This is a genomic window from Burkholderia sp. Ac-20365 (assembly GCF_017104715.1).
Lineage (GTDB): Bacteria > Pseudomonadota > Gammaproteobacteria > Burkholderiales > Burkholderiaceae > Paraburkholderia.
In genome coordinates this window covers 230687-288357 of the sequence record NZ_JAAGPI010000006.1, presented here as the reverse complement: position 1 = coordinate 288357, position 57671 = coordinate 230687, and the positions used below count along the sequence as shown (strand labels likewise).

Here is a 57671-nt window from a genome sequence, read left to right as displayed (position 1 = left end):
GGGCGATTTCTTCTCATTGCCGGGCGGCGCGCAGGCGCTGCTGGCCGCCGATTCGACCGCGCGCCTGTATTACGTCAACGACGGCCCGCTGCTCGCCTATCTGGGTGTCGACGTGTCGCGTGCACGCTTCAAGCCGACGCTTTACCCCGCGGCGCGCGCGAAAGCCGAACTGGAGAAAGTCGCGCAGGCACCGGGCGCGGCGCAGCGCAACCGCATCAGCGTGCTGCTCGGCAACCGGCTCTTTCCGCAAACGCGCACCGTCACGCATTCGATGTGGGCGATGTTCGGCATCATCGCGCCGAACACCACGCAGAAGCCGCATCGCCATCAGTCGATCGCGCTCGATTTCATTCCCGACTGCAAGCCGGGCGTCTATACGCTGGTGGGCACGGAAGTGGACGCGCAAGGCAATATCGTCGATCCCGTGCGCGTCGACTGGACGCCGGGCATGGCCTTCGTGACGCCGCCGGGATACTGGCACGCGCATTTCAACGAATCCGACGACGTGGCTTATGTGATTCCGTTGCAGGATGCGGGCTTGCAAACGTACCTGCGTTCGCTGGATATCCGCTTTGCCCGTTGATGAACCACACTGCAAGTCTTTTGCCAGAAGGCCCACGGAAAATAGCGCGAAATGCGCGCTAGCGCACTGAACGAATCAACGCGACACGCTATCTTCTTACGGATTACCACGCAGCCGCGCCGGCTTTCCCGGCGCGGCCTTTTCGTTTTGCCGCGCGTCGCTCAACCGCCAACACGGTCGCCCTCCATGCGCCAGCAAGCCGCCCGATATGCACTGGTTTTCGCCTGCGGGTGCCTGCCCGCCATCGACGCGTGCGCGGCGGAATCGATTGGTGTCGTCAAGACGGTCAAGGGCTCGGTGCATATCGAGCGCGCCGCGCAGCATGTGGATGCGGTCGTCGGCAGCGAAGTATTCAGCAGCGACCGTATCGTCACCGGCCCCGCGTCTTCCGTCGGCATCACGCTGCGCGACAACACGCTGCTCTCCGAAGGCTCCAGCACCGTGCTGGAACTCAACCAGTTCGCCTTCAACACGACCACGCACGACGGCACGCTCGATGCCACCATCCGGCGCGGCTCGCTCGCCGTCGTCGACGGCAAGCTGGCGAAAGCGCACCCCGAAGCCGTGCGCTTCAGTACGCCGACCACGACGCTCGGCGTGCGCGGCACCGAATTCATCATCGAAGTCGGCGACGGGGAGAACACGCGTTGAAGGCCGCGATGCGGCGCCCGGCACTCAGATGGAGCGCGCTGTGCGCGGCGCTGGCACTGATGTCGGCATGCCGCTCGACACCCGACAAGATCACGCTGCTGCCCGATCCCGACGGCACCGTCGGCGCGGTCATCGTGCACAGCGGCAACAAGACTCAGGTCATCGATAAACCCTACGCGACGGCCGAAGTGAGCAAAGGCGGCGATATCGAGCAAACGGCGGGCAACCAGGCCAACGTCGAAACCCGCTACGGCGAAGTGCTCGCCGCGCGCCCGCCGCGCCCGATGACCTTCACGATCAACTTCCTGTTCGACTCGGCGACGGAACTCGCGCCGCAGTCGAACGCCACTGTCCAGCAAATGAAAGCGGCGCTCGCGACGTGGCCCGCGCCGCACCTCACCGTGGTCGGGCACACCGACCTCGCCGGCTCGCAGGAATACGACGACAAGCTGTCGATGCAGCGCGCACAGACGGTCGCGCGTTTTCTGATCAAGGCCGGCATCCCGGCGAAGGAAATCGAAACGGCGGCGCGCGGCAAGCGCGAACCGGTCGTGCACACGGCGGACGGCGTCCCTAACCAGATGAACCGGCGCGTCGTCATTACAATCCAGTGATACGCGTGATTTGTCACCGTGCCTGTAAACGGCACTGATCCGCCGTCGCCGACATGAAACGCTTTCGCGACTACTCATGGATGGTGTTTTTTCTGAAGCTGATGAGAGCGGGACAGGGCCGACCCGTCGCGCTCGCGGTGCTGCTCGGCCTGAGCCTCGCGAACCTGTATAGCGAATGGCCCGGCAGCATGCCGCGCCCGCCGCTTTTCGACAAGCTCGACGACTTCCTGCCCGACTCGTTCGGCACCGCGCGGCAATTGCTGTTCGATCACTATCAGCGGCGTTTTCCGCGCGTTCCCGCGTCGCAGCCCGTGACCATCGTCGCAATCGACGACAAGACGCTTGCTGCCGTCGGCCAGTGGCCGTGGCCGCGCAACCGGCTGGCCAGCCTCGTCGATGCGATTGCGGCGCGCAAGCCGCTCGCGATCGGCCTCGACCTCTACATGCCCGAAGCCGACCAGACCTCGCCCGACAAGGTGGCCGACAATCTGCCCGCCTCGGCCGCCACGCTCGCGGCGGGCCTGCGCGCGCTGCCGAGCCACGAAACCATTCTGGCGAATGCATTGGGCGCGTCGCCATCGATACTCGGCGCGGCCGCCGTCGATCACGCCGCGTTCGACACCAGCACCGATCTGCGCAGCGCGCCGATTCTCGTGCATGGCGTCGATCCGTTGAACAGGGTGAAGCGCTACCACTACGTGCTCGCGAGCCTGCCCGAACTGCAGGCGGCCGCGCATGGCCAGGCAATGCTCAATGTCGCGCTCGAGCAAGGTACGGTCCGGCGCATCCCGCTGATACTCGGTCTCGGCGACAAGCTCGTGCCGTGCATGCCGGTCGAAATGCTGCGCGTCGTGACCGGGTCTGCGGCCGTCGACGTGTATGCCAATTCCGCAGGTGTGCAGTCGGTCGGTGTCGCCGACGTGCAGGTGCCCACGCAACCCGACGGCGATATCTGGCTGCATTTCGCGTCGATACGCGCGACCCAGAATCGCTATGTGTCCGCTCGCGACGTGCTGCAAGGACAGGTCGATCCTGAACGCTTTCGCAACAAGCTGGTGCTGGTCGGACTGACGGGGACGGGTCTCACCGACATGCGCACGACCACGCTGGGCGAGACGGTGCCGGGTATCGAAATCCAGGCGCAGATCATCGAGACCATTTTCGACGGGCGTTTTCTGCTTCGGCCCGTCTGGCTCAAATGGGCTGAAACGACTTTCGTGCTCGCGTTCGGCCTTCTGATCATCTGGTATCTGCCGCACACCGATTCGCGGCTTGCGGCATTCGTGCGCGCTGTGCCGAAGGCATCGGCGGTGCTTGGCGTGGTGCTGAATCTGCTGCTATTCGCAGGATCTTTGCTGCTGTTCTGGTACTTCGGCCTGCTGGTCGACGCCGCGTCGATCTTCATCATTCTGTCTGCGGTGATGGGGTGCTTCTTCTCCACCGCCTTGCTGGACCTCAGCGTACAAACACGACGCGAGGCGAAGCGCCGGCGAGCCAGCGCTTCGCGTTCCGCCGATCAGCTTCCGCGATAGACCGGATCGGGACGATCGACCGGCATACGGCGGCCCGACTGCGTGGTCATGGTTTCATCACCGCCGACACCCATGCGCATCTCTTCCGCGGCACTGGCCTGCGCGGCTTCCGCTGCGAGTGTCTGCGCGGTCTGACCCGCCTGAGAAGCGGGCGCGCCGACGTCGGGACGATAGTAAGGCGCCGGTCCGTAACCGCTTGCGAAAGCAGGGGCAGCCAGTGCAGCGGAGCTTGCGACGAGAACAGTGACGATGAGCTTCGATTTCATAAGGACTCCAATTAAACAAATGAACACCTTCGCACACACGGGTTGCGTGTTGCGTCAGGTTCAGGATTGCAGGGACGATGTGCAGCGCCGGTATACGACACGTTGCCGGGTACGCTGCCAAAGAGGCTCAAACGAACAACACTTTCTCGGGGAAATGGATCAATGCTGCTGACGCCGTGGCGTTAGCGCCGAACCGGCCGTCGTTGTGCCCGCGCCTTTAGATGCACAGGCTATGCCATGAATGCACGGTCTGATCGGCGCGCACTGTCAGGTTGTTGAAAAAAAAGGAATATCGCGGCATTGCGTGGAAAGTCCGACGGACCCGGCAATGCCGCGTTGTTGGGAAGACGCCAACGGATTTCCGTTCGACGTCAGCGTTTGACCAACAGAATAAAGCGTGATCCCGCGGCGCTATTGCGGCTCATACCACGAGTAAGTCGGCAGCATGCTCATCGAATTGCCGATCTGCAGCGTGATGTCCCGATGCGAGATCAGCTCGATGCTGCGCAAATCGCCTTCGTATCGGCGCACGTCACCATTGTCATTGACGTAGGCAACCACTGTGCCCGTTACGCCAGCCACATTCGTATTCGACAGCGTCTGCCCCCATATATCGAAGAACTGCCCCAACGTGAAGGTTTTCAGGTTCGGCGTTTCGATGTGGATGATCCCTGTCGAATCGTGGGTGTGCATCTCGTAGTTGCATTGAGAGAGAATGCCCACGTTGGCGGGTAACGCAAGCCACTGACCGTTGTTCACGATGGCCAGATGCGCATGCACGTGATACAGCTCGCTCATGCCCGACGCGCAGATCAGGCCGTCGACATCTGCGCCCGTGCCACCCGTCGCGGTGTTGCCGTTCTGCCAGTGCGCGGTGCCAACCGTGCCGCCGTAGGCAAGCACCGTCTGGTTGGGATCGAACGACGGCGGATCGGTCCAGTTGAACGTGGGAATCTGCCCCACCGGCGTGCCGATCTCGATCGACACTTCGCCGTGCGCGGGCAGCACGAGGCTGGCGGGATCGCCCGTGTATTTGCTCAACTGGCCGCCGTTGTTCACATAGATCGTGATTGGCGTACCTGTCAGCCCTGCTACATTGGCCGACGTGAGCGGCTGCCCCCAGATCGCGAAGAACTGGCCAAGCGTATATGACGCACTCGAACTTGCGTCCATGCGGATCTTGCCGGTTTCATCATCCGTGTGTACGGGATAGGCGCAACCCGTTTGCGCGGACATCGTCGGCGCAACGGTACCGATGTTCGCGGGCAACGCGAGCGCCTTGCCGTTCAGATAGATCGACAGATGCGAGTACGTATAGATGTTGCTGCGCGCGCCGCAATTCAGCCCGCCGACTGCCTGGCCCGTGCCGCCCGTTTGCGTCGAGCCCGCGGGCCAGTAATCGTCGCCAACCTTGGTGCCGTCGACAAGCGCGGTTGCGTTCGCGAGTGCCGGCTGGCTCGTGTTCGAACTCGGCGCGCCAGGCGACGCGCCCGAACCGCCACCGCCTCCTCCACAACCCGCCAGCACCAGCATGGCACCTATCGTGACGATCCTTGCAACGACGCTATACGACATATCGATCTCCGCCTGTGTAATGTGAGTAACGTGCCGTTTAACAGCATCTTTTTGATCGTGAATCCGCGCGTGCGGATGTGGTGTGATGGACCGTTGCGGTTTGCAGGCCCTTACATCAGGCTCGACAGAAGAGCGCCTTGATACGCCGGAATATCGACGTCGCGCGCGTGTCGCGCTCGCGCTGATGATCTTGACCGGCCTGGCGATGCGGCATCCGCTGCAAGTCTTGCCAGTCGGTTTCCAGCGACCGCGCATGGCCTGCCGGCGAGAATGGCCAGACGATGGCCGACGCGCGCACGAGGCGCGTCGGCGCGTTGTCTTTCACGCTGTCGATATACGCGTTGATTGCCGACGCTTCCCGCTCGGCCACTTCCTGTGAGGAGGCCGCAACGAAGTCGTCGAGCCCTTCGAAGTGAACGCACCAAAGCTGCTCGCTCACGACGCGCTCCTGATGAACCGAAGTTCGATCGTCATCTCGCAGCCGGCCGCGTTGCGCGCGGCTGGAAGTTCTTTCGAACGTGATTGCATGAGTCATGTATTGCGCACCTGCTCTGACAATGCGTAGAGCCGTTCCTGCGGAAATGTGAATGGCGGGGAAATACGGAACCTCTAAAACCTCGTTGAAGCGCAATGCTCACCTACGCTCAATACGCGTTCTGATGAGCAATGCCTTTGAAGATGGTCGCGAGGATGATCCGCAAATCCAGAGCGAAGGACCAGTTGCGCAGGTAGTACAGGTCGTGTTCCACACGCCCTTCCATCTTTTCGAGGCGATCGGTTTCGCCGCGAAATCCGTTGATCTGCGCCCAGCCTGTAATGCCCGGCTTGATACGGTAACGGTGGATATAGCCCGACACCACGTGCTGATACTGATCGTCGTGTTCCAGCGCATGCGGACGCGGCCCGACCACCGACATATCGCCGCACAGCACGTTGAAGAACTGCGGCAACTCGTCGAGACTCGTGCGCCGCAAGAAACCGCCTACCCGCGTAATGCGGGGATCGTCGCGTCTGGCCTGTTCGAGAACGCCCGCTTTCTGCTGATGCAGGCGCATCGTGCGGAACTTGTAGATCGTGAAGACACGGCCGTCCGCACCCTTGCGCTGCTGCCTGAAAAACACGGGACCGCGCGAACTCAGCTTCACCGCAATTGCACACGCGAGAAGGATCGGCGAGATGGCAAGCAACGCACACAGTGCGAAAAGACGATCGAACAGATCCTTCTTGACCATCGCGTTTGGCGGCAACGGCGACGCGGCGAGATTGATCGTCGGCTGATCGAGCAGGTTCGTCACGCTGCCTTCGAACAGCGCGAGCGCGCGCACATCGGGCATGAAGCGGATGTTGATCAGGTCATTGCGAAACTCATCGACGAGCCGCAGAATCGCGCGCTCTTCCGTCAGCGGCAACGCGAGCCATACTTCACCGATGTTCTGCTCGCGCACGTAGCGCGCAAACGCCTTGTGCCCGGAGAAAGTCGGCACTCGCGACGCCGCTTGCGAAGTGGGGTGAAGGTCGTAGATTGCCCACGGGCGGAAACCCGATGCGGTCGCGCCCTCCATCTTGTGAATGATGTCATTGCAGTGGTCTCCACACGCAGCAATCGCGACAGGCTGCAAATCCATTCCTGCATGGCGTACGCGCCCAATCAGACTGTGAATCACCAGACGGCTCACGATGAGCGCACTGCCCGAAATAGCCGTCCAGTAGACGAACCATAGACGCGATACGAAATCGATCCGGTGCAGCGAGAACATCAAGGCCATCGCACAGCCTTGCACGATCAGCCAACCCAGCGCGACCTGCCCCGTCAACGCTTTTTTCGAACGCCCGCGCCACGATTCATACACGCCGAGCGCGGGAAAGATTGCCAGTGAGAACGCGGCCGCAAACGCGACGAACGCCAGATAGAAGCCGCGCTGCGAAACGTCGTCGAAGCGGATTTGCGACGCCACGATCGCCCCTGCCACGATCAGGGCGACGTCGAATAGCCGCGCCAGAAAACCTGCCAATGCACGCATCACATCACCCCTTTAACATCCTATGGCCACGATAGACGCTCAATTACAGCGGCCGTACTTGTCATCGAAGCGGACGATGTCGTCTTCGCCGAGATACGCACCCGATTGAACCTCGATGATCTGCAGCGGCACATGGCCAGGGTTCTCGAGACGATGCTGCACGCCGATCGGAATGTACGTGGACTGGTTTTCGGTCAGCAGAAACTGCTCGTCGCCGCGCGTGACGAGCGCCGTTCCGCACACGACGATCCAGTGCTCCGCGCGATGGTGATGCATCTGCAAGGACAGCCGGCCGCCTGGACTCACGACGATTCGCTTGACCTGGAAACGATCGCCATGATCGATCGAATCGTAAAAGCCCCACGGGCGCCGCACTTTTCGATGGTTGTCGGCTTCGGGCGAGTTCGTTGCCCGGATGCGCGATACCAGTCCCTTGACGTCCTGCACATGCGAACGATCCGCCACAAGCACGGCATCGTCCGTCTCGACGACGACGAGATCGCTCGTGCCCACGCATGCAACGAGCCTGCCGCCCTGCGAGCGCGCATACGTACTCGTCGCGCCTTCCATCAGCACGCGTCCGTTCGCCACATTGCCGAACTCGTCCTTGTCCATCGCCTGCCATACGGCATCCCATGAACCGAGGTCGGACCAGCCGGCTTCGAGCGGCACGACGATACCCGTGAACGGCGAATCCGCCTTGCCGAGCTGCTCCATCACCGCGTAGTCGATCGAGTCGGAAGGCGACTGTGCGAACGCATCGGCGCCGGGCGCGATGTAGCCATCATCGCGCTTCGCGTTTGCAAAGGCTTGCGTGCACGCCGCGTGCATGTCGGGCTGGAACACTTTCAGCGCAGCGAGCCACACCGACGAACGCACCACGAACATGCCGCTATTCCACCAGTAGTTGCCTGACGCCACGTATTGCGCGGCAAGCTCCGCGGCGGGCTTCTCGACGAAGCGATCAATGCGGTGTGCGCCATCGGCCAGTTGCGCGCCGAGGCGAATGTAGCCGAAGCCCGTGTCCGCGTGTGTCGGCGGCACACCCAATGTGGCGATTTCACCCGCCTGCGCATGAAGCGCCGCGAGTTCGATGGCCTGGTGCAACGCAGGCACATCGGCAATCGCATGGTCGGCGGGCATGGCGACGAGAATCGGATCGTCGCCGTCGGCGCTTGCCGCCAACGCAGCCAGCGTCAATGCGGGCGCCGTATCGCGCCGCGCCGGCTCGACCACGACGCACGCCTTCACGCCGCACTCGCGCGCCTGTTCGGAGGTCGCATAGAAATGCTCGACGCCGCATACGATCACGGGATCCGCTGTTATTTTCAACGTGCTCGTGAAGCCATTCATGCGCTGCATCGTGGCCTGGAGCAACGACTGATCGCCAACTACGTCGATCAGCTGCTTCGGATATTGCTCACGCGACACCGGCCAGAGCCGCGTGCCCGATCCGCCAGCGAGAATGACCTGCACGAGATGCGTGCTGTCGACTGCCGCATCGACAACGGCCGCAGCGACGTTCTGCCGTTCGGCATTCGTGGTTCGTTTGTCCACTTCAATCTCCCTGGTATTGAAGCCCGATCCTCGCCGCCCCTGACTGTCCGGGCGAAGTGCATAGGATCCGACAACCGCCGTTTTATCTACACACCTTGCGCGCGAAATGTTGGGGTGACGACGCGGGGATAGTGATGGCCGCAGATCGCACCGGCCGCGAATGAAGACGCTCTTCATCAGAACGCCTTACCCGCGTCGTGCTCGCGCAACCTTGCAAGATGAAGGAAAGATCGAAGTTCCGGCAACGATGCGCTCGACGACTGTCTGGCGACCTGTTGCCATCGTGTTCCGCTCGACCTGTGATTCGATGATAGACACGTTACGCTGCGTCACAGCATCTCTGGCGCGAACGGTTGATGTTATGGCCCGACACGCTGAGCCTTTCTCCCGAAGTATCTAACCGATCGACGCCATCTTTTCTGAAAATCGATCTGAGTCTGGAAATGAAGGGGTATTCGTGTTAGGTTGTGGATTGAAGGCGTGTTTTATATCGCCGGTTCTTTAGTCTGATTTCTGTTTCCGCACCTTGTTTCCCGTGCTTTTCCATCAGGCACGCCATCTGCAACGTGCCCATTCATGTGCGGGAACAACACACATCAAAGCAGGTCGCAATTCTGTTCAGGCCGGTGAACGGGTATGCCCAATCACTTGCCACGCGCAACGTCGGATCCGCGCGGATCCATCATCGACATGCGCCACTTCCGCCAGCGGATGTGATCTCCATTCTTCACGAGAGAGTCGACATGGCTTACATATCGGTATTGGCGCTATTCCTGACGGTGACCAACCTCGTACCCGTTAGTGCAGTGGGATTTTTGCCGATTATTTTTTGCGCGTGGCGCTTTTTCGGCAGAAGCTACCCGTCTTTCATGACGCCTTTGACGGCACTCGCGCTATTCGCAATCGTATCGACCTTGCTCTACGATCCGCGATCGCTGACCGAATTCGAGTTCTATCGGCGTGACGGCAATTTCTTCATTGCGTATGCGCCCATTTTTGCGGGCTGCCTGTACGCGCATCGTTGGGATATGAACAAGCTGCTTCGTGCGTTCTTCGTATTCGCGGTGCTCATCAATATTCCGCCCTACATGCTGTATCTCGCGCAGAACGGTTTGCTCAGCATCTTCAAACATCCGGACGACAGCTTCGGCAGCTTCTTCATTGCCCGCAACGCGGCAGGCGGCTTTCTCGCAATGCTGTTCTGCCTCGGCGTAGCAAGTTATCTGCAGCGGCGCAGCAAGATCATGCTCGCGCTGATCGCGCTCAATGGGCTGATGCTCTTTTCGACATATAGCCGCGGCTCGCTGCTCGGTGCGTTCGCCGTGCTGCCGTATCTGTACTTCGGACGCAAACGCCTGATTCTGGCGTCGCTTATCTCCTGTCTCGTGCTCGCATCGCTTGCAATGGCGATGTATCACACGCGATCGTCAGTCGACTACATGGGCTACACGTTTACCATTCAGAATCAGGACGCAAAGCTCGCCAATCTCGACATCCGGTACGAATGGCTCTGGCCAAGAGCCCTCGCCTATTTCCGCCAGAGCCCGATCGTGGGCATGGGATTCGGCTCGTTCGATGACCAGATACGCAATGTCGTGTCGTATTTCGGCGTGCTGGGTGTTCCATCCGACATCATCGTCGAACATAGCGACTCGCACGCACACAACTCGTATCTGAACTTCCTCGCCGAACTGGGCGTAGTCGGGCTGGCGCTGCTACTGAGTTTCTACTGGAAGCTCATCAAATGGAGTCAGGACGGCGCGGCGCGCAGCGCGCTGGTCGAACGCGGCCGTAACTTCGCGGCGTTTCGCTTCGTCGAGATCTCATCTGTGTGTCTTCTCGTGATGGCAGCGACTGAGCACCGGCTGGTTTCGCCGTCGAATGTACTGATTCTCTCGCTGGTGATTTCGCTGTTGCTCGCCTCGCGTCCCGTGCCTGCTGTCAGGCCCGAGTACACCCGGCGCGTGCCGGACGCACCGCCGCCGTACCGGCGTCCCGGACAGGCTTATCCCGCTGCAACCGGGCGGAGTGTCCACGGATCGTGAATCCCATGCTGTTCATGTGGACGGTCTTTTCCAACGTGGGTGATGCCGCCGTCACATTGCCCGTCGCGTTCGTGTGTGCGATCTGGATTGCGAGGACGGATCCGCGCCTTGCGTGGCGTTGGGTCTGCACGCTTGGCTTCGCCATGCTGCCCGTCGGCTTGAGCAAGATCCTGTACTACGCATGGGGCGTTGCATTGCCATTGGCGAACTTCCGCGTCATCAGCGGGCACACGATGTTATCGACGGCTGTCTGGGCCGTCGCACTCGCGTTGCAATTGCGTTGGTGGCGTATGCCTGCGTTTCCCGGCATTGCAGCGGGACTGATATTGGGCGCACTGACAGGTGCTTCGCGCGTGCATGGTCATTCGCACTCGGTCGCAGAAGTACTGGTGGGCTGGATAATCGGCGCGCTTGCCGCGGGCCTGTTCCTGCGCGCGGCTCTTCGCCTGGAGGGCCGTCCGTTCCGGCCCGTGTGGTCGACGCTTTCCCTGCTGGCGGTGTCGATGCTCGCCTATGGACACGTCGCGCCGTTTCAGGATCTCATCAAGGAGAACTCGGCGGCGCTGCGGGACAATACACCCGCGCTCGTCTGCGCGCTGTCGCGCGCACGAGCGCGAGAACACGGATGATGAACGTCAATGCACGTCGATAAGATGCCGCTCGCGCGCTTCGTCGAATTCCGAAGAGGCTTCTTCTTCGACTTCATATGGAAGCGCCGGATCAGTGAGATTATCGGGCAGCCGGTGCTCGATAAACGACGTCAACGCCGCCTTGAACCGCTCCGACGAGAAGCGTTCCGCGTTCTTGCGGCATTGACGCGCATCGAATAGCCCCGAGTACTTCTCGAATCTGTCCACGGCCTCGAGCAACGACTCCGACGTCTGTTCCTGGAAGAACACCCCCGTCGGGCGCTCGCGCGGCAAGCCCAGCACCGACTCCAGCGCGCCGCCTCGGCCGAATGCAACCACCGGTGTCCCGCAAGCCTGCGCTTCGACAACCGAGATGCCGAAATCTTCTTCGGCCGCGAACACGAACGCACGCGCACGCTGCAAATGATCGACCAGCACATCGAAGGGCTGATGGCCGAGAATGGTCACGTTATCGCCCGCTGCCGCCTTCACCTTCTTCATATCCGGCCCGTCGCCGATCACGACCAGCCTGCGCTCCGGCGTCTGCGTAAAGGCCTTCACGATCAGATCGATGCGCTTGTACGGCACCATGCGCGATGCCGTCACATAGAAGTCTTCCTTGCTTTCACGAATGGGCATATGCGAGAGATCGACGGGTGGATAGATGACCGTCGCATCGCGTTGATAAGCCTTTCTGATCCGGCGCGCAATGAACTTCGAATTGGCGAGCAGATGATCGACACCATTCGCGGAGCGCGAATCCCAGCCGCGAATATAGTGAAGCAGCACGCGCGCCATCGCCGATTTGACGCCCGCCGTCAGTTGCGACTCTCTCAGGTACTGATGCTGAAGATCCCACGCATAGCGGATCGGCGAATGCACGTAGCTGATGTGCATCTGGTTCGGCCCTGTCAGCACGCCTTTGGCGACCGCATGCGAACTCGAAATGACGAGATCGTACGCAGACAGGTCGAGCTGCTCGATCGCAATGGGCATCAATGGCAGATAGGCCCGATAGCGTTTGCGCGCGAACGGCAAGCGCTGAATGAACGATGTCTTCACCGGCTTGCCCTTGATGCATGCGCGGTCTTCCATGAAATCGACGATGGAAAACAGATCCGCGTTCGGGAAGCATTCGATTATGTTTTGCAGCACCTTCTCCGCACCGCCCGATACCACCAACCAGTCGTGAACAATGGCAACTTTCACCGCGACCTCCGTGTGCTCTTCCGTAGCGTTATAGACCTGCCCAATTCGAACTGCGTAACCTTCGCATTTACAGTGCCTGGCGTCGCTCAATCTTCCTTGCCGGCACCCGCCTCGCTTCTCGTGCCCCATGCGACACGCGCCATCGCGATAGCGCGTCCGGCGCCCGGCAGCAACGTGATCAGTTCCAGCCGCACCATGATGGTCAGCAGCATCGCCGACAGCGATAGCTCTCCGATCACGCGCGCGAATGCCATCCCTTGCGCGCCGTAGCGCGGCGCGAGCCAGAGCGCCGCCAGCAGATTCGCGACACCGGACGCGGCACCCGCTATTGCCAGCAAACGGTCCTTTTTGCGCGGCACGAACACATAGAACGCGGCGAATTCATTGAAGGCGGCAAACGGGAACATCCATGCGAAGCTCTGCAACACGTGACCGCTCGGCGTGAAAGCTTCACCGAGAATCAGCGGAAGAATGATGGGCGACAATGTCAGCGCACCGCAAAAAACCAGCAGACCGTAGCCGAGCATCAGCATCGCGCCGCGCCTCGTGGTAGCGTGCGCGCCCGCCTTGTCGCCTTGTGCGAGCTGGCGCGAAATGGTCGGTATGAAGACCTGCGACGCGGGGCCCATCAGACTCAGCGCGATCGATGCAAAGCGTTCTGCCGCGCCGAAGTAGCCAACTTGCGCGGGGGTCGAAAGCAGTGTCAGCAGATACGTCGACGATGCCGTCAGCACGACAGAGCCCGACGAATAGCAGAACAGCATCGTCGAGCCCTTCACCAGCGACACGACGCCCGAAAACGACAGATGTGGCCTGCCGATCTGATATGTCGCCAGCCCATATGAAATTGCCAGCGACAGCACGCCCGCCGTCAGCAGACTCGCGACCACCCAGACCGAATCAGCGGGACCGTGCACGAGCGATAGCACGAGCCCAAGACTCACTGCGAAGCCGAATACCTCGATCATGATGGGCGTCCGGAAATGGTGACGCCCCTGATAAAGCCAGCCGAGATTCAACGCCGACACGACGCCCAGCGTGGTCGCCAGCAAGCCGATAAGCGGACGCTCGGACAAGGTCGGCGAACAGAACGTCGCAATGGCACCGATGCACGCACCCAGCGCGCACAAGGTCAGACGCGCGCTGGTGTGCAGCGAATAGATTGCATTGCACTCGCTATTGTTCTGCGCCTTCGATATTTCCCGCATGCCGACGAACGTGAAGCCATAGCTTGCCAGCATCCAGATCACGTTCATGAGCGACATCGCCGCGAGCACGCGCCCGTATTCGGCGACGCCCAGCACCCGCCCATAAAACGGCACGACGATGATGAGGTACACATACCTCATCAGATATCCGCCGTAGACGAATGCGATGACGTTGATGCTCTTCTTGCCGTCCATCGATCATTGCTCCACGGTGCTGCGGCGCGCGAGCGGGTTGGTGATGTAGCGGATCACGAAGTCGGAAAGCGGCGAATACGGCAACAGGCAGAGGCTCGACAGGAACAGGGTCCCCACCTTCTTTTTCAGGCTCCAGAATGGGTTCGCGACGATCGTGTGCAGATAGGCGCGCGAATCGTGCAGCATCCAGCGCCACCGCTTGCCAAGCGATGCGTGATAGAGACTCGATCCGAAGTATGCCTTCTCGTGCGCGAAGTCATGGAATGCAGGCGGCAGTTCGAGATTCAGGCGTTTTTTTGCAACCTCGCGCAGCGTGACCCACCGCTCCTTGAATGCTTTGGGCGCCTTCTTGATCTGCTCGGAGTTCGCGAACGACACGCTCGGCGTCGTCGTGTGATGGACGCGATATGCACCGAGCGAGCGCGATATTGTCGCAACGGCGCCGAGCAGCGCGGCCCCATATATCGCATAGAAATCCGCGCCGTACCGATTGATTCCGCCTTCAGGCACGGGAAATATCGCTTCCAGTGCGCTCGTGCGATAGGCATTGCCCGACGCGGGCGGAGACGGATAGATCCAGCCCTTTCTCAGCAGCCGGCCACAGTCGGCGGGCGGCACGGTGTGCGGAACGTAAGCGCCCGTCTGCTTGCCCGCTTCGTCGATCACGTCGAGGCGGAACTGCACTTTCGCGAGGCTGTCGTCTTCGAACGCACGCATGACTTCCGACACGGCGCCCGGATACAGCACATCGTCGGAATCGAGGAAAAGCAGGTAATCGGTTCTGGCGATTTGCACGCCAAGGTTATAAGCGGACACCTGCCCACCGTTTTCCTTGAAAACCGTGGAGATGCGCGAACCGTATTGCTCGATAATCGCTCGCGAACCGTCTGTCGATCCGTCATCGATCACGATCACCTGTGTACCCGGATAGTCCTGATCCAATGCGGAATCGATCGCCTCGGCGAGAAACCGTTCGTAGTTGTAGTTGCAGATGACGATGGCAATCTGCTTCATAGCGTCTTTCATTGCGTGCTTCATAGCATGTTTCATAGCGCCTCGATGCAATAGTGTGGTCGGCGAATACAGAAAGAACGCGCCCCTGTGAATCAGGCAGATTTCGTCTGCGCTGCATGCACGACGAGATAGCCAAGATGTCTCGGAGGCTTCTTGTCGGCACCGTTGACGTTGTCCGGCACCCGGAACCGTATGCTCGTCGCGTCGCCGTTCTTGCTCAGTGCAACGTCTCCGCCAGGCGCGGCGGCGCCAGTCAGTGCGTCGATGAAGCGCACCTGCGTGCTACCCGCCGACGCCGCGACACCGGCTGTCTCGACGCTGTGCCAGCCGGATGGCGCACTCACCTGAATCACTACGTCCTTGTCCGAAAGCAAGCCCGCGCCCGTGACGTCGGGACCGAAACGCACTGGCTGCGAAAGCGCAGCGAGCGCGCCGGGTATCGTCTGGTTCAACACGATGAGACTCTGGCCGGACACGTTATACGTGCGTGCCGGCGGGCCGCGATGCGTCAACCGGAAGGGCTCGTAACCATCCCAGTGATAGACCATCGAAAGGTATTTATCCGGATCGTCCCAGTTGCGATCCAGCGCCCACACAGCGAACTCGAAGAAATAGCGCGGCAAATAGTGCGCGTCGAGCATGTACCGGTCGCCGATCTCCGTTTGCCACACGCCTCGCGCCGGCCCCTGTCTGACGTATCGCTCATAGAGCGGATCCAGTTCGCTCACGGGCAGATAGTGCGTGTCGATATAGTCGACCCAGTCGGCCATGCGTTCGTTCAAACGCGGGCTGCGGTAATCGAGCCACTTGTCGAGATTGTCGAGCCCGCCCTGATCGGGCCAACCGCCATACACGACATAGGCGCCGTAACGCCGGATGATGCGTGCAGCGGGAATATGGATCCGCTCCACATAGTCCTGCATTGCACGCTCGTAGGGGCCGGATTGATGCTCGTCCTTGTTGAAGTTCGGGCCATGCCAGAAAGTGGCCTGCGGCAATCCACCCGACAGACGTCCCGCCGCTTCATTCCAGATCTGAAAATGGCGCACGCCATAGGGCGCGCCCGAGTACTTGCGAACCACGGCGTCCACATAACGCTCCCACGCATCGACATTGGCGGGCGCGGATTTCGTATCGCCGGACAGACTCGCATTCCACTTCGGCGTATAGCCGAGAAACAACAGCGACCGGATGCCATTCTGGTTATTGCGCACGACAACCGAAGGCAGATCGCTGTCGTAGCGATTGCCCGTCCTGTCGACGCGCATCGGTTCCGTCGGCGCATCCGGCTGCCCGGGACCGACGGAGCCGCGGCCCCAGCTAATGCCCATCTTGTGCCACATGTCGATGTCGGCGGCCGAGCCGGGCCAGCCATTCGTGCCGATCATATCGACGATCCTGCGCGGCGCGCGATTGCCCGCAGCGGGCGACGCGGCCACAGCGGCAGCCGCAGCGCGCCAGGGCCGCAAACCCGCGCACGCGAGCGCCGCAAACGTGGCAAGCACGCGTCGCCGCGAGAGCCGGTACGTCATTCGATCCATACCCTGCCCCTCGCCGCTCAGCCCGCGGACGCGCGCGCGGCGAGTGCGGACAACGGCTCGGCTTCCTTGCCGTACAGCACGTCGAGCAGCTTTTTCGCCGAGCGGTCCCAGCGATACTCCCGCGCATGCGCGATGCCCTTTGCCCTGTGCCTTTGCCGTATGGAACCATCGCTCATCATCAGCGAGATCTTTTCAGCAATATCCTGCGCCGACATCGCATCGCAGTACATGGCCGCGTCTCCGCACGCTTCGGGAATCGACGTGCGCGACGACGCGATGACGGGACATCCGCAGTACATCGCTTCAAGCGGCGGCAATCCGAACCCTTCATAAAGCGACGGGAAAACAAGGCAGCCCGCGTGTTGATAGAGCGCCTTCAGCTCGCCATCGGACACGAAGCCCGCCCATATCACCTGCTTCGAACGCGACATCGCCTCGACGCCTTCGTTCGCAAAGATGCGTGAGTTCTTGCCGCCCACGATCACGAATCTCACGTCGCGCAAATGGCTCAGCCGCGAAATGGCTTCCAGCACGCGCTGCAGGTTCTTGCGCGGATCGAGGCTACCGACGATCACACAGTACGTGTCATCCCTGAGCCCCAAACGATCGATGACACGCGGATCCGGCACCACGCGATCGAGATGGTCCGCGCCGGGCTGAATGACAGCAATTCGCGATTCGTCGATCTTCAGGTGATGGCTGATGCGCCGTTTCGAAAACGCGGACACGGTAAGCACCAGCGGTTCCATGCGCGGCAGAATCGAGAAACACAGCCGGTACCACAACAGGAACTTCTTTGAAAAGCCATTCGGCGCGTCATACACGGCCATGTCATGCACCATCACGACCTGACGGCGCTTGAACAGCGGATTCGTATTGCACAGATTGACGAGCGTCCGGCCTCTTGCCGCGAACGGCAGCGTAATCTGTTCCCACAGCGTGCCGCGCAGCCAGGGAAAGCGCCGTTGCCGCCTGAGCGAAGCACCCGGCTCTCTTGCGTTCTGCGGCACGAAGATCTCCAGTTCGCTGCCCGGTTCTTCACGCATCTGCATTGCCCGGGTGAGTTCATACGCGACCCGCTGAACGCCGGTGACAGGCTGCGACGTAAACTTTCCATTGATCGCGAATATCATCGATTTGTCCGCCTTACGTAGTTGTGCCGATTGCAGTGACTGCATCAGGCGGTTGTCTCGACTTCCCCGAAATCGCTGGCGTAGTTCGTCGCATAGCCGTAATTGCGGGTACTGCGGCGTAACGGAATACCGTTGAAAACAGCTCCCGCAACGCGTCCGCCCGCGCGTTCGATCTTCTTGATCGTGTCGGCGATCTCCTCTTCGGATTGCATGCCCGAGCGCAGCACGAGCAGCGATGCGCCCGCTTCGTTTGCGATGATGGAAGCGTCCGTCACGGCGAGGAACGGCGGCGTGTCGACGATCACGAGATCGAAATGACTGCTCAGACGCTCCAGTACTTCCCTGAAACGTGGCCGTGTCAGCAAGGCCGCCGGGTTTTCAGGCCGTGCGCCGCAGGACATGAAGGTCACCCCTTCGATGCCGACGTGGCGCAATGCATCGCGCAGCGGCACCCTTTCGGCGAGTACTTCGGAAAGACCGCCGCGATTGCTCTGGCTGAAGAATGCAGCGAGGTGGCCACGCCGCATGTCGCCATCGATCAACGCGACGCGCGCGCCCGCTTCCGCATGCAGCGTCGCGAGATTCGCCGCGACGAAGCTCTTGCCCGCCGACGTGGTCGGCCCCGTGACCATCACGATGTTGTTGCGGGTATGCGCGAGATCGCGCGCCATCGCAGTGCGTACCGCGCGCAGCGCTTCGACAGACGCGTCGTGCGGAAAGCGCTCGGCGAGAATCTTGTTGCCCGAGTAGCCGAACGACGGATCGATCTTCTCGCCCGACGGCGCTTCGCCGCCCTCTAAACCTCGCTGCACGGCGACTGCGCTCCGTCCGCCCGCGCCCTGCAAGGGCTTGCGAGCCGCAGCAGGCAGGCTGCGATCGAGCAGCGACTGCTGATGACTGAACAGCACCTCGCCGACCACGGGCACACTCAAACGCCGCTCCACATAGCGCGGGTCCGTCACGCCAACCAGTACATGGCGGCGCATGAAGACGAGAAACACGCCCGACACCAGACCGAGTACGAAACCAGCCGGCAATACGATCAACGGGTCCGGCTTGACCGGGCGATGTGGCCGCACGGCTTCATCGAGAATGTGCGCGCCGCCTGTCGTGCTCGCACGGCGCACCGTCAGTTGCTCGGCCTTCTGCACCATGCCCATATAGACCGTTTCCGCGACCTTCTGCGCGCGAATCAGATCGACGCTCTCGCGTTCGGACGCGGGCATCCCCTGAAAGCGGCCGTCGAATTCAGCCTTGGTCTTCTTCAGTTGCGCGAGCTGCGTGTCGATACTTTGAATCCAGCGGCTTTGCGGCGCGTACTTGTCCAGCAATTGCGTGCGCTGCAATTCGAGGCTCGCAATCTGCTTGTCAAGATCGAGGCCGCCTTGCAGATAGGACTGCGCCTCGGTGGTCGGCTGCATCGAATTGGATTTCGCGCGGAAGCTCTTGAGTGCTTCTTCCGATTTACGCAGGTCGGCAAGCAGACGCGGCAATTCGCCCTTGATGAAGTTCAGCGTCTGCGTATCGTTCAACTGACGGCCGGCCACCGCTGCCGCAAGGTACTGCTGCCCCAGCGCATTGGCGACGTCCGCCGCTTTGGAAGCACTCTTGTCCGCGTACTCGATCTGGATCAGACCCGAGTCCTTTACCTTGTCGGTAATCTTCACGACGTCCATGAAGCGTTTGGTCGCATCCACCGAATTCCAGCGGATCACCTCGAAGCGAGTGCCGTCGCGCGCGGCGAGCTGATTGATCAGCAGCGAAATGCCGTTGCCTTCAGCAGGCTTGCCGACAGTCCCCTTGAGCAGAAATTCGCCCGACGGCCCGAGCAGTTCATAGGCACCGCCGCCGAGTGCAACGAGACTCAGCTTCTCTTCCTCGAGGTTCTGAGGCACGTTCAGATACCCCACCTTGACGACCTCGCCGCCCCACGCGAACGACTTCAATCCAAGCCACGCACCATTCGGCTCCCCCGGCGTCGCGAACTTCTCCGCAATATCGCCAAGGATGGGGATGCGTCGCGGCTTGACCGTCACGTCGAAGCGATAGCGATCGATCACGGGATCGAGCACGGCCCGGCTGCGCATGACGCCCATTTCCGCGCTCGGCGACGGCGCGGGCGGCGGCAGCGCCTCCTGGGTCTGCAGCGCGAGACCAAGCGCATTCGGCTCGGGAGGATCGACACGTACGAGCACATCCGCGGAATAGACCGGCGTTGCGACGAGCTGATAGGTGACGGCGAGCAGAAACACGGCCACCGTGGCCGCCACGATTTCCCAGATGTGGTCCCGCATCAGGTTGAGCATCTCTCGAGCGGTGAGCTGCCCACGCTCAACCTCAGGGGCAACAGGAAGTGAGTTCGAGGGGTAGTAATCCACAGGATTGATCCTTTGATATGCGGTTGGTCGAGCAGGCTATGCAGAAGCGCGCGAGTACACCACCAGCCAGCGACCTGAAGGCGCATGACGGGACGCAAACGGAAGCTCGATCAGCCGTGCCCGGGCCGACAATGAATTGCAGGAACGACTGGCGATAGCAACAGACAGGACGTGAGATACCGGGGTCGCCAGATGTCGATCAGAACTTCAGGACGAGGCGTGCAAGGTGTGGGCGTGATTCACTCATGCGTATCCTTATTCCGGCACTGACGATTGCGAAAAGCCCGTCGCAGCCACGCGATTGCAATGGCCGATTGCCGACGTCAGCAATTCGTTCGGATAAAGCTTCGGGGCAAAATTCGTGAACTGGCTTCGATCCCGGCAATCGCCTTTCCATTGATGTTGCGATGAAGCATAGACGCGCAGAATTTGAATTAGTACAAGCCCGGCTTAAATTCGGGTACTAATGGCCGATATCGTGGAACACGTTACATGGGCCCACGAGCAGAGAAAGAGTTGTTGCGATCTGAAATTCGTGTAACAGAGTGATACGCATCGTACGAAATCGCGTAACACGGCTGTAGTGACAGTACGCGAACTCGACGAACCGCTTACAGATTCCCTGCCTCGCCTGCGACCCTTATATGGCAAGCCTCACCGGAGATGTGACCGACCTTGACTCAACAAAATCGGACATCTCTTCCCAGAAAATCTTGCCGTCATCAGCAATAACACCAGGTAGTGAAAGAACGCGGGACAGTAATTATTTCCCGCATCCGAACGATTTCGCCACATCGCTCGCGTCAATCGGACAGCTGTCGCATGGCCCTTTTCTCTCCTGTATTCTGATTTGCATCGAATTGTTGTGAATTAATTGGGAGAGCTAACGGTGAATGGGATTTATCAATCGCAACCGTTGCATGCCGATGAACGGGCGGAAAACGCGAAATATGAAAAGCACATTGGTCTGCTCATCGCGCCGCATTGCTCGATGGCGGCGGCCGGTGCGATTGGCGACGCTTTCTGCCTCGCCAACAGGCTCGAAGAGGAAGTGGGCGTCGATGCGCCATATCGCTTCTCGGTGCTCTCGGAGGCGGGCGGATTCGTGACGGGTGGCGCCAGCTTTTCGATCTGGACGCAGAAGCTCGACCGTTATCAACTGGTCGACTTCCATGCGTTCTTCGTTGCCTGCAGCGGCGATCCGATGACGGAGTCCAGCGAGCAGCTCGTTTCCTGGCTGTCGCGTCAGGGCTCGGGTTCGCCTTCGTGCATGCGGCAAAAGACCGACCTTCCAGGTGGTGCGGCGCAGTCGGCTGTGCCCGTATTCGTCCTCGACGACGGTCTTTCGGAAACGCGGCCTGCGGGTGCCACGCCCACCGAAATGGCACTCGTGCAGATCGAGCGCGATCTCAGCGCGGAAACCGCGCGACGGATTGCGCATACGCTCCAGCCGCAGGTATGCCAGCGCATGCGGCCCGACGCCGACGATCTGGCCATTGCGACCACCACGGAAAAGATCCGCGAGTCGGCGCGCTGGATCAGGGAGAACTACAGCAAGACCATTTCAGTCAGTCAGGCAGCCGACTCGGCAGCGATGAGCAAGCGCAACTATCAGCGTCGCTTCAAGGCCGAGTTTGGCATGACTCCGCTCGAATATCTGCTTCGCACCCGTTTTGAAGTGGTGTGCGCGATGTTGATCGACACCGAGCTTCCCATCGACAAGATTGCAAGGCGTTGCGGGATGGGCGACGGCAACCGTCTGGGACGAATCTTCAAGGTGCGTTACGGCATGTCGCCGACGACCTTTCGCGCGCTGCGCCACCTCGGCAACGGTAACCATGCGTCAGCGTCGCCTGTGCCAGGTGACGACCTTGTCGATACCGCTGCGACGGCCGCTTCGCTGATGAAGTCTGTTTTCTAGCTGGGCGCAGGGAGCGCAAGAATGCCAATAACCGAGTATGCGCAGGCCGATGATGAACTGAGGGTACCTGCGGCGGACAGGGAGACGATTGCGTCGCCCGGCAAGGCCGGCGCGCAGGAAGTGCTGCACGATCACATGTTAGGAGAAACGATCCCTTCACAGTCTGCGCTCAGGAGAATGAAAGAGAAGGCCAAGCTGATATTGCCAGACACGCTGTTTCTGAGCCTTTTGCACAGAAAATGTATCGGGCGATATCCGCGGCTGGTTCACCCTGCGACCTTCAATGAAAAGATCCTGCAGCGCAATCTGCGTCCCGATCCGCGTTACGTACGATTGACCGATAAACTCGAAGTCCGGGAATATGTTGCCGCCAGACTAGGGCAAGAAGCAGTGATACCGCTGATCGCCGCGCCCGACGTGTTCACGCGTGAGGTCTTCGACGGTCTGCCCAATGCGTTCGTGATGAAGGCAAATCACGGCAGCACGTTCGTCGAGATCGTCCGGGACAAATCGCAGACAACTTTCGAAAGACTGAAGGCACTCGCCGAACGATGGTTAGGGACGTCGTTCTATTGGGTCGCGCGTGAGCGCCACTATAGAAGGATCAAACCCCGCATTTTCTTTGAAGCGCTTCTGCTGGACGCGCAAGGCGATATACCCGCTGATTTCAAGGTGCATTGCTTCGGCGGTCACTCCGGCCACCCCGTCATGTACATTCTTCTGATCACGGACCGGTTCGGCAGCAACACTCATGGCGACGTGTTCGACGCGCAATGGCGGCATATGGATGTGATGATCGGACCCTACACGCGCAGTGTCAGGCCGCCGCCCCGCCCCGATAATCTGGACGCGGTATTGAAGGCTGCGGCTACCCTCGCGAAAGACTTCGATTACGTGCGCGTCGACCTTTACGCACCGGGCAACCGCGTGTACTTCGGCGAATTGACCTTTACGCCTGGCGCTGGCGTGTTGCCCTTCACGCCCGATCACATCGATTACGAATGGGGCAAGCTGCTGAGCGCGAAAGCGGATCTTTAACGCAGCGCTTCCCCGCGCCATGCCCGGGCGGGGAAGCGTTTGCGAATCGCCCGGATCAGGTGTCGGCGTTACCCGATACGAAGCTCGTGAACGCGCTATACGGCGGATTGAGCGTGACGCCGTTGGTCATCACGCCGTAGGTGTTGTTGCCGCTATCCAGCACGTAATACATCACCGACTGGATGTTGTGCGTCTTGCGCGCCTGATAGTACTTGCCGAGCGTGCCCGTGATATAGCTGGCGCGATACGCCTGCGTTTTCTCGGGACCCGTATTCCACTCGGTGATGATGAACGGCACGCCGTAGCGGGCCTTGCAATACGTCGGCAGATCGAAGCCCGGACCCGAACCGTCGATGCCGATGTTGAAGATGTCGCCGTACACTTCGTAGTTGTGCCACGTCGTGATGTCCCAGCGCACCTTCGGATGTCCGCCGGAGCCGTCCGGCTGCATGCCATCCCACAGTGCATCCGCCGCGCCGATATCCGCGACGCAGAAGTTGATCCCGCATTTCGCCGACGATTGCACGGCCTTCACGCCGTCGATCATCCCGCGCATCACGCCGCGCATGGCCGGCCAGTTCGCGTTGTTGAAGTCGACTGCCTTGGTGCCTGCGTTAGTGAAGTCGAGGATCGTCGCGTTTTGCCGCGTCAATTCGTTGCCGCATTCGTAGATCGTGACGCCATATGCCTTGAGCGCATTGGCGATGGTCATGGCAGCCTGCTGGCCGCGCGTGTAGGCAGCGGACTCGCTGGTGAAGACGTTGCCGTTCGAATCGTAGACACCCTGATTGATCAGCACGAGCAATGAAATTCCCGCCGACTGAAAAGCCTGCGCGAGCTTCGTGACCGCGCCCAGCTGATTCGGATCGTCGGTACAACCCACCCGGTAGCTCGTGCAGCCCATGCCCTTGAGGATCGATACGAGCTGCGCGGGCGTGTAGCTGTAGTCGTAGTGGCCATTCACGCCGTAGAACATCCCCGCTGTCGCGGCCGTTGCGATACGCGGGTCATTGCAGGGAAGCCAGCTGCCCAGGTCGGTGCACACATAGAACTGCCCGCCCGTGCCCTTGTGCCAGATCTTTCCGCCGTACCACAGCAGCAGCGACACGTTATACGTATTGCCGACCGTCTTGCCGTTCTTGTAGATGACGCCGCTTACGACCGTCCACATCGCGCCCGTCTTGTCGATGATGTACGACGCCGAGGGAATGGTCGTGCCGTCGGGCGATGTTCCGCCGAGGCGCGGATCGTTGCAGGCAATCCAGGTCGATCCATTCCACGAATAGAACTGGCCGCCCGTTCCCTGGTGATAGATCACGCCGCCATAGAACAGCACGAGCGCAACGTTGTAGTTGTTGCCCGCCTTGGCGCCGTTCCGGTAAACGGAGCCGCCCGACAGGGTCCACGTGGCGCCCGAGTTGTCCACGATCGACGTCGCGGACGGAATAGTCGTGCCGCTCGCCGAAGCAGCGACGCGCGCAGTGGCTTTCGCAACGGCGTCGCCCGATACATCGCCGATACTGCCTGAGCCGCCGCCGCACGCGGTGAGAATATAACTGCCGCCGAGCGCCGTCAGCTGGCCGATAAATTGACGTCGTTTATTCATGGCAAACGCATCCCTGTCGAGAAAATTCCCGAGAAAAAGTCCAAATAGATAACTGCCGGATGTCGAACCAGAATGGCGGCGCGAGCGACTCCGCATTGCTCAGTAATCCTTACTGGCAATGGCGTTGTAGTACCCGATTCGTAGACAGGGAGAAGTGATTGAATCGCCTGTTGCGACGTGCTTCTTCAGGCGGCGACGCCAAGTCAAATGTCCCTTTGGCGCAGGCTCACCATCCAGCCCGGCGATGCCTTGCGGCCAGCGGGTTTCGACGATTCCCCTCACGTGTTGCCACTACTGCCAACCGTCCTTGTGCATTGCGCAAACGTTTCGCCTTTTGCCCGCAACAAGACGCCCGGCAAATTGTTCGCACAGATCCTTTCGATCGGCGTAAATAATACCCGGGAGAAGCGGCGAATTACACCGAAAATTAACTTCGTCGGACAATTAGCAGGATTCTTCCGACGAGAACTTTATGGAAAGGAAATTCGCCTTTCCGATTTTCCGTGAGCATTTCTCACGCGCAGATTTCGGGCAATTTGACCCTATGAGGTATTTTTGTGATCCTGATTGTTCTGCGCATTACGGGTATTGCTCGATTGGCAAACCGACAATGGAAAGGCGGTCAGGAAGCTTTTACCGTGAACGTCACAATTACCGAATGGAAAATGCGTGATGGATGACGCAATTTTTATCACCCTGAGAATATTTATTCTGTATCGACCCTGGAAGTTGTCGATGAAACAGGGTTCAACTCGAATGGAACGCGTTTTCCATCCGATTGCCAACCAATTACGGCGAGCGGGAAAAATGCGGCGGCGCGAGACGTTGCGTCACGGCCGCCAGATGAATTCACTCGCCGCACATCGCGAGTGCGAGTGGAGGAAGCGCATCGCACGACGGCACGCTATTCGCGCTGTCCTCGCGCGGCTTGCCGCTCATCCATGCGCGGTACTCGGTCGGCGACTTACCCACGCAGCGGCGAAACAGCTTCCCGAGCCTGTCGCCGTTAGTGAGCCCAACGCGTCGCGCCACCTTGTCCGCCGGCAACGAAGTCTGCGCGAGCAACTGGCACGCACGCTCCAGCCTGACGCGTTGCAGATACTCGGACGGCGATGCGCCGATGTGCGTCTGGAAGTTGCGCAGCAACGTGCGCTGGCTCATCGCGCAGGCTTCCGCGGCCTCGGCGACGCTGACCGCGCGATGACAGTTTTCCTGCAGCCAGCGCGCCGCCGCCCTGATCCGGTCGCCGACGGTAGTGGGGGTATCGACGGATGGAGAAAGCCATTCGCTCGAGTCCACGAACGCCGTGCGGCGGAGTGCTTCGCGCGCGATCGATTCGCCGAAATCCGCGCGGATCACTTCAAAAGCAGCCTTGACGGCACTGCTTAATTGCGCCCTTCGTCTGCGCGCCTGCTCATAGCCACTGACCGCGGCCGTTGCGGCATTCGCATTCGACGCTTCGAAGCCCGCAGCGAGAAACCTGACGGGCGTGCCGTCGGCCCGCATGCGTTGCAGCCAGACGCCCAGCGACGGCGTCTCGCAAGCCGCTCTCGACTGTATTCCGCCCGCGACAAATACGCGTGAGTACCGCGTGCCATCCGTGCGCGGCAATTCATCTGTCGACACGAACAGCGAGCGATCGCATCTGACGCGCCCTCCTCCTTCGGACAGAAAGTGCATCTCGTACTGTCGTGAAGACTCGCCCGATGCAAGCGAACAGGCACATTCGAGCGCCTCGGCAATCGCACCGATCCCAAGCAGATCGCACGATTCGGTCAGTACAAAGGCAATGTGTTGCGTTCCCGTATCCCCGTTGCTTTGTCTGTGTGGCATCCACTGCAAGTTATTCTCGACGAACATGGTCGCTCCCGCGTGCTTTGTAATGGGCATGCCTGCGCATGCAATGACTACTAAGACGATCCTTGTTGCGTTCGCTTGAACGCGAATCAGCAATCGCCTCGTGGCTTTCTGTTATCTGGGACCAAGGGCCTGCGTGACGGCATTGACTACATCGGATGGATCGGCGGACCGGGAAAACCACCGGTCCCATTGCGTCCAGTCGAGTCGCGCATCGTCCGTCGAGAAGGCGATCATGACAGGCCGGTGTATCAGGTCTCTTGCGCCAAGAAGCTCGTCGGCGTCGACAGCGCCAATGGGACTCGAACTCACGATCACGCGCGGGCAAAGCCGCCGCATTTCGCTGCACGCCTCCTGCGAGGTCAATGCGGGCATCACGTAGAGACCCAGCGAAACCAGCCGCGAGACCACCATCGAAAGGCGCCCGGCGTCCGGGTCGAGCACCAGCACGTCGATCTGCTGTGTCGACGTCGATGACGCATGCGCTCGCAGGCGCGGGCGCACCTGCGAGCGCATCCAGCGCCGCAGCGGCCACACTGTTCGATTGAGTTCGTGCCTTAGAACCAGACTCCGCCATACATGTGCCGCGCTGAACGCGGGACGGCGCGCCTGGCGTTCGAGCAATCGCTTGCAGCCTGGCAGATGCAGCAGCGAGCACCCCTTGAACCAGCGAAGGTCGCGGTGCGTGTTGCCCGACCAGTGACGTCCAACCACGCGATGTGCGCCGAGATCGATGATCTGATGTCCACTGTCGGACAGCAGATTGAGCGCGGCGGAGATGAACGCTTCGTCCCCGTTGTGATTCAACTCATGAATGACGCGCAGATAGCGCGCAAAACATTCATGCGCGCGCGGTACCAGTTCTTTGATGAAGCCCGCCGATGCGAGCAGCACTTCACCGCCGAACCAACGCGGATTCTGCAGCGAGGTGCCCGCCACGCTTTCCAGATCGTCGATCACGCGTACGTCGCCATACGCCGAGAACTCCTGATCGGAAATGTCAAATGCACCGACGCCTAGTGCCCGGCAGCGCGTGAGCAGTGCGTCGTCCACCGCACGTAGCGCGAGCATGTCGGTATCGAGGACCATCAACAGCTCGCCATCGCGCAACGTCGCCCCAATCTGCTCGATCATGTCGAGCTTGAAGTGTGCGGAATAAAAGCGCGTGTTCTTCGGTAACGCCAGTTGCGATGGCGCCAGTTGCAACACATGAGGGCGTGAACCCGCGTCGAGCTTGTCGAGATAGCGCACCACTTTGCCCGCAACATTCGTCGCGACCGTCAGCGTGGGAAGACCGACTGCCTTAAGGCTCCGGTTGAGCGTGATGGCCTGCTCGAGGTAACAGAACGGATCGCCGCTGTCGCAATTCGGGCTTCCGGCGCTATCGGTGTCGACGTAGACGAGTGCGCACGGCACCACGCCGGCGCTGGATCGAGGCGAGCCCGACGCGGACCGCGTTCTCTGTCTGAGTGCTGGTGCGAAGTCCTTGCGCAGGAGCGCTGCGTCGAGCATCGTCGCCTCCGGGCTGACGGTTGAGTGGGGAGTGTTGTCCTCGGTCTATCGTTACGCGTTGCTGATGACAACGCTCGCAATAGACTTGCAATGCATGGCGCATCGAAAGAGCAGCATCCATGCCACTCGAATAAATGACATGGAATTGGAGGTTTGAAAGTGCGCTAAAAGACGTTTTGAAATTTTGTCTTGTAGCGAGTGCAAATTCGCAGAACGGAATTTTTTCCGATCGGCAAGTTTTTCATGCAATGCAAAGGCATCGCATTTATCAGAAACTCTTGCTCAATTATCCGGATGACTCGCGACGAAACTCACAAAGGCGTTATAGGGAAGATTTAGCGTCACGCCATCGATCATCACGCCGTACGTCGCATCGCCGCTATCGAGCACGTAGTACATCGCGGACTGGATGTTCTTCGTCTTTCTCGCCTGGTAGTAGGTCGCATAGCTCGCGCTGATGTAATTCGCGCGATACGCCTCGCTTTTCTCGGGCCCGGTGTTCCACTCGGTCAGCAGAAACGGCACGCCGTAACGTGCCTTGCAATAGGTGGGCAGATCGAAGCCCGGACCTGCTCCGTCGGTGCCGATGTTGAAGATGTCGCCATAGACCTCGTAGTTGTGCCACGTGGTCATGTCCCATCGCACGGTCGGATAGCCGCTCGTGCCGTCGGGCTGCTTGCCGTCCCACAACGCGTCGGCAGCGCCGATATCGGCCACGCAGAAGTTGATGCCGCATTTCGCAGCGGGCTGCGCCGACTTCACGCCGTCGATCATGCCGCGCATCGCGCCGCGCATGACCGGCCAGTTCGCGTTGCTGAAATCGGCCGCCTTCGAGCCGGCATTGGTCGAGTCGAGAATGATTGCGCTGTCGCGTGTCAGTTCGTTTCCGCACTCATACATCACGATGCCGTAAGGCGCGAGCGCCGCTGCGACCGTCGCGCCACACGAGCGTCCACGGTTATACGCAATCGTCTCGCTTGCGAACAGCACACCATTGGCATCGCGCACGCCGATATTGACGAGCACGAAGAGTGTCAATCCCGCGGCCTGAAATGCCTGCGCAAGCCGGATGACGGCGTTCAGTTGCACAGGGTCATCCGTGCAGCCGACGCGATAGGTCGAACAGCCCATGTTCATCATGATCTGCACGATCTGCGCGGCCGTGTAGCGGTAATCGTAATGACCGTTGATGCCATGAAACGAACCCGGCGTTGCGGCAAGGGCAATGCGTGGATCGCTGCAAGGCAGCCATTGATCGAGATCGGTACACACGTAGAACTGGCCGCCCGTCGACCGGCACCATATCTTTCCGCCGTACCACAGCACCATCGCTACGCCCGACGTCACACCCACATACGCGTTGTTACGCAGGACCATGCCGTTCGAGAGCGTCCACAACGCGCCCAACTTGTCGATGATGTACGACGCAGACGGAATGGTCGTGCCTTCGGCGGACGTGCCGCCCAGGCGGGGATCGTTGACGGCGAGCCAGGTCGTGCCGTTCCATCCATAGAACTGTCCGCCCGTGCCCTGGTGATACACGCCGTTGCCATACCACAGCAGCAGCGTCACGTTGTATGTGTTGCCCGCCTTCACACCATTGCGATAGACAGAACCGTTAACGAGCGTCCAGAGCGCGCCCTGAGTGTCGGTGATGGAAGCCGCGGGTGGAATGGCCGTGCCGCTTGCCGAGGCGAGCGTGCCGCCGCCTGATGTGCCGGTGGTCGTCTGGTCCGACGAAGTCGTGGCGCCCGATGTCGTGCCCGATGTGCCATTGCCAGTCGCGGACGTCGTGCCGTTCGTCGCAGCCGCCGTGGTCGCACCCGATGTCGCACTGCCAGTGGTTGCGCTCGCAGCGGATGCATTGCCCGCGCCATTGCCGGAACCGCCTCCGCCGCCACCGCATGCGGTCAGCACACAACTGCCGCCGACAGCGGTTACCAGACCTAGAAATTGACGACGCTTAACCATGATCATTTCATCCACTGCCGGGTCGCGCCCGACGAATTCACTTCGATAGGGAGCGGTGGCGAGCAGGTTGAAAAAGGCGTTGCGCCCTTTACATTCGATTCGCGATCCTTATCAACTATTTTTGATCGACGTCGAACAGCGGTAAATATTCCCGCCTTTTATTCGCGTCGCGCAGTTAGTGTCTGGTTGTCGGCAGGAGCGGATTATCAGCGCAGGTCATTTGCGAAATAACACTGTTCTTTCGATCGGCAGCATAAAGGGGAAAGGAATTGCCTTTACCGTTGAACACGCGAGACGGAGCACGCTGCAGAAAACAGCATGACTGCCGCGATATATGCGCGCTAATACGCGCCTATCCACACAACTTAAAAAAGAATAACTTCCTCGTTTATTCCCTTTTATTCCGTTGAATAGCGCTTGGCAGGGACGCGCGCCGGAGTCTGTTTCGAATCAAGCGGCAATTTTTCCCGCCGCACCAGAAAGCGCGCATTCTGCGGCGCGTCGAACCCTGCGGCTTATCCCATGCCCGTCATGGTGCCTTCGTTGCCGGCCCATGCCGGCGTCTGTATCGTGGGGACCGTACATCGCCACACGCGACACCCATCTACACGCACAAGGACGACTCATGACCACTCCCGCAGACACTCCAGTCAGCACCGACGTGTTGATCATCGGCGCGGGGCCAGTCGGCCTGTTCGCCGCGTTCGAAGCGGGCGTGATCGGCCTGTCGAGTCAGATCGTCGATAACATCGAACGCGTGGGCGGCCAGTGCATCGAGCTGTATCCGGACAAGCCGATCTACGACATTCCGGCCGTCCCCGTCTGCACCGCGCGCGAACTGGTGGACCGGCTGCTCGAACAATGCCGGCCATTCGCACCGCCGCTGCACCTTGGCCATCGTGTCGAGACCGTCGAGCGACAGGAGAACGGACGTTGGCTCGCCCGCACCGATAAAGGACTGACATTCGACGCAGCGGCCATCCTGATCGCGGCGGGCAACGGCTCGTTTGTCCCGCAGCGTTTGCCGCTCGAAGAAGCCGTGGCGCTCGAAGGCCGCCACGTTCACTACAGCGTCCCCAGGCTCGAAGACTTCGCCGGCAAAAAGGTGATCGTGGCGGGCGGCGGCGACTCCGCGCTGGACTGGGCGCTGGCGCTGCGCACGGTGGCGCAGCACGTGACGCTCGTGCATCGGCGCAACGGTTTCAGCGCGGCCGACTCCAGCGTCGCCAACATGCGCCGCGCCGTCGAAGCGCGCGAGATGGATTTAGCAGTCGGCTCGATTGCGAGCCTGAATGCACCGGGCGGCGCACTCGAATCAGTCGAGATTCGACAGGCCGACGGCCCGGCGCAACTCGACGCCGATCATCTGCTGGTGCTGTTCGGTCTCGTCGCCGATCTCGGGCCAATCGCGAACTGGGGTATCGAAGTGCAAGGCGGGCGCATCACAGTCGATACGTCGAATTACGAAAGCACGACCGCCGGCATCTTCGCAGCAGGCGATATCGCGGGCTATCCGAACAAGCAGAAGCTGATCCTGTCGGGATTCCACGAAGCGTCCCTCGCGCTGCGCAAGGCATACAGCTACGCGTTTCCGGACAAGAAGCGCGTGCACATCCATTCGAGCTACGACGCGAAGCTCGCAGAACGCGTCGCGGCCTCTCACGCCTGACGGCCCGGGCGCAGATGCATCGGCCGGACGGCCACGCGCTTCGTGTATAAAGGAGGACACCAGAACCAGTGGAGCGCAACGTGTCCGATACGCCGCCGACAGGGACGAACCCAGCCACCGACGACCCGGACGCGCCGCAGTGGCGTCGTTTCGCACCGTGGGCCATCGGCGCGGCTGTCGTTATCGTCGTGCTCGTCATCCTGTCGTCGATCTTCAGCTCGGGGCGCAAGAGCCCGGACGAACGCGCGCTGGGCGAACTGGGATTCATCAAGGCCACCTGCAGTAACAGCGACGGCTCAGCCGCGCCGCCCGACTCGGCCTGCCTGTCTCTGCGAGCCAAGCCGACGCTCACTGCATCCGAAGTCGCGGCAGCGATGCCGCACCTGAAGAACTCCGACCGCAAGATCGAACTGAACCTCGCCAACACGCAGATCGACAACCTCGATCCGCTGAAAGAACTGGACACGCTCGATTCGCTCGACCTGTCGGGCACGCCTGTCTGGAACATCGACGCGCTCAAGGACATGCACTCCCTCAGGCGTCTCGTGCTGCATCGTACGGATGTCGAGAACATCGACGCGCTTAAGGGACTGACCGGTCTACAATCGCTGAACCTGTGGGACACGCGCGTTTCGAATCTCGATGCGCTAAAGAATCTCACCGACCTTCGTCAACTCGATCTGCGCGACACCCAGGTTCGCGACCTCGATCCGCTCGAAGACCTGCCTCATCTGGACACGCTGAAGCTCGGCGGCGCACGCAATGTGCGCAACATCGACGCGCTCGGCGGGCTCACCTCGCTAAAGGCACTCGACCTCAATGAAACACAGGTCGACAGCATCAATCCGTTGAAGAAGCTGCGCGACATGCAGGCGCTGTATCTCGCGAACACGCCGCTGCGTGATATCGACGTCGTCAAGGGCATGCCCGCGCTGAAGACACTCGTGCTGGACGGCTCACGCGTCGACGATATCGACGGCCTGCGCGGCTCGCTCCAGCTCGATACACTCGTGCTCGCCCGCACGCAGGTCACCAGCATCGATGCGCTCAAGGGCCTGACTGCGCTGCAAAGACTGAATCTCGCCGACACCCGCGTCGACAACATCGACGCGCTGCGAGATCTGAGAAACCTTCGCATGCTCAACCTGTTCCGCACGAGAGTGCGAAATATCGATGCGCTGAAAAGTTTGACGAATTTGCAGGAGCTGTATCTGGCGAATACACCTGTCGAAGACGTCGACGTGCTAAAGGGTCTCACCGGATTGCGCGAGCTGGTGCTCTACGGCACCAAGGCACGCAACGTCGACGAACTCAAGGCTGCGCTACCGAAAACGCGCATCGTCTGGTAGGTATTCGACATTTTTGCAACAGGTGCGCAAGGTCACACAGCAGCAGCCTGGATTTTGATAGTCTTTATCCGACAGCACACGAGGACACAACGTGCGCTGCCAGAGAAATTCGACCAGGTGTTGAGTACCGGAGGGTACGCTCATGCTTAACTGGCTTGCAAACCTCATTTCCCACCACGCTCCGACTCCCGAGAAGCAGGCCGAACGGGCCTTGACCGAGCTTCGAATGGGTCTTTTCCAGGCCGAACAACGCGTTCTCGACGCGCAGCTGCAAGCCGACTATTACCGATCCCGCATCGCGTTCTGCGAACAGGTTTCAAAGTCGGGCATCGAGCAGGTATCGGACCGCCGCAAGATCCCGCAAGAATTCGCCATCGACAGTACGCGGCCTAGCCTGAAGCTCACAGCCGCGCAATAGCCTCGGGCGGACGGGGTTGGTGAACCGGGTTGGCGTTCGCTTCGCGCGTCGTCATTCGACATGGTGAGTGTCATATGCGTCAGTACGGCGTGCCGTCCTTGTGCAGGAAGCGGCCGTCGGTGCTGGGGCTCATCATGTCGATGTCGGAACAGGTGATGACATCCGTCGCCGAGCGCGAGCCGACTTCGAGATAAACGGCCGTCGCATTCGACCTGTTGATCAGGTGATGGCCGTTGCCCGAATTTTTCGGAAAGCTCGCGCAGTCGCCTGTGCGCAGCAGCGTCTCGCCTGCGTCTTCGATCAGCACGAGTTCGCCTTCGAGCACGTAGACGAACTCGTCTTCCTCTGAATGCCAATGGCGCTGGGACGACCAGTTGCCGGGCGGCAACCGCATCAGGTTCACGCCGAAATCGACCAGTCCGCCGGCATCTCCGAGCCGCTGCCGGATGCGTTCGGCGCTGCGCGCCGCATACGGTGACGGGTAACCGGTACCTTGAAGCGCCGGCACGTCGGCCATGTCGATTATGGGCATGCAAGACTCCGTTAGTTCGCGCGACCCTCCACTCATACACGATCCGCATGCGCTTGTGGCATTGTTCGCTTTTCCCCTTCGACCCGGATGCCCTCTTTTGCACAACGGGCACAGCCATCGTACGATCGCCTACCGCTGCGCACGCAACCGCCACATCAACTCATGACAGACTCGCCATCACGTTCAGGTTCACTTGGGCCGCTGCCCTATGTCGTTGCCGCGACCTTCTTCATGGAGTATCTCGACACCACGATCATCGCCACGGCGCTGCCACAGATGGCGCACTCGTTCGGCACGAGCCCGAACGCGCTCAGCCTCGGCATGAGCGCCTACATGATCGCGCTGGCCATCTTCATCCCGGCAAGCGGCTGGGTCGCCGACCGCTTCGGCTCGCGCAGCGTGTTCTTCACGGCCATCGTCACGTTCACGCTTGCTTCGCTGTTGTGCGGCATTTCGCAGAACACGGTCGAATTTACCGCTGCCCGCGTGTTGCAGGGGATCGGCGGCGCGCTGATGGTCCCCGTCGGACGGCTGACCGTGGTGCGCAGCGTCGACCGCAAGCAACTGATGCAGGCGATCTCGACCATCACCTGGCCCGGCATCGTGGCGCCCGTGGTCGGTCCGCCCATCGGCGGCTTCATCACGACATATGCGTCGTGGCGCCTGATCTTTCTGCTCAACCTGCCCGTCTGTCTGATCGTGCTCGTCGCGGTGCTCAAGTGGGTGCCGAACCTGCGCAGCGCCGAGCGCCGGCCGTTCGACGTGATCGGTCTGATCCTGAGCGGCGCGTCGCTGACGGCCATCCTGTATGGCGCGGACATGGCGAGCCAGCCCGACACGAATCCCCTCTTCGGGCTCGGCATCATCGGCATCGGCCTCGCGATCGGCTGCGTCGCGTTCTACCAGGCGCGCCGCCAGCGCCATCCGCTGATCGACGTCTCCACGCTGCGCATCCCGACCTTCTCGGTCACCGTCGTCACGGGGACGCTGACGCGCATCGGTATCGGCGCGGTGCCGTATCTGATGCCGCTGCTGTTCCAGATCGGCTTCGGCCTGTCGGCGTTCAAGTCGGGCCTGCTGCTGTTCGTGAGCGCCACCGGCAATCTCGGCATGAAGGCGCTGACCACGCCGATCCTGCAGCGCTTCGGCTTCCGGCGCGTGGCGATCGCGGGCAGCATGGTGTGCGGCATGTTCACGATCGCCTGCGGCGTGCTGACGCCCGCCTCGCCGCTCGTCCTGGTGCTGGTGGTCGTGTTCGTTTATGGCACCGCGCGTTCGCTGCAATTCCAGACGCTGGCGACGCTCGCTTATGCGGACGTGCCGTCCGAGCAGACCAGTGCCGCCAACACGCTGTGGAACGCGGCGGCGCAGATGAGCATCGGCCTTGGAATCGCATTCGGCGCGCTGGCGCTGCGTGCGGCGTCGGCCGTTAATGGCACGGGCGGCACGAGTGGCACGGCTGGCACGGGCGCAACGCAGGCACAAGCTTTCACGCTCGACGACTTCCGCTTCGCGTTCCTGTGCGCGGGCATGCTGACGATCGCCTCGGTGTACGGCTACGTAAAACTCTCCCATGACGCCGGCCACAAGCTGCGCGCCACCTCGCGCTAGAGTCATGCCTCGGTTTCCACCACCATCTGGCATAAAGCGCGTTTTTATGCTCAAGCTTGAATCGGGACCGCCGATATCCGGTGCATGAAAGCAAACGAACTTGACAACCTGATCCCCGACGATCCCATGTGGCGTGTTGCACAGGCCGTCGAAGGCAGCGTCCGCGCGATTCGCAAAGCCTGCGGAAAACTGAACCCGGAAGACTGCACGCCCGGCACTATCGAGTACGAAGCCGTCACGATGGAATTTCTCGACGACTGCATCCGCTCGCTGGGCGGCGACCCCGACGCGGATGACGACGAAGACGACTTCGGCGTCGGCGCGACCGGCTAAGCGCAGCAGAAAGAATTTCGCCTGATGCATTAATAGTGCCAATATACGTTTCTGGTCGCGCATACCGCGCGGCGTTACCGCCTGGCAGACCAAGGAGACGGCGTGAAGAAACGTGTGCGCTCGCTGATAGCCGAGATCATCTGGCTCGTGTGCTTTCTCGTGCTGGCGGCAGTCGCGCCGACGTTCTTCGCGAAGGTGTTGTTGCTGGTGATATGCGCGCTATTGGTCTGGCTGTACGCGCCGAACCAGAGAGGCGGCGAGTAGAAGTCGTCGAGACCGTGAGCGACTCGTCACGGCGACCTTTGCACACGGCTACGGTCCCTGGCGCGGGTGCGTAAGACGCGATGGCAGGCGCAGCCCCGAACCAGCCGGCAACCACAATCCCGGCAAGCAGAGCTTCGTCGGCAACCCGTTTCACCCTCTCCCCATAGCGCTCACCGTACCGGGTGCGGCGCAATACGAAGCGACGCGTCGTCACCGTGCCGGCACACCGTCCTTTCGCTCCGCGCGCCGGCATTCCAGGCTCCCGCCTTGCGTCCTCGAAAGATGCGCCGCGCCTGCGGCTTCCCCCCCCACACCGGGGAGTGGCCCGCGTCTATCTCGCAATTACGCTCTCTACAGCCAACCGCGCCGCACAACGTCCGTAGCGGCGCCCTGCCAAATACGCGACCCTGAGCGCGAACCCTGGAGACAAGCCCCTTGAAAGCGCCCGCCATCGACACGCCGCATCAGGTCACGACGTACCGGTCGACGCGCATTCCCGCGTGGACCATCCACACGGAAGTCCGTCCCGATGGCAGCCTGCTGCTGTCCGCCCCTGCGGCACCCGCCATCGCGCAAAACGGTTTCGTCGATTTCCTGCCTCACTGGGCGCGCCTGCGCGGCGACACGCCCGCTTTCAGCCAGCGCCAGGCTTCGGGCGACTGGCGCACGGTGACATGGAATGCCCTGTGGGAAAGCGTGAAGGTCGTGGCGGCTGCGCTGCTTGACTTGGGTCTGAGCCCAGGCAAGCCGATCATGCTGCTTTCGGGCAACTCGATCGAACAGGCCGTGATGCTGCTCGCCGCCGAATATATCGGCATTCCGACGGCGCCCGTCTCGCCTTCGTACTCGTCCGTCAGTCAGGACTTTGCCCGCCTGAAGAGCATTGCGGCGCTGCTCGATCCCGCTGCGATCTTCGTGCAGGAACGACAGCCGTTCGAACGCGCGCTCGTGGCACTCGACATGCCTCAGGTGCCCATCATTGCAGTCACGGATGCGCTGGAAACGCGCTATGCGTGGGATTCGCTTGCATCCGTGGAATTGACGCCGTCGCGCATCGCCGCGCTCGCGTCAGCGCGTGCCGCGATCCAGCCCGCAGACACGTTGCGCATCCTGTTCACCTCGGGCTCGACGGGCACGCCCAAAGGCGTGCCCGCGACGTATGGCAACCTGAAGGCGTCGATGGCTTACTTCGCGCACGTGTTCGGCGCGCTGGCGCAGCCGCAGCCTGTGTTCCTCGACTGGATGCCCTGGCACCACACGATGGGCGGCATCTTCGCGCTCGGCCGCATGATGGTCACGGGCGCTAGCTACTACATCGACGACGGCAAGCCGCTCCCCGGCCTGTTCGAGCGGACGCTGCGCAACCTGCGCGACATATCGCCGACTATTTTCAGCAGCGCCCCTTCCGCGCTGTCGATGCTCGCAAGCGAACTCGAACGCGATCCCGAGCTTGCCGGCAAGCTCTTCTCGCGGCTGGTCAGTTTCGGATACGGCGGCGCAAGCCTGCCCAAAGACGTGTGGGAACGTATTCAACGCGTCGCCGAACGGACCATTGGCGAACGCATCGCGTTTTGCACCTCGCTCGGCGCAACCGAAACGAACGGCACGGGCACCTATTCCGGCTGGCCTTCGGACGATCCCGGCTCGATCGGCGTGCCGGCGCCCGGCCTGCAGATCAAGCTCATTCCCCTCGATGGCGGCGACGGCCGCTATGAAATCCGCATGCGCGGCGCGGCCCTGTTCGGCGGTTACTTCAAGCGGCCCGATCTGACCGCGCAGGCGTTCGACGACGAAGGCTATCTGTGCCTGGGCGACGCCGTACGCCTCGTCGATCCCGCCGAACCGGCGCGCGGCCTGCGTTTCGCCGGCCGCGTCGTCGAGGACTTCAAGCTGACCAACGGCACGTGGGTGCGCACGGGCGCCGTGCGGCTCGCGCTGATCGCGCAATGCAGCCCGCTCGTGACGGATGCCGTCATCTGCGGCCATGATCGCGAGTATGTTGCCGCGCTTGCGTGGCCGAACGTGACGGCCTGCAGGCAGCTTGCGCCCGAACTCGCGTCGCTCGACGCGGCCGCGCTGGTGAGGCATCCCGTCGTGGTCGATGCGTTGCGCGAGCGCCTGCGCGCACAGCGGGCTTCGGGCGCCAGCATGATGGTGCGGCGCATCCTGCTGATGGCCGAACCGCCATCCATCGACGCCAACGAAATCGCCGACAAGGGCTACGTCAACCAGGCGGCCTGCCGCACACGCCGCGCGCATCTGATCGGCGAACTGTACGAGGCGTCGCCTGCCGCTCACATCGGCTGCGCGTGAACGCGAGAATGCGAGCGGGAAGGTACGCGTGCCGGTGCAGTTCATTCCCTTGATCCCGCTCCATTGATCCAGAACGCAGATGTCCGGTGCGTCGGCGCACCGCCGTACAATGTCCGTGGCCCGGTATGACGGCCGTCTCACTCCCGACGCAACCGGCGTTCCTCGAGCTTTCTTCTACTTCGCGTCGTATGGATTCCAGCCAGCCACCCAGAAAAGTGCGAACCGCCGACGCCGATCATCGACGGCAGCCGCCGCGTCCGGATGCGCGCGCGCTCGCGCGCGAGCGGCTTCTCACGCAACTGACGGAAGCCCGCCGCAAGCGCTGCGTGATTCTCGAGGGACCGGCGGGCTGCGGCAAGACGACCCTGCTGCTCGCGTGGCGTCAACAGCTTCTGCCGCTGGGCTTCGATGTCGCCTGGCTCACGCTCGGCCCTGAAGACAACGATCTCGCGCAATGGCTCGAAGACCTCGTCGCGTGCCTGGCGCGCGTCGATCCCGTGCTCGTGCGCGAAGCGGCCCTGCTGGCGGGCCGCGGCACGGACGACGAAGCGGTCGAGCGCACGCTGGTCACGCTCGTCAGCGGCGCGGGCGCCTGGTCGCGTCATCTCGTGCTCGTGCTGGACGATATGCAGTGCGCCACGAATCCCGCCATTCATGAAACGCTGCAATGGCTGCTCGACTACGCGCCCGCCAATCTGCATATCGTGATCGCCTCGCGCGGCGCGGTGCCGGTGTCGCTGGGGCGGCTGAGGGACCAGGGGCTCGCGCTGGAACTCAACATGCGCGACCTGCGCTTTACCAGTGCGGAATCGGAAGCGTTCGTCACCGCCCAGCTTGGCAAGGTCGGCGCGCAGGCGGCCAGACGATTGCACGAACTGACGGATGGCTGGGTCGCGGGCCTGCAATTGCTCACCGCGCATCTGAAGCGTGAGAAACGCGATCTGACGGGCGGATCGATGTCCGCCACCTTGAGCCGCAACCATCTGCTCGACGCGCGCGGCTTCGCAGAGTACTTCGAACGCGAAGTGCTCACGCAGCTGGCGCCTTCCGAAGTCGAACTGCTCGAACGGCTCGCGACCTGCGCGACGTTCTGTGCGTCGCTGTGCGCCGCCATCGCCGGCGACAACGAACAACGCAGCGAGATGCCCGCGCTCCTCGCCAGGCTGGAGAGCAACAACCAGTTCGTCGAGTCGGTCGAGCCACCGGGCAACGAAACCTGGTACCGGCTCAATCCGCTGTTCCGCGAGACGTTGCTGCAGCGCTTCCGCATGACGAACGCGGCACAGCAACGTGCCGTTCATCTTGCCGCATGGCAATGGTTCCGCGAGCACGACCGGCCCGACGATGCGATCCGCCACGCGCTGCTCGCGGGCGAAACGACGGCGGCCGCCGACCTGGTGCTGCAGTGCGCGCAGAAGATGCGCCTGAAGGGCGATCTGCGCAAGCTCGTCGGCCTGATGCGCCTGCTGCCCGAAAACGAGATCGACGCGCGCGTCGGACTGCGGCTCTGGAAGGCGCGTCTGCAACTTTACGCACACGAGTACGAAGCCTGCGCGGCGAACGTAGCAAGCCTTTGCGCCGACATCCCCGCTGACGACGAATTGTCGCGCTACAGACTGGCCATTGTGCAGGCGATCCTCGCCGTGCAGCGCGACGACGTCGATACTGTCGCCACCGTCGAACCCCGCCTGCTGCGTGCGCCGGACGACTGCGAGAGCGTGGATATCGGCGGCGGCAAGAACATCCTGTCGTGGCTCTATATGCATCAGGGCCGCTTCGAGCAGGCGCGCGCGATCCAGAGCGCGCCGTCCGCACCCGCCGCCGACGGTTCGCCATTGCTGGGCAGTCCCGCCGGCAGCCTGTATGGCCGCTGCATCATGGGTCTGAGCTATTCGCTCGAAGGCAAGTTCGTGCAGGCGGAGCGTATCTGCCGCGATGTGCTGGCGCAGGCCGATCAGCGCGGCAACGAAGCCGTCGAGCCCGCGTGTCTCGCCGTTGCATTGCTGGGCGAAGTGCTTTACGAGTTCAATGAACTCGCCGCCGCGCGCCAGCTGTTGCAGGAAAGAATCGAAGTGCTCGAGCGTGTATCGATTCCCGATTCGGTGCTGCGCGTACTCAGCATCCTGTCTGCCGTCCATTGGGAAGCGGGACATCGGCTCGACGCATTCGCCTGGCTCGATCGACTCGAGGAATACGGCAGCAAGTACCGGCTCGACCGCCTGCTCGCGCACAGTCTCGCGCAGCGCGTGCAACGGCATCTGCAATGCGGGCAGACAGGCGAGGCCAGAGTCGCGCTTGCGCGCCTCGACGCGTTGTCGAAAGACACGTCGTCGCGTACGGATGCGCTCAGCGCTCATATCGCTCTGCAGGCATCGCGAGCGAACATCCTGTGGAATATCGCGCATGAAGATTTCGGCGATGCTTCGTCGCGCATCCGTCCGCTGATCGCGACCTGCGAGGAACGCGGCTGGCAGCATCTCGTCGCGCAGTTTCAGCTGTTGGGCGCAATCGCCGATGCCCGCCTCGGGCGCGAGCAGAACGCGAGGGATGCCGTACAGGCTGCGTTGCGCCGCGGACATCGGCTCGGCCTGATGCGCACGCTGCTGGACGCCGATCCGCAAGCGCTCGAATTCATCGTGCACGTGTCGCAGGACGCGCCCGATGATCCGTTGCTGTCGTTTTATGTGGGCCGTCTGCAGGCCGCGCGATTGACGACGCTGTCCGAGCCCGGGTCACAGCGTTCGAAAAGCGCTGCGCAGCAAACGGGACTGGATGGCGCGGAAGCGTTGAGCGACCGCGAAGCGGAAGTGCTGCATCTGCTCGCTCAGGCTTTGCCCAACAAGCGTATTGCGCGGGCGCTGGCCATCTCGCCGGAAACGGTCAAGTGGCATCTGAAGAACATCTACGCGAAGCTGCATGTGTCCAGCCGCGACGAAGCCGTCGCGCGGATACGCGACCTGGGACTGAGCACGGGCAACAGCGTGCTTGCGCCCGATGAGCACGCCTAACGCTGTGCTGTCTTCGCGAACGATTATTCCTGCACCTGCGCGCCACGCCAGATCTGACATTGCTGGCGCGCTACTTCATGCAGCGACGCATGTTTGCCGTAGATCCGGCGCAACCACATGGCGTCGCTGACACCGTTCGTCACCGTGCGCCTGACGATATCCAGTCCTTCCTCCGCGCCCAGAATGCGCGCATGCGGAGCGACGGCATCCAGCGTGGCGAGAATCTCGTCACGAATCGGCGCGCGCTGACCTGTCTCCGGATTCACACATTTTCCGTCGAGCCCGAAGCGGCACGCCATGAACCGGTTCGACCGGTAAACCTCATAGTCGCGTTCGCTCAGATGCAGAGGCTTGTCGATCAGCACATAGCGCGCCACCGACTGGATATAGGCAGCAATCGCGGCGGCCCACTCGACGCGCAGCGGCGTATCCATCACACGCACTTCGATGGTGCCGTAGCCTGGGCTTGGACGGATGTCCCAGTAGAAATCCTTCAGGCTTTTGACGAGACCCGTGTTCTCCATGCGCGCGAAATACGCTTCGAACTCGGTCCACGTCGTCACGAACGGCGCACACCCCGATAAAGGAAACGGCGCAACCGAGTTGAGCCGCGCGCACTGGAACTGCGTGTCGCTGCCCTGCACATACGGCGACGAAGCCGCGAGCGCGATGAAATGCGGCACGTAACGCGAAAGCGAATGCAGCAGAACGAGCGCCGAGTCGGGGTCGGGACAGCCCACATGCACATGCTGTCCGAAGATCGTGAACTGCTGGTATATCGCGCCGTATAGCTCCATCAGATATTCGGAGCGTTCGCGCCCGTCGGAGCGCTGGTCGTACCAGTTCTGGAAGAAATTCGTGCCGCCGCCGCACACGCCGACGTTCAGAAAATCGGCGGCCCGGATCAGCGTGTCGCGCAGGCCAATCAATTCGCGTCTCGCCTGATCGAAATCCTGGCATACGCCCGTCGCCAGTTCGATCATGCCTTCCGTCGTCTCCGGCTTGATCGAGCCCGCGAACTTCTGCTCCCGCACGCGGCTCAGCAACTCAGTGGCCGCTTTCGTCAGGTTGTAGTCATGCGTATTGAGGACCTGAACTTCGAGTTCGACGCCCATCGTGAACGGTTCGGATGACGCAAATGGCTGCAGCATGGAATGTCCTGTTGCATCACGATGCTCACGCCGGGTCTTGACGTGCGAGCCGGCGTTGCCGCATCTGGTCGGAAAAAAGTTGTCATCGGGCGCTGCGCGCAGGCAGCGCGAATCGAGGCCTCATCCGTACGTCGATCGAAGACCGGAGAATTTTCATTGTAGGCGCCGTGTCAGCTTCGACACGACGGTCAACACAACTTCATGAACGGAGATCAACAACACGAGCGATCGGCTCGCCGGTTGAAACAATCCGTCGTTGCGCGGCTATCTGCGCGAGCAGCAATCCTTGGGCCTGATGTGATGACGCGGCCGAAGCCGCGTGCAGTCATTGAGCGTCAAGCGGGGAATCGACATGAGCGTGCGCGACGTCACGCTCTCCCGTCCTGGAATGTTCGCCGAACTGCAGCGCCGCAAGCTGTGCATAAAGCGGCGAACGCTGCAAAAGCTCCGCGTGACGGCCTTGCGCAACAATGCGCCCCTGATCGAGCACGATAATGCGATCCGCCTGCTGCACGGTGGCGAGCCGATGCGCGATCACAAGTGTCGTGCGATTCAGCGCGGCGTTGTCCAGTGCCGTCTGCACGAGGCGTTCGCTTGCGGCATCGAGCGCGCTTGTCGCTTCGTCGAGAAGCAGAATGGGTGGGTTCTTCAGAATCGCACGCGCGATGGCAAGCCGCTGACGCTGTCCGCCCGACAGCCGCACGCCGCGTTCGCCGAGGAACGTGTCATAGCCCTGCGGCAGTTCGTCGATAAAGCCGGCGGCTGCCGCCATGTCGGCAGCGCGTTGCACTTGTGCGAGCGTCGCGTCGGGCATCCCGTAGCGGATGTTGTCGAGCACGCTGCCCGAAAAAATCACCGACTCCTGCAACACGACGCCGATTGCCTTGCGCAATGAATCGAGCGGCACCTGACTGGTCGGCACACCGTTGATCAGGATGCTGCCGGACTGCGGATCGTAGAAACGCAGCAGCAGCTGAAATAGCGTGGTTTTGCCCGCGCCAGACGGCCCGACCAGCGCGACATGCTCGCCCGGATGCACATCGAGCGAAAAGCCGGAGAGCGCCGCGATGCCCGGACGCGACGGATAGGAGAAGCTCACGTTGTCGAAGCGGATACCGTCGCCTTGCGCCGGCAGCGGCACCGTCGTCTGCGCTTCCACCACCGGCGAGCGCGCCGCAAGCAGCTGCAGCAGCCGTTCCGTCGCGCCCGCAGCACGTTGAAGATCGCCCCACACTTCGGCGACAGCGCCCACGGCACCCGCCGTGAACACCGCATAGAGGATGAACTGCGACAACTGGCCCGCGGTCATCTTCCCTGCCAGCACTGCCTGCGCGCCCAGCCAGAGCACGAACACGATCGCCGCGAACACGAACACGATCACCACGGCCGTCAGCGAAGCACGCGCGCGGATGCGTGTGAGCGCGGTATCGAAAGCGATGTCGACCGCGCCGCCAAAACGTTTCGACTCGTAGCGCTCCTGCGTGTACGACTGCACGGTCGGCATCGCGTTGAGCACCTCGCCCGCCAGCGCGCTTGCGTTTGCGATCTTGTCCTGGCTCGCGCGCGACAGCCGCCGCACGCGTCGCCCGAAGATCACGATAGGCGCCACCACGACGACCAGCGTCACGATGATGTAGCCGGACAGCACCGGGCTCGTCGCGACCAGCATCGCCACGCCGCCGACGGCCAGCAGCAGGTTGCGCAGCCCCAGCGACAGGCTCGTGCCCACCACGGTCTGGATCAGCGTGGTATCGGTAGTCAGGCGCGACAGCACTTCGCCCGTCTGCGTGGTCTCGAAGAACTGCGGGCTCATGCGCATTACGTGGTCGTAGACGGCGCGCCGCAAATCGGCCGTGACCCGTTCGCCGAGCCACGACACCCAATAGAAGCGCAGCGCCGTCGCAGCGGCGAGAATCAGCGAGACGACGAACAGCGCGATGAAGTAGCGATCGATATGCGTACGGTCGCCACTCGCAAAACCGCGATCGATCAGATACTTGAACGCGACGGGCAGCGCCAGCGTCGCGCCCGCCGACGTCAGCAGCGCAAGAAACGCGAGCGCCCAGCGCTTCGCATACGGGCGCAGAAACGGCAACAGGGCGAAAAGCGGCGTGACGCGTGACGTGCGCGCGGCGGTATCGGGCATCGAAATTCCTGGTTGAATGGGCGACAGCGTGGGCGACAGCGGTATTGTGTCAGTCCGCGTAGTGTTCTTCCGTCGCCGGCTCATCATCGTAACGTTTTCGTTCGACGCGCGCGGCAACCTCCAGCAGATGCGCGCCCGCAGGCGTCAGCATCGGACGACGCCAGCCGCCGGCTCGCGGCTCGACGGAAATGAGCCGGTAATCGAGCAGCGTATCGAGTTCGACACGCGTCGTGTCGAGCTGATCCGGCGCGCTGCGCACGAGCATCAGGGTCGCCAGTTCATGTGGACTGAGCATCGTCATGTTCTCAACCTCATGTGAAAGCGAAGAGTCAGCGAAGGGTCAGCGAAGCGTCAGCGCGCCCTGACGAGCGTGATCGCGTGCTCGGGACATGCCGACACACACAGCCCGCACGCGCGGCACGCATCCGCACGCGGCACGTAGGCGACCTTCATGCCATGCACGCGCAGCTTGAAGCGTTGCAATGGCCGCAGCGTCTGGTAGTCGGCTGCATCGATGCGGCGGATATCGAATACGTCTTCAGGGCACACCACCGCGCAATCCGCCTTGCCTTCGCAGCGGGCGAAGTTCACATGCGGCACGATCACGCCGGGCGGCTGCTTGCAGGCTGAAGCGGCATCGCGCGTCATGTGCCCGCTCCTTCGTTCGGGCGCGAACCCGGCATCGAGTCGTTGCGCAAGCGCTCACGCTCCTGCTGCGTCATCTGCTGCCATTGCTGCCAGTGCCTTGCCTTGTAGCAGCCGCCATGTCCGCGGAATCCGCCGAACAGGATCCGGCACAGCACGAGCAGACCGATCGCGCGCGGATAGTCGATCAGATGCGCATCGACGATGAGCGTCGGGATGATCCAGTTCCATAGCCTCATCACGATCCAGCCCATCAGCGCGATGATCAGCACGATCAACAGCGCCCTGGCGAAAAATTTGCGGCGGAATCTCATTCTTTTCTCCTTTGATTCAGATCTCGAAGTCGTCCCACGACGATCGCAGGCGCTCGCGCAGATACAGCACCGCGTAGCGCTTGCGCGCGAGCAGCGTGTTGACGCCGATACCCGTCGACGCCGACAGTGCCTTGAAGCTGTGTCCGTCCAGTTCGTGTGCGATAAAAACCTCGCGCTGGTTCGCGGGCAATTCGTCGAGCGCGGCGCGCAGAGCGTCGAGCAACGCCGCGCGTGCGTACGCCGCCTCGGGGCCGGCATCGGCCGAGGGCAAGGCAAGGTCCAGGCGATAGTCGCCGTCCGTTTCGTCGATACCGACGGGTTCGGGCAGCGGCGCTTCCTTCTTCTTGCGGAAGCGGTCGATGATCCGGTTGCGCGCGACGCGAAACAGCCACGCGCCCACCTGCTCGACGGGCTCCGGCAGACGCCAGGCCTCGACGAGTTCTTCGAACACGTCCTGAAGGATGTCGTCGGCTTCGTCCTGATCGAGGACGCGGCGACGGATGAAATTGCGCAGCCTCGGGCGCTCGCGGGCGACCGCATCGGCGATTTCGCGGTCCTGCTCGGTCAGCGTGCTCGGGGCGTTTGGCGTTTCCATACCCGTGGTGACGATCCGGGAAGGAAAATATTGTGGCCCGACCCGCTGACCGGCGAAATTTTATTTAGCGAGCGCAATTCCAGATGACGCTACGCCGGCGCGAGACGGAAGAACATCACAGCCCGCGTCAGCTGCGTGCCCTGCTCTTCGAGTGAACGCGAAGCGGCGGCCGCCTCTTCGACCAGCGCGGCATTCTGTTGCGTCACCTGGTCCATCTGCACGACGGCCTGATTGACCTGGCCGATGCCGCGGCTCTGCTCGCTCGACGCCGCCGCGATCTCGCCCATGATGTCCGTCACGCGCGCCACGGCTTGCGTCACTTCCGACATCGTCCGCCCCGCGTGCGCGGCAAGCGTCGAGCCCTCCTGAACCCGCTGGACCGAGTTCGAGATCAGTTCCCTGATCTCCTTCGCCGCGCCCGACGAGCGTTGCGCGAGACTGCGCACCTCGCTGGCCACCACGGCGAAACCCCGTCCCTGCTCGCCTGCACGCGCCGCCTCCACAGCCGCGTTGAGCGCGAGGATGTTGGTCTGAAACGCAATCCCTTCGATCATGCCGATGATGTCGGCGATCTTGCTCGAACTCTGGCTGATGTCGTTCATCGTGTCGACCACCTGCCCGACGACCGCGCTGCCGCGTCCCGAGACTTCCGACGCATTGGCTGCCAGCACGCTCGCCTGCTGCGCGTTCTCGGCGTTCTGCGTGACGGTTGCCGTCAGTTCCTCCATGTTCGAGGTGGTTTCCTGCAGCGACGAAGCCTGCTGCTCGGTGCGCGACGACAGGTCGGCATTGCCCGCCGCAATCTGGCTGGAGCCGGTTGCGATCCCGTCGGCCGCGGCGCGCACCTGGGTGATCAGCTTGACGAGACTGCCCTGCATGTCGCCCATCGACGCCAGCACGCTCCCTTGCGGCGCCCGCTCGATATCGTCGAACTCACTCAGGTCTCCGCCTGCCACGCGCTGCGCGGCGAGCTTCAGCGCGGCGGGTTCGGCGCCGAGCGTGCGCATCAGGCTGCGCGTAATCAGAATGCCCGCCGTCACGGCCGTGACGATTGCCGCGAGACAAAACACGATCAGCATGAGCCGCTGCGTCGCATAGTGCTGATCCGCCTGATCGACCAGTTCGGTTTGCGCGTCGTGCGTGTTCTTTGCGAATCGCTCCGTGGCGTCGACGAGCGCATCGAGCAGCGGCCGGCACTTGTCGTCGAGCAGCGCGATCGCTTCGGTATGCCGGTTGTTCAGCGCCGCGTCGACAATCGCCAGCGCGACGGGACCATACTGTCCCTCGATCCGGTCGATCTCGGCGACGAGATTGCGCGTCGTCTCCGGCGCGTCAGATGCCGCGCTCATTGCCTTCAGCGTGCGCAGCCGGTTCTGGACGTCTTCGTGAGCCTGGGTCACGGCCGCCTTTTCCTTGTCGATGTCGGCGGGCTTTGCGACCAGCACCAGATTGCGCGCCGCAATCGCGCGCCGGTCGACAGCGGTTCGCACCTGCATCACCATATCGGCCCGCGCGCTGGCGCCGCGCAGGTAATCCCGGAAGCGCCGGTTGGCATCGTCGAGCGCCTTGAGGGAAAACGCTGAGACGATCATCGTCATCATGGCGATCAGGGCAAATCCCAACGTCAGCTTCGTCTTCACATTCAGCTCGTTTTTCTTCATCGGCAAATCCCCACGGTTGACGCCTGATTGATCATGCTTTGGCGGCCTGGCAAGACCTTCGTCGCAGCCTGTTCGCCCGTATGCAATCCGCATTTCGGACGACCCGGCAACTCCGCTATCGGCAGGGATCAGAGCAACTTGAGAGACGGCAAAAACGCAAACGTTTGATTAGTGTTTCTCCGGATTACAGATATTCATTCCTTGAAATGCATCTTTTCCGAAAAAAAGATCCACATCAGCGCATTTCCGGAAGACGATGGCCGTTTGCGTCCCGCGTTCATGTTTTCCGCGGCGAGGCCGTTAAACGTCATAACTGCATCGCCCGAGCGTCGCCGCTCACGCCATTTCCTGGAACCCCGTGATGGACCACCAATCGACTGAAGCCCGTACGACCCTGACCAGTTCAAACCAGTTCGAACTGCTCCTTTTCAGGCTCGGCAGCGTGCCGGGCGACAGCGCGCATGAGCTGTACGGCATCAACGTGTTCAAGGTTCGCGAAATCCTGACGATGCCCACCATCACGCCTATCGTCGGCGCGTCGCCTTGCGTGATGGGTGCCGTCAATATTCGCGGCCAGGTCATTCCCGTCGTGGATCTGCCGCGACTGATGGGATGCGAACCCACGCGCGGGCTGAACATCCTGCTCGTGACTGAATTCGCGCGCACCACGCAGGGTTTCGCCGTGCAGGAAGTGGACGACATCGTGCGTCTGGACTGGAACCAGGTGCTGCCCGCTGAAGCGGCGGGCGGCACGGGCCTCGTCACCAGCATTGCGCGGATCGACGGCAACACGGGCGATTCGCGGCTGGCACAGGTGGTCGACGTCGAACAGGTGTTGCGCGATGTGCTGCCCACGCATCAGTCGGACCCGTCGGCGACCGTGCCGGCGAACTTCCAGGTGCCGCCGGGCACCCGCATTCTCGCCGCCGACGATTCGGGCCTCGCGCGCTCGATGATCCAGCAGGCGCTCGGCGATATCGGCGCCGAATACATCATGGCCAAGACGGGCGAAGAAGCGTGGCAGATTCTCTCGAAGCTCGCCGACGAAGCGAAGAAAAACAGGACGCGACTGCGCGACAGCGTATCGATGGTACTGACCGATCTCGAGATGCCCGAAGTGGACGGCTTCACGCTGACGCGCCGGATTCGCGCCGATGACCGCACGCGCGACATTCCCGTGGTGATCCATTCGTCGCTGACGGGCGCGGCAAACGAGGCGCATGTGAGAAACGCGGGCGCCAACGGCTACGTCGCGAAGTTCCAGGCGGCGGAACTGGCAGAAGCGATCCGGCGCGCGATTGCCGCCTGATCGATCGCGTGGCTCTGAAGGAATGAAGCGGCGGCGCGGCGCCGCGAACTGACCCTCACAAGGGTCGGGTTGGGCGTATCATTTTGCGTGACATGGCAGCCAAGGCCTATCCGAACGCCAGGAGCAGCGGATGCACGCAACAGAAGCCGCGCCGGCCACGAGCCCGCCCCTCTTCCTCGCCACCAAGGTTTCTCCCCCGCGTCTGCCCGCCGGTCTGATCGACCGGCCGCGCCTCATCGCGCTCGCCGACAAGGCGGAATCCAGACGGCTCACGGTCATCAAGGCGCCCGCCGGGTTCGGCAAGACATCGCTGGCGCTCACATGGCTCAAACGTTTGACCGGGAGCGGCGCGGCCGTCGCGTGGCTTTCGCTCGATTCCGACGACGACGAACCCGCGCACTTCTTTCATCATCTCGCGCAGGCCTTGCGCAACGCGTGCCCGACCGTCGGCGCGTCGGCGATCAGCCTGACGACGGAAGCGTCGCTCCTGCCAGCCCAGCTAATCGGCTCGACACTGATCAACGAACTGGTCGAAGTCGACGATGAGATCTGGCTGTTCATCGACGACTATCACCTGATCAGCGTCGCCGCGATTCACGACGCAATGGCGTACTTCATCGCGAACATGCCTTCGAATACGCATGTCGTGCTCTGCACCCGCACGGATCCGCCGCTGCCGCTCGCGCAACTGAGGGCGAAAAACGAACTGCTGGAAGTCGACGTTGCCGCGCTGCGTTTCAACATCGACGAAACGCGGCGCTTCGTCGAACGCGAATGTCCTGGCGGACTGCACGCGGGGCGCATCAATTCGCTGTTCGAGCGTACCGAGGGCTGGGCGGCCGCGCTGCGCATTTCGGCGTCGGTGCTCGCGCGTGACGAAGGCAAAGCCGTTGATGCCATCAGCCCGCCGTCGGGCTCATCGCGGCCGTTCGCCGCGTACCTCGAAGACATGCTCCGGCACCTGCCGAACGAGATGGTCGGGTTCATGCTCCGCACGTCGATACTCGAGCGCCTGTGCGCGCCGCTGTGCGATGCCGTCATGAGCATGGAGAGCGAACCGGGCATGCTCGAAGCGATCTCCACGCGCCAGCTTCTGCTCGAACCGCTCGATATCGAAGGACACTGGTTTCGCTATCACCATCTGATGGGCGAATATCTTCGGCGGCGGCTCGACACCCAGCATCGCGGCGAAGTGGCCGACCTGCATCGCCGCGCCTGCCGTTGGTACGCCGGACAGGAACAATGGACGGACGCAGTGAAGCACGCGATCGCCGCGGGCGACACGGAACACGCGGTGTCGCTGATGGGCCATTGCGCGATGACGCTCGTCACGAAAGGCGATCTGCTCACGCTGCTCGGCTGGCAACGCCAGTTTCCGGCGCAACTGATGCGCGGGCAGGTCAAGATCACGCTCGCGATCGCATGGGGCATGGCGCTCGCGATGCGTTTCGACGAAGCACTCACGATGCTCGATGCCATCGAGCATGACGCGGGCGCTGACACGAGCGAAACCGCCGCCAACATCCGCTGGGAATGCCAGGCGATCCGCTCGGTGATCGCTGGCCTCCAGGACGATGCGCCCCGCGCGCTTGGGATTGCGCAAACCTGTCTCGAACATCCGTCCACCGATAGCTGGACCACCAACGTCGCGTCGAACGTCGTGCGCTTCGGTCACTGGAAAGCGGGCAACCTTGGCGCGCTGTACGCGACGCCGTGGATTCCCTATTCGATCGAGGAAGACCAGCGCAATGTGTTCGCGTCCGTCTACCGGCTGTGCCTGCTCGGTCACGCCGAGATGCAGCAGATGCATTTCGTGCTCGCCGAACGCTACTTCAATGAATCGATCCGGCTCGCCGAGCGGCATTCGGGTCCGAAGTCGATTGCGGCTGCGCTGTGCACGCCGATGATCGCGCAGATCTGGTACGAGCAGGGACGGCTCGACGAAGCCGAAGCACTGCTCGTCGATCTGATGCCGGTGATCGACCTCGCCGTGCTGCTCGACAGCACGTTCTTTGCGTACCGCGTGCTCGTGCGGATCGCCATTGCGCGGGGGAATTTCGAGCATGCGTACGCGCTGCTCGATCATGCGCAGACGCTCGGATACATGCGTCGCTGGGACCGGATGATCGCGGGCGTTCACGTCGAGCGCGGCCGTCTCTTTTTGCGCGAAGGCAGGATCGCGGAAGCAGCCGCCTGTGTCGCGCAACTCGAACAACTGGCGGATGCGCGCGCTGCCGCGTCGAAACCCGTCTCGCCGGAAATCGACACCTTCCGCGCGATTGCCGTTGCCTCGCTGGCGATGGCGCAGAACCGCACCGACGAAGCCGTCGCGTCGATCACGTCCGCGATTCGCAGCGTGGAAAGCCGTCATAACGACTATCTCGCGCTGCGACTGCGCACAGTGCTCGCGCTCGTCTGGCTGCGCGCGAATGAACAGGCTCGCGCCGTCGAGGTCTTTCGCGACGTGCTCAATGCGAATCACGACATCTATCGCTCGATCATCGATCAAGGCCCGGCAATCGGCCCGCTGCTGCAAGCAGTGCGCGACGACACGCGCTCGACGCCGACGGCGAAAGAAAGCATCGCGTACATCGACCGGTTGCTGGATGGCTGGCGCGCATTGCACGAACCGGGCGCTAAACCGGACAGCGACGCCGTGCGCGAACCGTTGAGCGCAAGAGAACGCAGCATCATCGAACTGATTGCGCAGGGGCAATCCAACAAGGAAGTCGCACGCACACTCGGCATCTCACCCGAGACGGTCAAGACCTACGTGAAGAATATCTTCGTGAAGCTGAACGTCGACAAGCGGGCGCAAGCCGTTGCACGCGCTCAGGCGTTGGGACTGGTCTAGTCAAGCGATCAGCGTTGCGGCGTGAATCAGCACGCCGACCATCCCGCCGACGAGCGTGCCGTTGATCCGCACATATTGCAGGTCGCGGCCGATCTGCACTTCGATCTTGCGGCTCACTTCTTCTGCGTTCCAGCTTTTGACGACCTCGGTAATCAACGCGGAAAACAGATGCCGATAGCGCATGACGAGTTCATGCGCGAGCGCGATCCACCAGGCGTTGAGCTTGCGCTGAACCAATGGCTCACGATCGATGCGCGTGCCTAAAGCCGCCAGCGCATGCGAGAGCGTGTTGCGCACGGCAGACTGTTCGTGGCCAAGATCGTCGACGACGCGTGTACGCAGCCAGTCGAGCAGCGCGCGATGCCCGCCAGCACGCCGCAGATGGCGAATGCAGTCGCGCAGCAACGACTTGCCGTACCGGCGATGCACCACTGACGTCCGCAACTGCCCGATCAGCGTCTGCAAGGCTTCGTCGAACTGACGGCGCAGCGCGTGGTCCGGGCTCGCCGCCACTTCATGCAGCAGCGCGAGCATGCCCTCGATGAGCTTGCGCACGATATAGGCATCGAGCGGCGCGGGCGTGTATTTCGACGCCTCGCTGAACTTGGCGCGAATCAGATCGGCGTTCGACGTCAGCCACTTCTCGAGCGCGACGAGCCCATGATCGAGCAACGGCCGATGCCGCTCGCCTTGCGTGAGCAGATCGAGCGCGTCACCCGCCACACGCGCGATATCGAGCGTGCGCAAACGCGGCGCAACGATGTGATCGAAGAACCATGCAAGGTCCGCTTCGCTCATATCGTCGAGCAGTCCCGCGAGCGAATCCCCGATTACGTCCGTGAGGCCACGGCTGTTTTCCGGTTGCGCGAGCCAGCGCGCGAGCGACTGCGCCGCATTGTGGCCACGCAATCTGCCGACAATCAGTTCCGGCTGCAGAAAATGTTCGTCGATAAAGCTGCCGAGGCTTTCCGCGATGCGCGGCTGGTTGTGCGGAATGATCGCGGTATGCGGCAGCCGCACACCCAGCGGATGACGAAACAGCGCGACGACGGCGTACCAGTCCGCGATCGCGCCCGCCATTGCTGCTTCGGCAAACGCGCGCGGCCATGCGAGCCATGCGTGCCCGCCCTGCCACATGAGACACGCCAGCAGCAGCATGCTCATTAACAGCAGCAATGCCGTTGCTGTCCGGCGCATCCGGTTCAGTCCGTGCGCCTTGCCTTCGTCGCGCACGTTGAACGCTGCCCGGTGAGCGCCATCGCCGCTGCTGGGGAAGAAACTCAACCCGCCTCCTGGCGCAGAAACCTGCGCACCACAGGCGCGACTTCTTCCGCGCGAGAAACAAGAAACAGGTGACCGTCGTCGATCACATACAGCGTCGCGTTGCGAATCCGCGCGGCGAGAATCCTCGCGTTGGTCAGCGGCACGATCGGGTCGTCACTGCCGTGCATGACGAGCGTCGGCTGACGCAACGCGCCGAGCCACGGCAGACTCGTCCAGCCTGAAGCGGCGAGCAACTGATACAGATAACCGCGTCCGCGCGGCGGCTGGATATGCTGGCTATGCGCCTTGAGCAGCGACGGGTCTCGACGGTATGCGCCGCCGTAAATGTCCGCGCCGACTTCCTGCATATACGCGGGATCGGTATAGCGGCGCGGGCCGATCATCTTCGACAACACCGACAGCTTCGCCGGCACCATCAGCACGCCTGGCGACGTCGCCGCAAGAATCAGCCGCCGGCAGCGTCGCGGATACAGCCGTGCGAACTGCTGTGCAAGCGCGCCGCCCCATGAAACGCCGAGCACATCGACTTCGCCATGATGACCGAGGTGTGTGAGCAACTTGTCGGTCAGCACGGACAAGGTCGAAAAGCGATACGGCATGACAGGCGCTGGCGAACCGCCGACACCCGGCACGTCGAAGATGATCACGCTCACATCATCGAGCGCGGCGACGAACGGTGCCACCAGTTCGAGATTCGCGCCGATGCCGTTGAAGATCAGCAGCGGCGGCGACGCATCGCTGCCCGGCCACGTTGCGACACGCAAGGTCTGGCCATCCAGATCGATCGTCTGGATGTGCATGCTGCAGGCAGACTCAGGGCTCATGTGCATTTCTGTTCTCCCAATGTTCTTATGGATTCGGGCATTGCATTCGATGCGCCAGCGTGCCGCACGCGCTGTGCAGTGTTACTTCTTCTTCGATTGCAGCAGCGCCTTCAGCTCTTCGACATGCTCGGCGACACGCTTGGTCACGACGGCGACGCTATCCGACTGTGCGCGATACGCGGTATCCGCAAGCTCCTGCATATCGACGAGCGTTTTATGCAGCGTCTGCTTCACCGTCTCGCCGACGCCGGCAAGCGACTGGCCGCCCGGCTGCGTGACGCGCACGACGAACGCCTGCAATTCGCCGAGCGTCGAGCGCAACATGTCCGACTGCTTCTGCGCCAGCGACTGCACGCCGGCCAGCGCCGTCGTGTTGGCTTCGGCGATCGCTTCGATATCCTTGCGGCGCGAGTCGAGCAGCGCGCTCGTATCGAAGCCCGGAAATTTGAACTGGCCGATGAGCTTCGTGTAGTCGGTGAACATGCCGTTAGCGTTGTTTGCATTTTTCGTGCTGGTCGATTCCATCATCGTGACTCCGTAGGTACCGCGTTTAAGAAAAGAGTGAATGTCATGCTTCCACGACGTAAGTCCCCGGCGCCTTCACGCCTGCGGGATGCCGCGTGCTGCCGATACAAGCGGGCGCAGGACGCCGTTCGCCCGAACGTTCGGCAAGCCATGTGCGCCAGTTGTCCCACCACGAGTCTTTCTCGGGTTTGGCAGCGGCGAGCCAGGAGTCGGCATCGGCGGCCAGTTCGGGATTGAGGAAGAACTTCGCTTTCGGATTGCCCGGCGGATTGATCAGGCTCTGAATGTGCCCGGCCGAACTCAGCACGAAGCGCGTATCGCCACCGAAAATGCGCGCCGTGTTGTACACGCCTTTCCACGGCGTGATGTGATCCGTCATCCCCGCCACCACGTATTTGTCACAGGTCACGTCGGACAGGTCGAATGGTGTGCCCAGGACCGTCAACGCGCGTGGCTTGCTGAACAGGTTGCCCGTGAAGATGTCGAGCAGCTGCCCATGCATACGCGCGGGCAAGCGGGTCGCGTCGTTGTTCCAGTAGAGGATGTCGAACGCGGGCGGCGCCTTGCCGAGCAGATAGTTGTTTACCCAGTAGTTCCAGACAAGATCGTTGGGCCGCATCCATGCGAACACACGGCCCATTTCCTCGCCCGCCAGCACGCCCTTCGAGATGCTGTTCTGCTTCGCGGCCGCAATCGCTTCGGGCGTCGCGAACAGACCCAGTTGCGAATCCGCCGTGTTGTCGAGCACGGCAACCATCAGTGTCGATGCATGCACGCGCTTGTCGCCGTTACTCGCGAGATGGCCGAGCAGCGCGGAGATCGTCATCGCGCCCGAACATGCCCCGTGCAGGTTCACGTCTTCGCTGCCCGTGATCTCGCACACCGCCGCGATGGCTTCGAGCAGCGCGGCAACGTAGGTATCGAGATCCCAGTGGCTTTGCTCCACCGTCGGATTGCGCCAGCTGACGACGAACGTCTGGAATTCGTTCTTCACCAGATAGTCGACAATGCTCTTGCCTTCCGACAGATCGAACACATAGAACTTGTTGATCTGCGGCGGCACGATCAGTTGCGGGCGTGCATAGACATGTTCCGTTGCGGGTGCGTACTGGATCAGTTCCAGCACATCATTGCGAAACACCACCGCGCCTGGCGACGTGCCGAGATTCTCGCCAACCTTGAATGCGGTCTTGTCCACCTGTGCGGGCATGCCCTGGTTTTGCAGCATGTCCGTCACGAGATTGCGCACGCCGCCGAGCAGGCTCGCGCCGCCCGAGTCGATCACTTTCTTGAGCGCCGCCGGATTGCCGAGCAGCGTGTTGGTGGGCGACATGGCATCGGTGAAGAGCGACAGCACGAACTGCGCGCGCTCCTTGGTTCGTGCATCGAGCGCGGAGCGGTCGACGAATCCCGTCATCGCGTTGCGCCAGGCCACATAGCCCTGCATCGCCATCCGGTACATCGAGTTGTCCTGCCATGCGGGATCGCTGAAGCGCTTGTCGCCCTGCGGCGGCTTGCTGTCCGCGCTGCCGCCGAGCACCGCCATCAGATCGCGCACCAACGCCGCTTCCTGCTCGACCACCAGCGTCGGCTGACGCAGTGCCTGCGCGCCGATCTGCTGCACGGTGGCCAGAATATCGCGCGGGCGCAGCCCGACGAACGGGTTCGGTCCCAGCATGCCGTCGGCAGCCGATGCCGCGAGATCGTCCGGCTGCGTGCCTTGCGTTGCGCTCATTTCAGTTGTTGCCATCTTCGACTCCGTCTCCATCCACGTCTTGTTGTTCAGGCCACCAGCATCGCCAGCGATTCGGCGATCAACGCCGGTTTCTCTTCGCCTTCGATCTGCAATTCGTTCATCGTCTTGATGACGATTCGTCCACCGTCCTTGTGTTCCGCCGACATCAGCGTCACGCGGCTGCGAACACGCGCGCCGGCCTTGACGGGCGTCATGAAGCGCACCTTGTCGAGCCCGTAGTTCAGCCCTGCCTTCGCGTCCGCGGGAATCAGCCCCAGTTCGATTGCGAGCGCCGCCAGCAGCGACAGCGTCAGATAACCGTGCGCGATCGTGCCGCCGAACGGACTCTCGCGTTTCGCGCGCTCGACGTCGGTGTGAATCCATTGCCGGTCGCCCGTGCAGGCAGCGAACGCGTCGATACGCGCCTGATCGACGACGACCCAGTCCGACACGCCCAGTTCGCGGCCAATGAAGCTGTCGATCGTGGCGATGCTGTATCCGTTGATGCTCATCGTTGCTTGCTCCTTAAGAGGGATCGGGTCAGGCGAACTGTTCGCGCAACCACTTCTTGTTCGTCTTGCCGACACTCGTCTTCTGCAATGCATCGACGAAGCGGACGACCTGAGGCACCGCGTACTTCGAGATTTGCCCTGTCTTGCTGAAGCCGAGCACGTGCTGCTTGACGTCGTCTTCGCTCAACTGCACGTCTTCCTTCAGCACCACGAGCGCGACGGGACGCTCGCCCCACTTGTCGTCCTTGATGCCGATTACCGCGACCTCTGCAACACCCGGATGCAGCGAGATCAGGCTTTCGATTTCGAGCGAAGAAATCCACTCGCCGCCCGACTTGATGACGTCCTTGATGCGATCGGTGATCTGCACGTTGCCGGTCGTATCGATGTTCGCGATGTCTTGCGTATGCAGATAGCCGCCCGCCCATAGCTGCGCGGACGCTTCCGGGTTGTTCAGATAGCCCTGCGTAAGCCATGGCGTGCGCACGACGATCTCGCCGTAGGCCTTGCCGTCGTGCGCGACGTCTTCCATGTTTTCGTTGACGATGCGCAAATCGACGAGC

The 57671-nt window shown here is 62.0% G+C and carries 47 protein-coding genes and 1 pseudogene (2 of these 48 running past the window's edge); 19 read left to right on the top strand and 29 right to left on the bottom strand.

Translation table 11 applies throughout. The features are described 5' to 3' along the window. The 4 genes from G3O01_RS14150 to G3O01_RS14135 all read left to right on the top strand — a co-directional run. On the top strand, positions 1-583 hold the 3' portion of the coding sequence (locus tag G3O01_RS14150; protein WP_205805627.1) for a cupin. 365 nt of this gene lie to the left of the window's left edge; 583 of the gene's 948 nt are visible here — the last part of the coding sequence; its start codon lies off the left edge, out of view; it ends in the stop codon at positions 581-583. 186 nt (positions 584-769) lie between these two features. After that, entirely contained in the window at positions 770-1234 is a 465-nt protein-coding gene (locus G3O01_RS14145) for a FecR domain-containing protein (RefSeq protein WP_205805626.1), read from the top strand. Next, complete coding sequence (locus G3O01_RS14140; RefSeq protein ID WP_241023930.1) at positions 1231-1848, top strand: OmpA family protein; 618 nt, start codon at positions 1231-1233, stop codon at positions 1846-1848. Before G3O01_RS14145 ends, G3O01_RS14140 begins: the two co-directional genes overlap by 4 nt. Positions 1849-1901: 53 nt before the next feature. Then, a complete protein-coding gene (locus G3O01_RS14135; RefSeq protein ID WP_205805625.1) occupies positions 1902-3380 on the top strand; it encodes a CHASE2 domain-containing protein in 1479 nt (492 codons plus the stop codon). Here the strand turns inward: G3O01_RS14135 and G3O01_RS14130 are convergent. The 5 genes from G3O01_RS14130 to G3O01_RS14110 form a co-directional block, all read right to left on the bottom strand. Continuing rightward, the gene (locus G3O01_RS14130; protein WP_205805624.1) at positions 3365-3646 is read right to left on the bottom strand and encodes a hypothetical protein; all 282 of its coding nucleotides are present in this window, start codon (positions 3644-3646) and stop codon (positions 3365-3367) included. The two genes, G3O01_RS14135 and G3O01_RS14130, sit on opposite strands and share 16 nt — an antisense overlap. 411 nt (positions 3647-4057) lie before the next feature. Then, complete coding sequence (locus G3O01_RS14125) at positions 4058-5221, bottom strand: hypothetical protein (protein ID WP_205805623.1); 1164 nt, start codon at positions 5219-5221, stop codon at positions 4058-4060. A 115-nt stretch (positions 5222-5336) separates the two neighbouring features. After that, entirely contained in the window at positions 5337-5660 is a 324-nt protein-coding gene (locus G3O01_RS14120) for a hypothetical protein (RefSeq protein ID WP_205805622.1), read from the bottom strand. 205 nt (positions 5661-5865) lie between these two features. Further along, positions 5866-7242, bottom strand: coding sequence for an undecaprenyl-phosphate glucose phosphotransferase (locus tag G3O01_RS14115; RefSeq protein ID WP_205805620.1), 1377 nt, complete (start codon positions 7240-7242; stop codon positions 5866-5868). A gap of 39 nt (positions 7243-7281) precedes the next feature. Beyond that, positions 7282-8718, bottom strand: coding sequence for a mannose-1-phosphate guanylyltransferase/mannose-6-phosphate isomerase (locus G3O01_RS14110; protein ID WP_346779185.1), 1437 nt, complete (start codon positions 8716-8718; stop codon positions 7282-7284). An 824-nt stretch (positions 8719-9542) separates the two neighbouring features. Between G3O01_RS14110 and G3O01_RS14105 the strand changes: the two genes are divergently transcribed. After that, complete coding sequence (locus tag G3O01_RS14105; protein WP_205805615.1) at positions 9543-10844, top strand: O-antigen ligase family protein; 1302 nt, start codon at positions 9543-9545, stop codon at positions 10842-10844. A gap of 14 nt (positions 10845-10858) precedes the next feature. Next, positions 10859-11473 carry a phosphatase PAP2 family protein gene (locus G3O01_RS14100; RefSeq protein WP_205805733.1) on the top strand — a complete coding sequence of 205 codons (615 nt, stop codon included), beginning with the start codon at positions 10859-10861 and terminating at the stop codon, positions 11471-11473. A gap of 6 nt (positions 11474-11479) precedes the next feature. Here the strand turns inward: G3O01_RS14100 and G3O01_RS14095 are convergent, their stop codons facing one another. From G3O01_RS14095 to G3O01_RS14070, 6 genes are all read right to left on the bottom strand, one after another. Beyond that, positions 11480-12682 carry a glycosyltransferase family 4 protein gene (locus G3O01_RS14095; protein WP_205805614.1) on the bottom strand — a complete coding sequence of 401 codons (1203 nt, stop codon included), beginning with the start codon at positions 12680-12682 and terminating at the stop codon, positions 11480-11482. A gap of 86 nt (positions 12683-12768) precedes the next feature. Continuing rightward, a complete protein-coding gene (locus G3O01_RS14090) occupies positions 12769-14085 on the bottom strand; it encodes an oligosaccharide flippase family protein (RefSeq protein WP_205805613.1) in 1317 nt (438 codons plus the stop codon). A 3-nt stretch (positions 14086-14088) separates the two neighbouring features. Beyond that, complete coding sequence (locus tag G3O01_RS14085; protein WP_205805732.1) at positions 14089-15099, bottom strand: glycosyltransferase family A protein; 1011 nt, start codon at positions 15097-15099, stop codon at positions 14089-14091. 92 nt (positions 15100-15191) lie between these two features. After that, on the bottom strand, positions 15192-16640 hold the full coding sequence (locus tag G3O01_RS14080; protein WP_205805612.1) for a hypothetical protein: 1449 nt from the start codon (positions 16638-16640) through the stop codon (positions 15192-15194). Between the two features lie 17 nt (positions 16641-16657). Next, a complete protein-coding gene (locus G3O01_RS14075) occupies positions 16658-17773 on the bottom strand; it encodes a glycosyltransferase family 1 protein (RefSeq protein WP_205805611.1) in 1116 nt (371 codons plus the stop codon). A 44-nt stretch (positions 17774-17817) separates the two neighbouring features. Beyond that, positions 17818-20151: a polysaccharide biosynthesis tyrosine autokinase gene (locus G3O01_RS14070; protein WP_205805610.1), complete on the bottom strand. Its 2334-nt coding sequence runs from the start codon at positions 20149-20151 to the stop codon at positions 17818-17820. A 991-nt stretch (positions 20152-21142) separates the two neighbouring features. Between G3O01_RS14070 and G3O01_RS14065 the strand changes: the two genes are divergently transcribed. Together G3O01_RS14065 and G3O01_RS14060 are read left to right on the top strand one after the other, a co-directional pair. Beyond that, positions 21143-22072 (top strand): helix-turn-helix domain-containing protein, encoded by a 930-nt coding sequence (locus G3O01_RS14065; RefSeq protein WP_205805731.1) that lies wholly within the window; start codon positions 21143-21145, stop codon positions 22070-22072. A gap of 135 nt (positions 22073-22207) precedes the next feature. After that, positions 22208-23110, top strand: coding sequence for an ATP-grasp fold amidoligase family protein (locus G3O01_RS14060; protein ID WP_241023955.1), 903 nt, complete (start codon positions 22208-22210; stop codon positions 23108-23110). A gap of 55 nt (positions 23111-23165) precedes the next feature. Here the strand turns inward: G3O01_RS14060 and G3O01_RS14055 are convergent, their stop codons facing one another. Further along, positions 23166-24716 (bottom strand): hypothetical protein, encoded by a 1551-nt coding sequence (locus G3O01_RS14055; protein WP_205805608.1) that lies wholly within the window; start codon positions 24714-24716, stop codon positions 23166-23168. Positions 24717-24923: 207 nt separating this feature from the next. Here G3O01_RS14055 and G3O01_RS14050 point away from each other — a divergent pair, with 207 nt between their 5' ends. Further along, positions 24924-25223, top strand: a complete 300-nt coding sequence (locus tag G3O01_RS14050; protein ID WP_205805606.1) for a hypothetical protein — start codon at positions 24924-24926, stop codon at positions 25221-25223. Between the two features lie 342 nt (positions 25224-25565). On the opposite strand, the gene G3O01_RS14045 is transcribed toward G3O01_RS14050, so the two are convergent. The 3 genes from G3O01_RS14045 to G3O01_RS14035 all read right to left on the bottom strand — a co-directional run bounded on the left by G3O01_RS14045 (position 25566) and on the right by G3O01_RS14035 (position 30056). Then, entirely contained in the window at positions 25566-26576 is a 1011-nt protein-coding gene (locus G3O01_RS14045) for a helix-turn-helix domain-containing protein (RefSeq protein WP_205805604.1), read from the bottom strand. A 111-nt stretch (positions 26577-26687) separates the two neighbouring features. Continuing rightward, complete coding sequence (locus G3O01_RS14040) at positions 26688-28085, bottom strand: response regulator receiver protein (protein ID WP_205805603.1); 1398 nt, start codon at positions 28083-28085, stop codon at positions 26688-26690. Positions 28086-28367: 282 nt separating this feature from the next. Beyond that, complete coding sequence (locus tag G3O01_RS14035; protein ID WP_205805602.1) at positions 28368-30056, bottom strand: hypothetical protein; 1689 nt, start codon at positions 30054-30056, stop codon at positions 28368-28370. A 625-nt stretch (positions 30057-30681) separates the two neighbouring features. Between G3O01_RS14035 and G3O01_RS14030 the strand changes: the two genes are divergently transcribed. From G3O01_RS14030 to G3O01_RS14020, 3 genes are all read left to right on the top strand, one after another. Beyond that, a complete protein-coding gene (locus G3O01_RS14030) occupies positions 30682-31725 on the top strand; it encodes an NAD(P)/FAD-dependent oxidoreductase (RefSeq protein ID WP_205805601.1) in 1044 nt (347 codons plus the stop codon). 80 nt (positions 31726-31805) lie between these two features. Further along, positions 31806-33074: a leucine-rich repeat domain-containing protein gene (locus G3O01_RS45750; protein WP_205805600.1), complete on the top strand. Its 1269-nt coding sequence runs from the start codon at positions 31806-31808 to the stop codon at positions 33072-33074. 142 nt (positions 33075-33216) lie between these two features. Continuing rightward, positions 33217-33492, top strand: coding sequence for a hypothetical protein (locus G3O01_RS14020; protein WP_205805599.1), 276 nt, complete (start codon positions 33217-33219; stop codon positions 33490-33492). A gap of 79 nt (positions 33493-33571) precedes the next feature. On the opposite strand, the gene G3O01_RS14015 is transcribed toward G3O01_RS14020, so the two are convergent. After that, positions 33572-34024 (bottom strand): cupin domain-containing protein, encoded by a 453-nt coding sequence (locus G3O01_RS14015; protein ID WP_205805598.1) that lies wholly within the window; start codon positions 34022-34024, stop codon positions 33572-33574. 162 nt (positions 34025-34186) lie between these two features. Between G3O01_RS14015 and G3O01_RS14010 the strand changes: the two genes are divergently transcribed. The 5 genes from G3O01_RS14010 to G3O01_RS13990 all read left to right on the top strand — a co-directional run bounded on the left by G3O01_RS14010 (position 34187) and on the right by G3O01_RS13990 (position 41553). Continuing rightward, entirely contained in the window at positions 34187-35635 is a 1449-nt protein-coding gene (locus G3O01_RS14010) for an MFS transporter (RefSeq protein ID WP_205805597.1), read from the top strand. An 84-nt stretch (positions 35636-35719) separates the two neighbouring features. Further along, a complete protein-coding gene (locus G3O01_RS14005) occupies positions 35720-35968 on the top strand; it encodes a hypothetical protein (RefSeq protein WP_205805596.1) in 249 nt (82 codons plus the stop codon). A gap of 102 nt (positions 35969-36070) precedes the next feature. Further along, positions 36071-36232: a hypothetical protein gene (locus G3O01_RS14000; protein WP_205805594.1), complete on the top strand. Its 162-nt coding sequence runs from the start codon at positions 36071-36073 to the stop codon at positions 36230-36232. 492 nt (positions 36233-36724) lie between these two features. Further along, complete coding sequence (locus G3O01_RS13995) at positions 36725-38545, top strand: AMP-binding protein (RefSeq protein WP_346779184.1); 1821 nt, start codon at positions 36725-36727, stop codon at positions 38543-38545. 125 nt (positions 38546-38670) lie between these two features. Continuing rightward, on the top strand, positions 38671-41553 hold the full coding sequence (locus G3O01_RS13990; protein ID WP_241023927.1) for a LuxR C-terminal-related transcriptional regulator: 2883 nt from the start codon (positions 38671-38673) through the stop codon (positions 41551-41553). A 23-nt stretch (positions 41554-41576) separates the two neighbouring features. Here the strand turns inward: G3O01_RS13990 and G3O01_RS13985 are convergent, their stop codons facing one another. The 7 genes and pseudogenes from G3O01_RS13985 to G3O01_RS13955 form a co-directional block, all read right to left on the bottom strand. After that, on the bottom strand, positions 41577-42704 hold the full coding sequence (locus G3O01_RS13985; RefSeq protein WP_205805592.1) for a YbdK family carboxylate-amine ligase: 1128 nt from the start codon (positions 42702-42704) through the stop codon (positions 41577-41579). 325 nt (positions 42705-43029) lie between these two features. Further along, positions 43030-44850 carry an ABC transporter transmembrane domain-containing protein gene (locus G3O01_RS13980; protein ID WP_205805591.1) on the bottom strand — a complete coding sequence of 607 codons (1821 nt, stop codon included), beginning with the start codon at positions 44848-44850 and terminating at the stop codon, positions 43030-43032. Positions 44851-44899: 49 nt separating this feature from the next. Continuing rightward, positions 44900-45145: a hypothetical protein gene (locus G3O01_RS13975; RefSeq protein WP_205805728.1), complete on the bottom strand. Its 246-nt coding sequence runs from the start codon at positions 45143-45145 to the stop codon at positions 44900-44902. Positions 45146-45201: 56 nt separating this feature from the next. After that, entirely contained in the window at positions 45202-45498 is a 297-nt protein-coding gene (locus tag G3O01_RS13970) for a 4Fe-4S binding protein (protein ID WP_205805588.1), read from the bottom strand. Further along, positions 45495-45809 (bottom strand): hypothetical protein, encoded by a 315-nt coding sequence (locus tag G3O01_RS13965; RefSeq protein ID WP_205805586.1) that lies wholly within the window; start codon positions 45807-45809, stop codon positions 45495-45497. Before G3O01_RS13965 ends, G3O01_RS13970 begins: the two co-directional genes overlap by 4 nt. Positions 45810-45825: 16 nt before the next feature. After that, a complete protein-coding gene (locus G3O01_RS13960) occupies positions 45826-46404 on the bottom strand; it encodes a sigma-70 family RNA polymerase sigma factor (RefSeq protein ID WP_205805584.1) in 579 nt (192 codons plus the stop codon). 104 nt (positions 46405-46508) lie between these two features. Continuing rightward, a pseudogene (locus tag G3O01_RS13955) lies at positions 46509-48065 on the bottom strand (methyl-accepting chemotaxis protein); the annotation flags it as partial. A gap of 361 nt (positions 48066-48426) precedes the next feature. Between G3O01_RS13955 and G3O01_RS13950 the strand changes: the two are divergent. Together G3O01_RS13950 and G3O01_RS13945 are read left to right on the top strand one after the other, a co-directional pair. Next, positions 48427-49374: a chemotaxis protein gene (locus G3O01_RS13950; protein WP_205805582.1), complete on the top strand. Its 948-nt coding sequence runs from the start codon at positions 48427-48429 to the stop codon at positions 49372-49374. Between the two features lie 130 nt (positions 49375-49504). After that, positions 49505-52228 carry a LuxR C-terminal-related transcriptional regulator gene (locus G3O01_RS13945; RefSeq protein WP_205805581.1) on the top strand — a complete coding sequence of 908 codons (2724 nt, stop codon included), beginning with the start codon at positions 49505-49507 and terminating at the stop codon, positions 52226-52228. Here G3O01_RS13945 and G3O01_RS13940 read toward each other — a convergent pair whose 3' ends face one another. The 6 genes from G3O01_RS13940 to G3O01_RS13915 all read right to left on the bottom strand — a co-directional run. Then, positions 52229-53512 carry a DUF445 domain-containing protein gene (locus G3O01_RS13940; RefSeq protein ID WP_205805580.1) on the bottom strand — a complete coding sequence of 428 codons (1284 nt, stop codon included), beginning with the start codon at positions 53510-53512 and terminating at the stop codon, positions 52229-52231. Continuing rightward, a complete protein-coding gene (gene phaZ, locus G3O01_RS13935; protein WP_205805579.1) occupies positions 53509-54342 on the bottom strand; it encodes a poly(3-hydroxyalkanoate) depolymerase in 834 nt (277 codons plus the stop codon). Before phaZ ends, G3O01_RS13940 begins: the two co-directional genes overlap by 4 nt. Before the next feature lie 75 nt (positions 54343-54417). After that, the gene (locus G3O01_RS13930; protein WP_205805727.1) at positions 54418-54861 is read right to left on the bottom strand and encodes a phasin family protein; all 444 of its coding nucleotides are present in this window, start codon (positions 54859-54861) and stop codon (positions 54418-54420) included. A 43-nt stretch (positions 54862-54904) separates the two neighbouring features. After that, the gene (locus tag G3O01_RS13925) at positions 54905-56596 is read right to left on the bottom strand and encodes an alpha/beta fold hydrolase (RefSeq protein WP_205805726.1); all 1692 of its coding nucleotides are present in this window, start codon (positions 56594-56596) and stop codon (positions 54905-54907) included. A 47-nt stretch (positions 56597-56643) separates the two neighbouring features. Beyond that, entirely contained in the window at positions 56644-57108 is a 465-nt protein-coding gene (locus G3O01_RS13920) for a MaoC family dehydratase (protein WP_205805578.1), read from the bottom strand. A 28-nt stretch (positions 57109-57136) separates the two neighbouring features. Beyond that, positions 57137-57671, bottom strand: the end of a protein-coding gene (locus tag G3O01_RS13915) for a fatty acid--CoA ligase (RefSeq protein WP_205805577.1). The gene runs 1109 nt beyond the window's last position; the window shows 535 of its 1644 coding nt (coding positions 1110-1644); the start codon falls outside the window, past its right edge; it ends in the stop codon at positions 57137-57139.

Bases quoted from the DNA above. Each gene is read 5' to 3' on its own strand.
- G3O01_RS14145 (WP_205805626.1), top strand. From the start codon at position 770: ATGCGCCAGCAAGCCGCCCGATATGCACTGGTTTTCGCCTGCGGGTGC.
- G3O01_RS14135 (WP_205805625.1), top strand. From the start codon at position 1,902: ATGAAACGCTTTCGCGACTACTCATGGATGGTGTTTTTTCTGAAGCTG.
- G3O01_RS14130 (WP_205805624.1), bottom strand. From the start codon at position 3,646: ATGAAATCGAAGCTCATCGTCACTGTTCTCGTCGCAAGCTCCGCTGCA.
- G3O01_RS14125 (WP_205805623.1), bottom strand. From the start codon at position 5,221: ATGTCGTATAGCGTCGTTGCAAGGATCGTCACGATAGGTGCCATGCTG.
- G3O01_RS14115 (WP_205805620.1), bottom strand. From the start codon at position 7,242: ATGCGTGCATTGGCAGGTTTTCTGGCGCGGCTATTCGACGTCGCCCTG.
- G3O01_RS14105 (WP_205805615.1), top strand. From the start codon at position 9,543: ATGGCTTACATATCGGTATTGGCGCTATTCCTGACGGTGACCAACCTC.
- G3O01_RS14100 (WP_205805733.1), top strand. From the start codon at position 10,859: ATGTGGACGGTCTTTTCCAACGTGGGTGATGCCGCCGTCACATTGCCC.
- G3O01_RS14090 (WP_205805613.1), bottom strand. From the start codon at position 14,085: ATGGACGGCAAGAAGAGCATCAACGTCATCGCATTCGTCTACGGCGGA.
- G3O01_RS14085 (WP_205805732.1), bottom strand. From the start codon at position 15,099: ATGAAGCAGATTGCCATCGTCATCTGCAACTACAACTACGAACGGTTT.
- G3O01_RS14080 (WP_205805612.1), bottom strand. From the start codon at position 16,640: ATGGATCGAATGACGTACCGGCTCTCGCGGCGACGCGTGCTTGCCACG.
- G3O01_RS14075 (WP_205805611.1), bottom strand. From the start codon at position 17,773: ATGATATTCGCGATCAATGGAAAGTTTACGTCGCAGCCTGTCACCGGC.
- G3O01_RS14065 (WP_205805731.1), top strand. From the start codon at position 21,143: ATGGCGGCGGCCGGTGCGATTGGCGACGCTTTCTGCCTCGCCAACAGG.
- G3O01_RS14060 (WP_241023955.1), top strand. From the start codon at position 22,208: ATGTTAGGAGAAACGATCCCTTCACAGTCTGCGCTCAGGAGAATGAAA.
- G3O01_RS14055 (WP_205805608.1), bottom strand. From the start codon at position 24,716: ATGAATAAACGACGTCAATTTATCGGCCAGCTGACGGCGCTCGGCGGC.
- G3O01_RS14050 (WP_205805606.1), top strand. From the start codon at position 24,924: ATGTCCCTTTGGCGCAGGCTCACCATCCAGCCCGGCGATGCCTTGCGG.
- G3O01_RS14045 (WP_205805604.1), bottom strand. From the start codon at position 26,576: ATGTTCGTCGAGAATAACTTGCAGTGGATGCCACACAGACAAAGCAAC.
- G3O01_RS14040 (WP_205805603.1), bottom strand. From the start codon at position 28,085: ATGCTCGACGCAGCGCTCCTGCGCAAGGACTTCGCACCAGCACTCAGA.
- G3O01_RS14035 (WP_205805602.1), bottom strand. From the start codon at position 30,056: ATGGTTAAGCGTCGTCAATTTCTAGGTCTGGTAACCGCTGTCGGCGGC.
- G3O01_RS14030 (WP_205805601.1), top strand. From the start codon at position 30,682: ATGACCACTCCCGCAGACACTCCAGTCAGCACCGACGTGTTGATCATC.
- G3O01_RS14020 (WP_205805599.1), top strand. From the start codon at position 33,217: ATGCTTAACTGGCTTGCAAACCTCATTTCCCACCACGCTCCGACTCCC.
- G3O01_RS14015 (WP_205805598.1), bottom strand. From the start codon at position 34,024: ATGCCCATAATCGACATGGCCGACGTGCCGGCGCTTCAAGGTACCGGT.
- G3O01_RS14010 (WP_205805597.1), top strand. From the start codon at position 34,187: ATGACAGACTCGCCATCACGTTCAGGTTCACTTGGGCCGCTGCCCTAT.
- G3O01_RS14005 (WP_205805596.1), top strand. From the start codon at position 35,720: ATGAAAGCAAACGAACTTGACAACCTGATCCCCGACGATCCCATGTGG.
- G3O01_RS13990 (WP_241023927.1), top strand. From the start codon at position 38,671: ATGACGGCCGTCTCACTCCCGACGCAACCGGCGTTCCTCGAGCTTTCT.
- G3O01_RS13985 (WP_205805592.1), bottom strand. From the start codon at position 42,704: ATGCTGCAGCCATTTGCGTCATCCGAACCGTTCACGATGGGCGTCGAA.
- G3O01_RS13980 (WP_205805591.1), bottom strand. From the start codon at position 44,850: ATGCCCGATACCGCCGCGCGCACGTCACGCGTCACGCCGCTTTTCGCC.
- G3O01_RS13975 (WP_205805728.1), bottom strand. From the start codon at position 45,145: ATGCTCAGTCCACATGAACTGGCGACCCTGATGCTCGTGCGCAGCGCG.
- G3O01_RS13970 (WP_205805588.1), bottom strand. From the start codon at position 45,498: ATGACGCGCGATGCCGCTTCAGCCTGCAAGCAGCCGCCCGGCGTGATC.
- G3O01_RS13965 (WP_205805586.1), bottom strand. From the start codon at position 45,809: ATGAGATTCCGCCGCAAATTTTTCGCCAGGGCGCTGTTGATCGTGCTG.
- G3O01_RS13960 (WP_205805584.1), bottom strand. From the start codon at position 46,404: ATGGAAACGCCAAACGCCCCGAGCACGCTGACCGAGCAGGACCGCGAA.
- G3O01_RS13950 (WP_205805582.1), top strand. From the start codon at position 48,427: ATGGACCACCAATCGACTGAAGCCCGTACGACCCTGACCAGTTCAAAC.
- G3O01_RS13945 (WP_205805581.1), top strand. From the start codon at position 49,505: ATGCACGCAACAGAAGCCGCGCCGGCCACGAGCCCGCCCCTCTTCCTC.
- phaZ (WP_205805579.1), bottom strand. From the start codon at position 54,342: ATGCACATGAGCCCTGAGTCTGCCTGCAGCATGCACATCCAGACGATC.
- G3O01_RS13930 (WP_205805727.1), bottom strand. From the start codon at position 54,861: ATGGAATCGACCAGCACGAAAAATGCAAACAACGCTAACGGCATGTTC.
- G3O01_RS13925 (WP_205805726.1), bottom strand. From the start codon at position 56,596: ATGAGCGCAACGCAAGGCACGCAGCCGGACGATCTCGCGGCATCGGCT.
- G3O01_RS13920 (WP_205805578.1), bottom strand. From the start codon at position 57,108: ATGAGCATCAACGGATACAGCATCGCCACGATCGACAGCTTCATTGGC.